Below are 57,671 nucleotides of genomic sequence, written 5' to 3'. Positions count from 1 at the left end.
AAAAGGGGAACATACCATGAACAACAACTCATACATTCAACAACCTGGATTTAAGCTGAGCGGCGTCAGCGTACGGACAACCAATGAACGGGAGATGGGACCCGATGGTTATCTTCCAAAGCTGTGGGAAACCTACTTCAGCAGTCCGCTGCCGGGAGAAGCCGCTGCGAGAGGTGACCGTAAGCTTTATGCGCTCTATACCGATTATGAGAGCGATGCCTCTGGAGCATACACGGTTCTGATCGGGCATGAAGCATTGGAAGCAGGGGATTCCGTTGGAGAGGCAACAGGCCTGGAGCAGGCAAGTGTTCCCGCAGCCAAGTACAAGGTATTTACCACAGCGAAAGGACCTGTCTACCAAGTGGTTGCCCAAGCCTGGGGAGAGATATGGGCTTACTTCGGGCAATCGGAAGAACAGCGGACCTACACGGGGGACTTAGAGCTTTATGATACCCGGAACTTTAATCCAGAGGAGACGGTGGTTCAAATATATATTGCCATTAAATAGAGCATATTATGCTGTGAACCATCTGATACCAAAGCCTGCTGTAGTTGTCAGCGGGCTGTTTGCTGTTTATACAGCGACAACGGAAATAGCTAAAGGAGTAAATTAACAGATACAGTAGCTATTATCACCGGAGTATGTCAATTGCTGCTAAAATTCTGCTCTGCCGACTGGGCAACTGGAGAGCGATATGGCCGTATAGCTGTATTCCTGGCAAGCGAGGATTCGGATTACATTACGGGACAGACTATTATAGTTGACGGTGAAGCAGCAAAACTAAGATAATTTAGGTATGCCTATAATATACCCGTATCATGAAGGAGAACGTTTTGGAAAAGACCGATATTTTTAAGCTGATACATGCAGCAGAGCTGTTCACGAACGAGGCAATTATAAGGTGGATGAAGTCCTTCCCTCATAATATCGGGATTTCACCGATTATTGTACTGAGCGAGCTAAAGCATAAGGGGCCGCAGAAGCAAACGGTTCTGGCGAAGAAGCTGGGCTATACCCCAGGAGCTATGACCAATATTGCAAATCGCCTGATCAAGCTGGGGCTTGCCGAACGTAAGTACAACGAGAATGACCGCCGTAATGTATTGCTGGCTGTTACCGATCAGGGTCTTACTATCCTTAGGGAGGCTCAGTTGAAGGGACAGGAGCTGAGGGCCAAGATGTTCCAGGTATTGAGCGAGGAGGAAATCCAGCAGTACCTGGCTATTCAAGAGAAGTTAATCAAGAATTTCGAAAATCTGGATTAGTAGGCCACCCAGGGCGCCCTATTAGCCACTTGGTTATTGCTGATTTTAATACCGGAGGGGCTAAAGCGGCCTTCAACGCATTTATGTCACAGGTCAGCACCGAGAGCTAAGTCAGAGCCAGCCCTATCACATCCCGGGTATGACTCTTTTTCCAAATATAATAACAAACCCTCTGTTCAGTCCCATAAACAGAGGGTTTTTGACGTTATAGCGCTTGTTGTTTGTAGGCAGCAGCTGGGTAATCGGTTTTTAAGTGGTCTTTGCGTTCCAGTGAACGGCTCACCCCAGTCAAAAGGACGGCTGCCAGTGCCATCAACGCCCCAAACCAAGTGGTATGAATTAGTCCGAGCTTGTCAGTAACGAGGCCGCCCAGATAAGCCCCCAAGGCAATCCCGGCATTGAAGGCGGCAATATTCATGGCGGATGCAACATCCACCGCCTTCGGTACGAACCGCTCAGCCAGCGTAAGCACATAAATTTGCAGGCCGGGCACATTCATGAAGGCGAACAGCCCCATCAAGATGATAGTGATCAGTCCTGCTGTTTTAAATGGCGCGGTGAACATCAGGATGAACAGAATCAGGGCCTGGGCGATGAACATATAGAACAGGGCGGTTATTGGGTTGCGGTTGGCGGCTTTGCCGCCAATGATATTACCGGCCGCTATCGCAATTCCATAGACGAGCAGCAGGAGGGCTACGGTCTCCTCCCCGAATCCGGTAATTTCATGAAGCAGCGGAGACAGGTAGGTAAATACGACAAACGTTCCGCCGTAGCCAAGCGCAGTAATGGCAAAGGCCAGCAGCAGCCTGCCGTTGGTCACCAGCTTGACTTGCTCGCGGGCCGGGGTGCGGACACCTTTGCGAAGCCCGGCTGGTACAAGAAGGACGTTGGCAAGGAAAGCGAGAACCCCAACCACGGCAATGGCCAGGAAGGCGGCGCGCCAGCCAAGCTGCTGTCCAACCCATGTCCCCAGCGGCACACCGGTCACAGTGGCAATCGTCAGGCCGGAGAACATCATGGAGATGGCGCTTGCCCTCCGGTTCTCGGGGACAAGATCGGCGGCCAGTGTGGAGCCAATGGACATGAAGACTCCGTGGGCCAGCGCCGAGACAATCCGCGCAACCAGCAGTACCGCGATAGTTCCGGACCAAGCAGCCAAGCTGTTGCCTGCAATAAACACAATCATGATCCACATGAGCAGGGTTTTGCGCGGCACGCCCGAGGTGAGGGAGGTTAGTACAGGCGCACCGAACGTGACTCCCAAGGCATACAAGGTAACTGTCAGTCCTGCCAGAGTTACAGATATATGAAGATCACTCGCGATCAAAGGGAGCAGTCCAACACTGATGAACTCGGTTGTCCCAATGGCAAAAGCGCTGATTGCCAATGCCAGCAGGGCTAAGGTGCTTCTTTTTTTATCTAAAGACATTTCGTCCACTCCTAACGTATAGTAATTGCCATCAGGCAAATGTTATTATGGGTGAACTGGATCGAATTGAATAGTACGCACTTTTTAGTGCTATAGTTACTAGAAAGTAACCATAAGGAGGAGCCCATGGAAACGAGCAAAAAATATAATATATCAGTTGAAGCGACTCTGGAGGTGATCGGAGGCAAGTGGAAGTGTGTGATTCTATGCCATCTCACTCATGGCAAGAAGCGGACCAGCGAGCTTAAGCACCTTATGCCGGGCATCACGCAGAAGATGCTGACCCAGCAGCTTAGGGAGCTTGAACGTGACGGGATTGTCAACCGGATTAGTTATAACGAGGTTCCACCCAGAGTCGAGTATGAGCTAAGCGAATACGGATGGAGTCTCAAGGGTATTCTCGATTCCTTGTGCGCCTGGGGAGAGAGGCACATTATCAAGGAATACGGGGACAAGTCCGCAGTGCTGGCTGACAGTATCCTGAATCGATAATTTAAAGCCTAAACAGCAGAATCAGCCCCTGTCCACTTTAGGACAGGGGCTGATTCTGCTCCGGGCTATAAGAGCAGTCTACTTATTCTTGGCATACAGCCAGTTATAATAACCGGCATGTTTGATTTCATCCGTCATAATCTCAAAGATCCAATCGCGGTATTCAGGCTGAATATGGAGGTAGATGGTACGGTATTTCTCGAACGCGCGGAGTTCCCCCAGCAGCGCCTTTTCGAGACCTTCCAAATACGTCTCCGGCAGCTGCTCCAGCGGCTCCTCCTTGGGTGTGGGGGCGGTTCCGGTAAGACGGGTATACAGCTCCCTGAACATCCGGTTGTGCTTGCGCTCATCATCGCGGATACCTTTGATGACCTCCTTCTGCTGCTCATCTGGAGCCATCTTGATGAGAAAATCATAGAACAACTCATCATTGCGCTCACCTTGAATGGACTGAAGAATCAGGTTCAGCACTATGTCTTCGTTTCTATACCACGGTGTGAAGGATGGAGCGGCAAATGCCGTATAGGAGGGTGTACAGCCAGGCCTCAAAGCTCCATAGGGAAGGTAATACATGAGTCTACCACCTTTCTGGAATGGACTCCTTAGTAAGGGGTCCCTTATCATGGAATAGGATATTCGCCTAAGGGGAAGATGGTGCATTGGGAGAGAAACTCGAGTCCTGGGCTGATCGCAGAAACAAGAAAAACGCAAAAAATAACCCCTTCACCGTAAGTCTCCGCTGATGAGGGGTCATTTGCGCGGCATGTTGGGCTCAAATGCCGGGACGGCTAGTGATTAATACCGCATTTGTTCATAATGAACGAAATCTGATTCTCAAGCCGGTTGATCGTCTCCTCTTGTTCCTTGGTGCCCGCTCCTTGTGCACGCAGGGAGGCAAGCTCCTGCTTCAGTTGGTGTAGGTCATCCCCAGCACTTGCACAGTTATAATCGCTCTCTAGATTCTGGTTCATAAGAAATCCTCCATTTTCAAGCCTGTGTACCTTCCTATTATGGAGAATTTAGCTGGACTTATTCGTGGCAGGTTAGAAGCAGGCAAACGAGGTGATGGCCCTGAGATCCACGCCGAAAAACCTCCAGCCTATCCCAAAGAAGAAGCGAAAGCCGGACACCGAGGTACGTCCGACAAAGATCGGATAGAACCAGTATTGATCCCCGTTACGCTGCCAGATATACGTGTTGCGGAACAGGCAGCCGGCGATGGCAAACGGGTCTACCGCAAAGGACGAAATTTGAGGTGTGAAAGAAGGCGGAGGAGAAGAGGGCGGCTGCACGCCTCCTGGCCCTAGCGCGCCTGGTGGCGGGGGAACTTGCGAACCTGGAGGCTGGAGCGGACCCTGTCCCGGATTGAACGGGCCAAATGGACCTCCTTGTGAGGGCGTAAAGGGATTTGACGGTGCAAGCGGATTGCTGCTTCCAAAGGGACCTTGTGGATTAAAAGGACCTTGGGACGGATTAATAGCCATGCGAACTTCACTCCTTCAATTTTAACTGGGCTAATGTAATGTATGTAGGTAGATGCCCGTTTGGCTGGGCGGATGCACATAAAACTTTCATAAGTGGCAATATTTGCGAAGAGATTAGCGGGGGAGTAAAGCCTTCTTGGCATCTCCGTCTGCTTCCTAAATGTTGCCCGCCGGTTGATTAAGAAGGTACACTGGAACAAGCCGGATTCCACGCGGATTCCGCACAATTGGGCCTGCATGGTTGTGCCAGGCTGCAGTAATTTAACTTATGGGAGATAAGCAGGTGAAGCCATGGAAGAGATTCGTATCTTGATCGCGGACGATGAGCCAGAAATCCGTAATCTATTGAGAACGTATCTGGAGCGGGAGCAGTATCGGGTCGACACGGCGGCTGGCGGTTCTGAAGCGCTTCAATTATTCGCTATACATACCTATCAGCTAATCGTGCTTGATCTTATGATGCCAGGGGTGGACGGGATCGAAGTCTGCCGAAGGGTCAGAGAGCAATCCAACGTCCCTATTGTCATGCTGACCGCGAAGGATCTTGAACTGGATAAAGTGCTGGGGCTCAGCATGGGGGCGGATGATTATATTACCAAGCCCTTCAGCACCCAAGAGGTGGTGGCGAGAATCAAAGCCCAGCTCAGGCGTTATGTGGTATTGGGCGGCAGCTCGGGTACGGACGGTTCTCAGCAGCCGGAGAGAAGCAGGCTTTCTTTTGCCAACATCGTTATTGATTTGAAAAAATACACCGTGACCAAAGCGGGAGAACCCATCTCTCTGACCGCCAAGGAATTCGAGCTGCTTAAGTTCTTCGCCACACACCCTGAACAGGTGTTCACGAAGACCCAGCTCTTCCGTCAGGTCTGGAGCCATGACTACATCGAGGACGATAACACTGTCATGGTGCATATCCGGCGGCTTCGCAAGAAAATTGAGGAGGACCCGTCAAATCCGAAGTACATCCAGACCGTATGGGGGATCGGTTACAGATTTATGGGGGACGAAGCATGAAAAAGGACTTGATGGTATATCTTCTCCTGCTTCAAGGCGGAGGACTTCTAGCGATCCTGCTGTTCTTTTTTCTTGATCCCTCGATGATGGGCCCGTTTGCCACCGGAGTGTTATCCGCTGTGCTGCTGGGAATTACCGTTATCCTGCTCGTCAACCGGTGCCGTTTAAGCACCCGGCTGGAGAGGATGCAGGCGGACCTGCGGCGGGCAGCTCAGGGAAGCCTGAATGCCCGGCTGCTCACGAACGGGGAGCCGCTGCTGGATGAGCTGGTCTACGCGATTAATGGGTTGATCACCCAGCTAGCTGATCAGCAGATATACACAGTCCGGTCAGAGGCCCAGCGCAAGCGCCTGCTTACGAATATTTCCCATGATATCCGCACTCCGTTAACTTCAATTATCGGATACATCGATGCCTTGAAGGATCAGATTCCGGTGTCAGAGGAGGAGCGTCAGGAATATGTTCAGGTGATTTCACGGAAGGCGGGAGCCTTGAAGGGGCTCATTGATGAGATATTTCATATGGCCAAGCTGGATGCGGATGAGGTCCCACTTAAGCCCGAGCTGATTGATCTTGCTGAGCTGGCCCGTGAGGCCGTCATCGAATTTCTGCCGGAGCTCAGACAGCTGCAGGTGGAACTGGAGGCCAGTATCCCGGAGGGGGCCTGCGTCATCTATGCCGACCCTCTGAGCATGCAGCGTGTTATCCGGAATCTGATCAAGAATGCCCTGCAGTATGGCAAGAGCGGAGGGGTTCTGGGCGTGACGCTGACGGCAGCGCCGCAAGAGATCAGGCTAAGCATATGGGATCGGGGACCGGGGATTTCCCCGGAGGATCTGCCTCATCTATTCGAGCGGCTGTACCGGGTGGACCGCTCAAGAAACCGGGCCTCGGGCGGCAGCGGGCTGGGGCTGTCGATTGCCAAGGCGCTGGTGGAGAAGAACGGCGGGCAGATTGCCCTTGAGAGTGAGCCGGGGCGGATGACGGCGGTACATCTTTCTTTTCCGGTGGGGCGCAGGTCAGGCAGTTAAGAGTTATTTAAGAATTCGTTAAGAGGTATTTAAATAGAGCCGCTTATACTGAGAACACAAACCTAAAGATGATAGAGATATGGTTTGGGAAGCAGGAGGCAGCAGAGAAATATGAATGCGGTTATCAAGACAACAAATCTGACTAAAGCTTACGGGAAACACAACGCAGTAGATCGTCTGCAAATGAACGTATTGGAGGGCCAAATTTATGGCTTCCTCGGGCAGAACGGGGCCGGGAAGACAACAACGATCCGCATGCTTCTGGGTCTGATCCAGCCCACGGAAGGTCAGATTGAGATTTTCGGGGAACTGCTGCGCAAGCGGCAGAGGGACATTCTCCGCAGGGTCGGATCGATTGTGGAGTTCTCGGGGTTCTATGGCAATTTGACCGCCAAGGAGAACCTGATGATCAATGCAAAGTTGATGGGTGTGCATACAAGGAACGCGGTCATGGAGGCGCTCGAAATAGCTGGACTCGAGCAGGAGTCGGGGAAGCTTGTCGGCAAGTATTCGCTCGGGATGAAGCAGCGTTTGGGCATTGCCAGAGCGATTCTTCACCATCCCGAGCTGCTTATTCTGGATGAGCCTACGAACGGGCTTGATCCCGTGGGAATTGCAGAGATCCGCAGACTTATACAGACGCTGGCGGTGGAACGGAAGGTCACGATCCTGATTTCGAGCCACATTCTTCATGAAATCGAGCTGTTGGCTGAACGGATCGGTATTATTCACGAGGGCAAGCTGCTTGAAGAAGTGGATATGGATACCTTGAAATCACGAAACCGCAAATACGTGGAGTTCCAGGTGTCGAATCCAAATTCCGCCGCCATGCTGATAGAGCAGTATGGAATCAACAGTTATGAGGTGCTGAACGAGGGAATTATCCGCCTCTATACTCATCTGGGAGAGCAGGGCAGGCTGAACCGGTTGTTCGTGGAGCATGGAATCGAGGTCTCCCGGATTGCCGAGAGCGAGACTCAGCTGGAGGATTATTTTGTCCGGCTTACAGGAGGTGTGCCTTATGTATAATCTGATCTGGACGGAGCTGCTGAAGCTAAAGCGCGCCAAAATGTTCCTGGTCAGCCTGATCGGGGCGTCCGCCGCTCCCATCATGATGTTCATTGGGTTTCAGGCCACCCTTGCCGAGAAACCGGCTGAGCGAATCACATTTGAGTCATCATTCTATAACACGAATCTTTATGTTCTCGTACTGCTCGGGGTGCTGTTGTACGGCATTATTACCTCCTATTTGTTCTACCAGGAGTATGCGGAGGATACACTGAAGAGTCTCTTGACCATACCCGTATCCAGGGTCAGTCTGATTCTCAGCAAGATGGTGATGCTCTTCATCTGGATTCTCGTGCTTACGCTGACTGCATGGGGACTGACCTTGATTCTCGGATTAATCGGAGGATTTGAGGACCTGAGCGCGCAGCTTCTGCTGCGGACGCTGATTCAATATATCGTAGGCGGCACGCTGCTGTTCTTGTTATCGACACCAACGATTTTTATTACGCTCATATATAAAAACTATATGCCTACGATGATCTTCTCCGCGATCATTACAATGGGCAATGTGGCTTTGGCCAACTCCAAGCACCGGGTGTTGTTCCCTTGGTCGGCCGCCCACTCGATCGCCAATCAGGAATTTGTCCCGGATTATCCGCCGCTCTATTCGTATGTGTCTGTATTAGGTACTGCGTTGCTGGGTCTGGCAATAGTCCTGATCTATTTTAGAAGAACGGATATTGATTCATAGATTCTCCGTTAAGGACTGCTCTTTGAATACGGAAATGGAATTGGAGTGTGAGATTTGTTGAATTTATGGGAAGCATTTGTGGCCCTGATTCTTGGGCTTGTTGAAGGGTTGACTGAGTTTGCACCGGTATCGTCCACGGGACACATGATTATTGTGGATGATTTCCTGTTTCAGACGAAGAACATGTTCTCGCCGGAGGTTGCTGTCACCTTTAAGATCGTGATTCAGCTTGGCTCGATTCTGGCGGTTGTCATATTAATGTGGGACCGTTTCATGAATTTGCTTGGTCTGAAGAAGATTCCCGGCCAGACTCAAGGCGGGCCGCGCCTGAATCTTGGCCAGGTCATTGTAGCCATGATTCCTGCAGGCGTACTCTACCTGCTGTTTGACGATCTGGTAGACAAATATTTGTTCTCTACGCAGACCGTTGTTATCGGTCTGGTACTCGGGGCGCTTCTGATGATAGCGGCAGACCGTTTCGGCCCGAAGAATCCCAAGGTGGTGTCCGTAGATCAGATTACGTACAAGCAGGCATTTTTTGTAGGTCTGTTTCAATGCCTGTCCATGTGGCCAGGATTCTCGCGTTCAGGCTCGACCATATCAGGTGGGGTCCTGGTGGGGATGAAGCACCGGGCCGCAGCCGACTTTACTTTCATCATGGCAGTTCCGATTATGGCCGCAGTAAGTTTCTTCTCCCTGCTGAAGAACTGGGAGGCCATTACACCCGCGGTAATTCCTTTCCTCATCGTAGGCTTTGTCAGCGCCTTTGTGTTTGCATGGATCTCAATCCGGTTCTTCCTGAAGCTGATCAACCGGATCAAGCTGGTTCCATTTGCGATTTATCGAATTGTGCTTGCCGCCGTCATCTATTTTGTATTTTTGTAGCAAACGGATGATTCTCTAATTGCTCTGTCTGTATACGTTTGGTGATAATACCCTGCGGGAGTTCTCTCTGCAGGGTGTTTACGCTGTAACCGCTTGAGCAATCGCCGGTCTTGCCAGGGGTAGCCTATCTGCTTGCCTATGGTCTGGAAGAATCCTGCTATAGTGATATAATCAGGGAAAAGCTTGCGCTGGAGGACGGAAATGATGCCGGATAACACCCTCTTGGACTTTGAACCTTATACGGCCGGTCTAAGGCTGTATTGCCTTTCGCTTGCCCGTAATGAGTGGGATGCTGAGGATCTGATGCAGGAAGTGCTTGCCAGAGTATACCTGGCAATTAGACAATCCCCCGCAAGGCAGTTGAGCCAGGCCTATTTATACCGGACCGCGCGAAACGTCTGGATCGATCAGTACCGCAAAATGTCCCGGAGACCGGTTATAGCCTCGCAGGCTATAGAAGACAGTCACCTTTCTTCAGGTGAAGACCAGGGAGAACTTCGTCTCAGAGAGCATTTGGAACAGCTGGCCCACCTCCTGAATCCCAGGCAGTTGGTCCTGATCTTGATGCTGGACGTATTCATGTTTACCGCTCAGGAGACCGCGGTCCACCTGCACTCTACAACCGGTGCTGTAAAGGAGGGAGTAAAGCGGGCACGTCAGCGTCTGCGGAGCCTGGCTGCCGCATCAAGAGACGGGCTGCCTCCGGAACAGGGATCTTACGACTCGGGGAAGCTGAGTCCGCAGGTGTTCGAGCAGTTTCTGGAGGGGTTTCGCACAGGCAACCCAAGGCTGATCTGCCGGGCGTATCTGACCCTCGCCCGTCATGGCGTACGGGTGGAGAAGGCGGAGCGTAGAGAGGAGCTGCACTTCAACTTTCGGGACCCGAATGGCCATCTGATTGGTTTTTTTCAAAAAATGGGCTAGCCCCCCGTTTCCTTTTGCCGCGTTATGACGTTTATAAAAGATATCCAATAATGAGGAGTGGGAATGAAGATGGCTGTCAAAAATTTTGCTGTAATCCAGCTGCCGGTCAAAGACCTGGAGGCTTCCGTGAAATGGTACCAGGATATCCTAGGCATTCCATTCACTTTCGAATTCACGCCGGGGGATGATGAAGCCTGGCTGAATGTGGGGGGAGTCGGACTCGGATTAATCCGCAGTCCGCAGGTGCCGTGCTTTGATTTCCAGAACATGAAGGGGCAGAACCAGACCCTGCTGTCCTTGCAGGTTGATAATATCCATGAAATACATAAGGAAATTCGGAGCAAGGGTGTAGAGGTCAGCGAAATTACTTATAAGAAAGGCGGCGGTTACAGCTTCACTTTCCGTGATCCGGACGGGCACCTGTCCAATCTGTGGGGAGGATGGCCTTCTGAAGAGGATGAGAAAGCCCACACATAATGTCTTTAGACAGTTTTGTGGCCGATGGGCAGCAGTTAACGAAGCTCTCTGTATAGAGGGCTTTTTGATTTTGGTGGAAAGTGGGCAGCATGTGGAAGTGAGGGAATGTATACGACACGCTGAGAGGAGGAACGATGGTGCTTATTTCCGGCAGACTGAAGGCATACAAGTCCGCAATCCGGGCCCTCCCATCCTCTAGACGGTTAACTCCCACGGACCTTCTAACTCCGGACTTTCTGATGGAGCAGAGCGGGCCGATCCAAATGTACTATGCGCCGCATAATGAGTATTTGAATGCCTCAGCCTCCGTGGTAATCACTGGAATTACACCGGGCTGGACCCAGATGCGGGCCGCATACGAATCAGCCGCTGCAAGCTTGGCCGAAGGGCTCGGGGACGAAGAGGTCTGTATGAAATCGAAGAAAGCGGCCAGCTTCGCCGGCCCGATGCGGAACAATCTGATTAACATGCTGGATGAGCTTGGGCTTCAGACAGCTCTAAAGCTCCCGACCTGCAGGGAGCTGTTCGGGCAGGAGAGAACGCGGCTTCATACCACTTCACTTCTGCGCTTCCCCGTATTTGTCCATGGAAAGAACTATACGGGCGCAAGTCCTGCTCTGCTATCCCATGCCTTATTAAGGAATAGGGGGCTTGGTTTTATCCGGGAGGAGCTTGCGCTGCTGGATCAGAAGGCCTTGATCATTCCACTGGGGAAGGCGGTGGAACAGGCTATGCGGGCAGCCCAGAAGGAGGGCTGGCTTGAGGGACGGCACATTTTGTGGGGCTTCCCTCACCCCTCCGGGGCAAACGGGCATAGAGTCAGCCAGTTCCGGGCTAATTTTGAGCAAATGAGGGCGGCGGTTCACGGGTTGTTCAGATCGCCCTATCACCGTTAAGCCAGCCGTGCCCCGAGACGCTGTGCTTCTTTCAGCCAGCCCTGCCGCAGCGATTCTGACGAGGTCTTTACCGGACCAATCTCCGTTATTCGCACGGGTGCAATCCCGCAGAACCCCAAAATGCTTCGCTTCATGATATGGTGCCCTGCCTGCTTCAAGATCCACCTGTAATACCAATGGGGAGTATCCATGGTGACGATCAGCCGTGCGGTTCTGCCGCCAAGCAGCTTTTTCTGCAGTAGGGAATTCGGCTCTGTCTTATAAGAGTAACCTGGGAGGAAAGTACGGTCGAAGAAGCCCTTCATGATGGCAGGCATGGTCCCCCACCAGGTGGGATAGACAAAGACCAGGTGCTCCGCCCACTTCATTGTATCCTGGGCTGCGAGAAGATCCTCCTCCAGCTCCATGCGCTTGCTGTAACCATACATTAAGTTGGGATTGAAGTTCAGCTTGCCGAGCTCGATGGTCCGTACCTCTGCTCCGCTGCTGCGGGCTCCTTCCACATAAGCGTCCATTAATCCTTGGCACAAGCTGCCAGGGTATGGGTGTCCGTTAATAACCGCGATTCTTTTCATATTTCTGTTCCTCCTCTGGGGTCTCAGCCTGCTTGGCTCATGGATTGCGCTGAATCCGTTCCACGGTTCATGCTAGAATAGGTTTATAGATGTAATTTTAATGTTTAAAATCCTGATCATATATGATCAAAGGCGTCATAAACCTGTTGATAAGCGCAAGTGGAGGTGTAACAGCTATGCCCAGCCGGGGAATATCAGTGGCTTTCTTAATTCCTATGATGAGGGGACTTCTGCGAAAAGGTTATGACTGGGCTGATTTCTGCACGGTTGCTTCAGTGGATATGAACATGCTCCAGGATGTGGAAAGCAGGCTGCCTGAAGAGGAATTTACACGGATCGTCACGGAGGCAGCCCGCTACACGGGAGACGAGCTATTCGGGCTTCATCAGGGACAGGAAGTAACCCTCTCCGATCTTGGGGTGCTTGGTTATGTGATGATGCATTCGAAGACGATCGGGGAGGCCCTGACCACATATCAAAAATATAATATGCTTGCATGCGGCGGTTATAACGCCGCCTATCAGATGGACGGGGAGGATATCGTGATTCGTCTCTACGCTGTCAACCCGGCCGTTGCTCTCTCCAGGCATTGTATAGAAGACATGGCCAGTTCCCTTTGTTACGCCATGAAGGGACTGGCTGGCAAGCAGATTGGGCCCAAAGAGGTCGCCTTCTGTCATGAACCAGGTCAGAACATTAACGAGTATGCCCATGTCTTCGGAGTAATGCCCAAGTTCAGGCAGGAGCAGAATATACTGCGAATGAGTCAAGATATCTGGGATTATCCGGTTCTTAGCTCAGATTCCCGTCTTAAAGGGGTATTTGAGGCCATAGCGGAGGAGGCCAAGCACCGTTTGATCCAAGGCGCGAAGCTTACGGATAAGCTGTATCACTGGATCATTGAAAGTATGCCGGCCCGGTTCCCCTCCTTGCAGGAGGCGGCCATGGCTATCCGGATGAGCGCAAGAAGCCTTCAGGCGAAGCTTAAGCAGGAGGGGACCTCATATAACCGGCTGGCGAACCGGGTTAGGAGGGAGCTCGCCCTTGGTTACCTGGCCAATCCCGAATACAATATGGCTGAGATCGCCTATCTGCTGCATTTTTCGGAGCCCAGCGCTTTTCAGAGCACGTTCAAAAAGTGGATGGGGATGTCGCCGGGTCAGTACCGGCTTATGCTTAAGGAAAGGGCCAGCTCTGGGGAGGTATTGGCCAGCAGCTGAGGTATCAATGGGGGATTTCTATACGTATTCCACAGGGGTCAGCCGGTTGATGTGACATGAATAGTCCAAGGGGGACCCGGCAAATGATAGTTAAATCTGTATAGAGTCTCCAAATCGGTTACAATGAGAAGAGTACTTATATAGGAGGTACGTCATGTCTAAAGATGAAGTAATCATGACCAGAGAAGGGTACGCACAGCTCGAACGCGAGCTTGAGGAGCTGACCACAGTCAAACGCAGGGAGCTTGCTGAGCGTCTTAAGACAGCCATCAGCTATGGGGACCTTAAAGAGAACAGTGAGTATCATTCCGCGAAGAACGACCAGTCCTTTATGGAGACGCGGGTTCTGACCATTGAGCGCATGCTCAAGAATGCCAGGATTGTCGATAGCATCGACAACTCGGTGGTACAGGTAGGCTCTGTTGTTATTCTTAATGATGTGGAGTTCGATGAATGGATTGAATACCGGATTGTTGGGCCTGCCGAAGCGGATGTGTCCGAGAATAGAATCTCTTATGAAAGCCCGCTGGGCGTGGCACTCATGGGCAAATCCGTAGGCGATAAGATCAGTGTGGATGCGCCAATGGGCCAGATCGAATATGAATTGCTGGAGATCAAAGGATTGGGATAGCGGGTATCCGCAGTATAGTCGGCATAAGCATAAAGCAGCTTCCCCTGCCTGTAGACAGGCAGAGGGGCTGCTTTTTTGTACGTGGAATACACCAGATTAGCTGTTATATTTAAAAGGTTACAAACCCCATAGCTTGCTTGGCGGCAAGCAGGGTTTCGGAGGCAACACGGGCTGCGCGCTCCGCACCGTCTTTGAGAATCCGGTCCAGTTCAGTCGAATCTACGATCTCCCGAAATTTCTCCTGGATCGGAGTTAGCCGGGCAACCACAACTTCAGCCAGATCTTTCTTGAATGTGCCGTAGCCCTGTCCCTGATAACGCTGTTCAATGACCGGAATAGGCTCCCCTGAGAAAATCGCATAAATCTCGATCAGATTGCTAACAGCCGGCTTGTTGTCCCAGTCATATCTTACCTGCATGTCGGAGTCCGTCACTGCACGGGACAGCTTCTTGCGGATATCGTCCGGAGTATCCTGGAGAAGAATGTAGCTGCTCTTGTTCGGATTGCTCTTGCTCATCTTCTTGGCCGGATCATCCAGGCTCATGATTCGTGAGCCAAGGTCCTGAATCACAGGCTCCGGGACCACAAAGGTATGGCCATAGCGCTTGTTGAACCGCTCCGCCAGGTTGCGGGTCAGTTCAAGGTGCTGCTTCTGGTCTTCCCCGACAGGGACATGGGTGGCCTGATACAGAAGGATGTCCGCAGCCATCAGGGCAGGATAAGTAAATAAGGCGGAACTGACCGCGTCCTGGCCTTCAGACTTCTCTTTAAACTGCGTCATTCTGCTGAGCTCGCCGAAATAGGACTGGGTCTCCATCAACCATCCAAGCTCCGCATGGCCGCTAACCTGGGATTGCAGAAAAATGGCCGATTTGTTCGGGTCGACCCCGGCTGCAATATAGTAGGCAGCGATATCCCGTGAGCGCTGATGCAGCTCTTTCGGGTCTTGATAGACGGTCACGGCGTGCAGATCCGGGACGAAATAGTAACATTCGTAGTCATGCTGGAGCTGCACGAACTGGTGCAGGGCGCCGCCGTACCCGCCAATGTTCAAGTCTCCGCTGGGTTTGATGCCGGATAGAATACGTTTCATGTTTATCTTCCTCCTAAAAAAAGTATATATAACAAAAAGACACCTCATCCCTACTAGGGACGAAGTGTCAGCTCCGCGGTACCACCCGATTTCGGCGCAAGGCCGCTCTCCAACATGGCGGGATTGAACGCCAAAGCCGTGGCGTATCCGATCATGCCTCCTTAGGATAACGGGGGAGAACCGTCAGCGCCTACTGCCCTGCCGTCAGCAGGGGTTCGGGCTGAAGCGAAGAGACCCATTCACTTACTCTTTAGTACCGGACCTCACACCAACCGCCGGCTCGCTTGAACTGTCCAAGTAAGCTACTCCTTCTCTTCTTAGCCGTTTCATTTTTAGATTGGAACTATTTTTGCATAAAAGGCAGGTGCAAGTCAAGGGAACGTCGATGCAGGTCAATGCACAAAAGAAATAAACGTTCATTTCATTCAATTCACCCATATAGTAGTATTTATTACATACGGGGGTTCTTGATGATGCATGAGTATGTACCTCATCCCCAAGAAGGAGGGTAACACCGTGAATGTATGGCTGGCTATTGCTATTGTGTTGATTATTGTGGTCGTTACGGTCTATTTATATATCCGCCTGCACCCGATATTTGGTGGGAGACCTTCAGAAGAAACCAGGAAGCGGATGAACCAATCGGGCCATTACAGCAAAGGGAAATTTATTAACCTCTTGGAAACCTCGGTGGATCACGGCCTCAAGAATACCTTCTCCATCTTGAGGGATATGCTTAAGAAGGACGTTGGCAGAAGACCTGCAAAGCCATTAAAGGTGGTTCCGTATACATCCAGTTCCAACCCGCCGGAAACGGCAGCGGTAACATGGTTTGGCCACTCGGCCCTGCTGCTTGAGCTTGACGGCAAGCGGATTTTCCTCGACCCTATGCTCGGAAGGGCTCCTTCACCGACCCCTATCGTGGGTGGGAAACGGTACAGCGACCGGCTACCCTGTGAGATTGATGAGCTGCCTGAGTTGGACGCGGTGATTCTCTCCCATGATCACTATGATCATCTGGATTTTGTGTCTATTCTAAAGCTCAGAGACAAGGTCAAGACGTTCTTCGTGCCCCTTGGGGTTGCTGCCCATCTCGAGCGTTGGGGGGTGCACCCGGGACGCATTCGGGAGTATGACTGGGGGGAAGAAGGCGATCTTGATGGAATTAGACTGGTATGTACACCAGCCCGGCACTTCTCGGGGCGAAGCCTGTCCGGCAATTCAACCCTTTGGTGTTCATGGGCCATTCACGGGCGTGAGGCCCGGATATTTTACAGTGGTGACAGCGGCTACGGGCCGCATTTTGCCGAGATCGGCAGGAAATATGGGCCCTTCGATCTGACCCTGATGGAATGCGGGCAGTACGATCCAAGATGGGCCAGCATCCATATGGTTCCTGAGGAGTCTGTCCAGGCGCATGAGGATGTGCGGGGGCATGTGATGCTGCCGATTCATTGGGGCGCCTTCACGCTGGCCTTGCATCCCTGGACCGAGCCAGTGGAGCGGGCGCGCGTGGAAGCCGCTAGGCGGGGAGTCGTTCTAACGACTCCCCGGATCGGTGAGACGGTTAGGCTTGGCCCGGGGGCCGAGTACCCGTCCTCGACATGGTGGAGGACGGCAGATTAGAATATATTCGCTCATGTCACAATCCAAGGGACCGTGTTGTCTTCTGTATATATCCCCTTAGGAGGCGATGACCATGAGTTTAAGATTTAATTACCGGAAGGCAAATCCGGCAGCGTATGAGGCGATGCTGACGTTTGACAGTTTTATAGCAAAAGGCGGGATCGATCCACTCTTGTATGAGCTGATCAAGATTCGGGCCTCGCAAATAAACGGCTGCTCCTTCTGTATCGATTATCATACCAAAGACTTGATGAAGCTGGGCGAATCAACCCAGCGCGTTATTCTGCTGAGTGTGTGGCGGGAGGTCCCGATCTACACGGACAAAGAGAAGGCGGCACTGGAGCTGACGGAATATGTAACCCGGATCTCTGAGGCCGGTGTGCCGGACTCAGTCTATGAGAATGTGCGGAAGCATTTTAGCGAGAAAGAATATATTGATCTTGTCATGGCTGTTAATGCTATTGGCAGCTGGAATCGGCTGGCGATAGCTACCGGGATGTACCCGGGATGCATGGGTTAACCGGGAGCCTGGAGCAATTGCTCAGATAGACTGCTTGCAAGGCACCCTGGAGAGCCGTCTGATGTTGAAGCTCAGCTCTTCCGCCCGAATGAGCCCATGCCAAGAATCTAGTAACACCGGGAGGGAGAACGATGGTGAATGGTAAGCTGAATATGGAGGCTCACCAGGATAAGGCTGAAGCACTTGACGGAGGGAACGCCCCCCAGGGGAAAGATTTAGAACAGCTGTACCGGTCTTACCGCCCTTATGCATTTATGGTGGCTTACCGCCTGCTCGGCTCCGTCTCTGATGCGGAGGATGTGGTTCAGGATTGGTTCACGGAAATGCATGGCCGACCGCTTTCCACGGTTGAGAACTGGAAGGCTTATACGGCTAAATCCATTACGAACCGCTGCCTGAACTTGATGAAATCGGCCCGCCGCCGGAGAGAAGGCTACGTGGGTGAATGGCTTCCGGAGCCGCTGCCTCATTCGTACTGGACCCTGGCATTAATGGATGGTCCCTACGAGGCTGCTGAGCAGGCTGATACGCTGTCCTACGCTTACCTTGTTATGCTGGAGAAGCTGTCCGCTGCAGAGCGGGTTGTGTTCGTGCTAAGAGAGATGTTTGAGTACGATTACGGGACCATTTCGGATATTCTGGGCAAGTCGGAGGTTAGCTGCCGCAAGATCTTCAGCCGCGCCAGGCAGCGCCTGGCTGAGGAGCCAACCACAAATCCGGACTATGGTGTTGCCAGCGGCACACCCAGCCATAAGCTTAAATTGATGAACCGGTTCGTAGAAGCTGTTCAGCATTATGATGCGTCTGCGTTGATGGAACTGCTGACAGATGATGCGGTGCTGATCTCTGACGGCGGTGGCAAGGTAAGGTCAGCCATCAACCCCATTATCAGCCGGAAAAGAGTCTTGGCTCTGCTTACTTCCCGGCGGGCCTTCCGCAAGCTGCGGGAATGGGATATCCGGAACATGGAAATGCATGGCGGCCAGAGCTTTGTCTACTATGATGAGCTTGGCCAAGCCAAGGTTGTCATCACCCTTGAGCTTGCACGGGATGGGGAACGGATTCAGCAGGTATTTATTATCATGAACCCGGATAAGCTCCGCTATCTTCCAAAGCTGACTCCTTGAATTCTACAAGGAGAGTGATCTTGCTCTCCTTTTGTATGATGCCCCTGGCTTGTTCGATTCTAAAGGCTTTGCATACCCTTCAGCATAAAGCCAGAAGAGCCGCCCGGTCCGCCGGGTCAGTCAGTGGCTTTGCTACAAACATAACTGCCATTGCAGCCCTGTCCAGCTTCCCGGCTGATGATTTATCGTGGAGTCTTTTGCTTTTGCGCATGCCTTTATCCCACTTGTAGGTTGATTGGAAGCAGGGCGCCGTGATCTCCACATGGAGGCCCCCCAAATTCAGTTTTTTCATATGTAATTCCCCGGGCAGCTCAGGCTGCCCTATTTTTGATTTAGATAATAATATAATTTCATTGCAACAAAAGTTTAGGTATAAACCAACATGGTTACGCCAGAGTAAGAGCGGACAGGCTATGCTACAATAGCTTTAACCTGCACGGCACGGATGCCGGCGGAGCGAATGCAGCACAAATGCAGTACAAATGCAGCACGAATTCATATCCTAGTGAGGTTAAAACCATGAATATAGAACGTTTTGAAGATGCGGGTCTTAGCGGGGAGCTGGTACGGGCCTTGAAAGGGCTTGAATACGAAAAGCCTACCGGGGTGCAGCGCCAGGTCATCCCACGTCTGCTCGCTGGCAGGGACATTGTGGTCAAATCACAGACAGGAAGCGGGAAGACGGGAGCTTACGCTATCCCGCTCTGCCAACTGGTGGAGTGGGAGGAGAACAAGCCGCAGGCTCTGATTCTTGTGCCTACGCGCGAGCTGGCGGTCCAGGTTAAGGAGGACATCACCAACATTGGTCGGTTCAAGCGGATTAAAGCGGCGGCGGTCTTTGGAAGACAGCCCTTTGCGGCGCAAAAGCTGGAGCTGAAGCAGAAGAATCATATCGTCGTAGGCACCCCTGGACGGGTGCTCGATCATATCGGGCGCGGTTCCTTGCCTCTTGAGAAGCTTAAATATCTTGTTGTTGACGAGGCGGATGAGATGCTGAATATGGGCTTCATTGAGCAGGTAGAGTCCATCATTCAAGCTCTTCCAGCCGACCGTGTCACGGTTCTGCTGTCCGCCACACTTCCTCCGGATGTGGATGGACTAAGCCAGAGGTACATGAAGGACCCTGAATATGTTGAAATTGAAGGAACTGGAGGTGTAACCGTCAGTCTGATTGACCATACCCGGATTACAGTCCGGGAGGAAGACAAACCTGAGGTGTTGAACCGGCTGCTTATTACCCGGAATCCGGACAGCTGTATTATCTTCTGCAACACCCAGGATCAAGTGGATCATGTGTTCAGGGAATTGGCACGGCGGGACTACCCGGTGGACCGGATTCACGGAGGGATGGTTCAGGAGGACCGCCTGGAGGTGATGAACGCGTTCAGGCGCGGGCAGTTCCGCTACCTGGTTGCGACGGATGTCGCTGCCCGGGGGATTGATATCGAGAACATTACCCATGTTATCAATTATGATTGTCCTATGGATAAGGAGGGTTACGTTCACCGGACAGGCCGTACGGGCCGGGCGGGGCATGCCGGGCAGGCAGTCACCCTTGTTACGGCTTACGAGGAAGGCCGGTACCTATCTGATATCGAGCACTATATCGGCTTTTCCATCCCTGTTGTGGGAATCCCCGATGAGGGGAAGGTTCGGGCGGACCTAGGGGCTTTTGAGCAGAAAATTCACGCCCGTCGTGCGCTCAGAAAAGAAAAAAGCGAGCAGCTGAACCAAGGTATTATGAAGCTTTATTTCAATGGGGGAAAGAAGAAGAAGCTGCGGGCTGTCGACTTCGTGGGCACCATTGCCCGGATTGACGGGGTAACGGCCGAGGATATCGGCATCATTACGATTCAGGACAATGTCAGTTACGTCGAGATTCTCAACGGTAAGGGGCCGCATGTGCTCCAGATGATGAAGAACACCACGATCAAAGGAAAGCAGCTTAAGGTGCACAAAGCGAACAAGTGAAGGAACGGAAAATTACAGCAAGATAAGCCTCCAGCCTGCGGTGTGGTGCTGCATGACGGGTGTCAACCGAAGGGCACCTGCTGCTTACGTCTTCTGGAATAACCGTGAAGCGCATCGACAGAAGCTCTCGCAGGACTGTACAAATACAAATACCCCCTAATGCTCTTTGAATAAAGCTGCGGGGGTAGGGAAGACGTACTATTTCCCTCGTCCACGGTCAACTGGCTGGGCTGACCGCGTTATCCGGGGGTGCTGAGGGCCCTGTTAATGCACTTGAAGCTAGAGAAAATGCGGCTAGCCGCATACGATCACCTGCCGGATGAAGCCGCCTTTGCGGACAGCGCCGCGGTCCTTCTCGATCAAGCCGGCCTGTGTGATCATCTCATCCATGGATTCCACACTGATGAGAACCACCTTGTCCGCAATGCGGCGGGCGTGCTCCAAAATATGCAGCTGCGCCGCCTGCGTAGCCTTGGAGAAGTGATTGTAAGGCATGTCCACAATGGCGACATCATAGTGTTCCTTAATATCCGCGATATCTCCAAGCGTGACGGGCGCATCATATCCGAAATGCGCCAGGTTCTCGCGGGCGCCCTTGGCAATATGCGGATTGATGTCCCTTCCAACGATGTGGATTCCCATCGACAGGGCTTCGATCATCACGGTGCCGATCCCGCAGCACGGGTCAATGACCCGGACTCCCTCAGGGTCCGGAACGGCGATATTGGCGGCTGCGCGGGCTACCCGCGTGCTAAGCGCAATGGAGTAGCTGCGCGGCTTCTTCATATGATGCAGCCAGACCGCCGTGCTCTTGTGATAACGGCCGAAGTACCAGCGTCCTTCCATAGGAACCAGCCCGAACCAATGATCGGGCCGGTTCACGTCGGCTTCCCCTTCGATATGCAGGCCGATCTCGCGTTCAATCGCCCGGCGTTCATCATATTCAATCTTGCTGCTGCCGGTCAGGTCGTTAGTCTTGACGAAGATGACCTTGAACGTATCCTCGCCAAGTTCAATCTGTCTTACCTGGCGCAGGATGTCGTCCAGCCGGTCGCCTTCGTACATAATGTCAATGCGCTCGCGGATAAAGGGACTGCGGCTTGGATCAATTCGCTGGCTGCTCTTCAGCAGAGGGGTCTTCGTAATGAAGCCGAAGAGTGACCTCATCTCAAGCTGGCAGAGGGAGACCTCTTCCTCAGGCCAAGCATAAGTGTATATATATTCGGATATGTTCAATGTATAATCATCCTTTACTGGGACTTTGCAGGCCGGTGCCTGCATCTATTATATGATAAAAGATTGGAGTGCAGTGCAATGACACAGCCTAAAGTGAAAATGGACCCCGTGAAAGCAGCGGGGCTGCTTGAGAAATGGATATCCTTCTACGACATGAATGATCCCAAGGCATGGGATAAGGAAGAGTACGGATTCGTCAAAGACACCTGCAAGGCGATGCAGCTGTCGGCCCAGGTCCTGCGGGGCAAGGGGGCTTCGGTTAAGCCCGCACAGCGTCAGGCTGCAGCGGCTCAGCTTCTGGACTGGGTGGACGAGTACGAGATGGACAACCCGGGCAGCTGGGAGAAGGAGAATGTGTCTTTTGTGAAAGAGGTTGTCCAGGCTATTACGTTTGCTGCCTCATACTTGAATGGAAAATAAACCTGAAAGCCGTCCTTTATTAACTTAAAGGGCGGCTTTTTTATAGTTCCAAGCATAAAGATAATTTAATCTTACCACAGTCCGGGTAATGCCTACCTGAATCTCTGTCCTCCGGTTAATCAGCTTGCGTATAATTAGGATGTAAACGCATTATTTAACATAAGCTTGATCAGATAAGGAGATGATCGTATGACTTTCAGCCGCCAGGAAATTCTGCAGCGTTTGAACACCAAGGTTAAAGAAGGAAAATACATCATGGGTGGAGGAGCCGGTACAGGGATCAGCGCCAAGTTTGAAGAGGCCGGAGGGATAGATCTGATTGTCATCTATAATTCAGGCCGCTACCGGATGGCCGGACATGGTTCATTGGCAGGTCTTATGCCATACGGGGATGCCAATGGCGTAGTGATGGAAATGGCCAGTGAGGTCCTTCCGGTAGTCCGAAATACACCGGTTCTGGCCGGAGTATGCGGTACAGATCCGATGAGGATGATGCACCGGTTCCTGCAGCAGGTAAAGGCCGAAGGCTTCGCCGGGGTACAGAACTTCCCTACGGTAGGTCTGATCGACGGCAACTTCCGGCTGAACCTTGAAGAGACAGGCATGGGTTATGACCGCGAGGTTGAGATGATCCGGACTGCTCACGAGCTAGATCTGCTGACCACTCCTTACGTCTTCAGCGCAGAAGATGCTGTTAAGATGACTGAGGCTGGAGCTGATATCCTGGTCATTCATATGGGTCTGACCACGTCAGGAACGATTGGGGCCCAGTCTGCCAAGACGCTGGACCAGTGTGTGGAAGAGATGAATAAGATTGCTGAGGCGGCTCTGGCTATCCGGGAGGACATTCTGATTCTTTGTCACGGCGGACCTATAGCTGAGCCTGAGGATGCGGCTTATGTACTTGAGAGATGTCCGAAGCTTCATGGGTTCTATGGGGCAAGTTCCATGGAACGGCTACCCACAGAAAGGGCAATCCGCGAACAGACCGAGCGATTTGTAAACATAGTTAGACCACAATAAGGAGGCAATAGCTATGAGTACCGTTGCACTGCTTGGAACGATGGATACGAAAGGTACGGAGTATGCGTATATCCGTCAATGTCTGGAAGCCCAGGGGCTGAAGACGCTGCTAATTAATGTCGGTGTATTTGAAGGGGCATCGCTGCCCGTGGATGTTACCGCTGATGAGGTAGCTATAGCGGCGGGGGCTGATCTGGAGGAGCTCCGGGCGGGACGCGACCGCGGCCGGGCGATCTCGGTAATGGCGAAGGGGGCCGAGGTGGTCCTTGCCCGTCTATATGAACAGCGGCGAATTGACGGGGTGTTGGCGCTTGGGGGCTCGGGTGGTTCGTCCATTGCCTGTCAAGGCATGAGAGCACTCCCGATTGGAGTTCCCAAAGTGATGGTATCGACGGTGGCGGGTTCGGATGTATCCTCTTATGTCGGCACCAAAGATATTGTCATGATACCGAGCATTGTGGATATCTCGGGGATTAACAAAATCAGCCGGGATGTGCTCTCCAAAGCGGCGGGAGCAATCGGCGGAATGGTCACGGCCAGGGTTCAGGCCAGTGAGGACAAGCCCTTGATTGCCGCATCAATGTTCGGCAATACCACGGAAGGGGTCGAGCTGGCCAAGGCGCAGGTGGAGAAGGCAGGCTATGAAGTGCTTGTGTTTCACTGCACCGGCAACGGAGGCAGGACGATGGAGAGCCTGATTGAATCCGGCATGATCTCGGGCGTGCTTGATATTACAACGACGGAATGGGCGGATGAGCTGGTTGGCGGGATCTTCGGTGCGGGACCGGACCGCTTGTCGGCCGCGGCCAAGAACGGCATCCCGGCGGTTGTCGTGCCCGGCTGTCTGGACATGGTGAACTTCGGGGCGAGAGAGACCGTGCCTGCCCGGTTTGAAGGCCGCCTCTTCTATCAGCATAACCCGAATGTCACACTGATGCGGACGACACCAGAGGAATGTGAGGAATTGGGGAAAAGAATCGCCGACCATCTGAACCAGAGCACCGGACCGGTGTCAGTTGCTATTCCGCTTAGAGGAATCAGTGTAATATCAGCCGAAGATCAGCCGTTCTACTGGCCTGAAGCGGATGAAGCGCTGTTCCGTTCCCTGAAGAAGAACTTGAGACCGGGAATCCCGGTGGCGGAGCTCGACTGCAACATCAATGATGCGCCGTTTGCTGAATTCTGTGCAAAGCTGCTGCTGACCTTGATTGAAGAAGCCAAAGCAACGGTATAATAGACGGCAACCATAGCAATAGCCATAACTTAGAGGCATGATTACAGGCAAGAAGCGGCGGTTTATTCCGAAGAATGCTGCCGCTTCCAGTCGCTTGGGGTCATGCCGGTTTCTTTTTTGAACAGGCGGCTGAAATAGGAAGCATCCTCATATCCCACCTGGACGGACGCTTCTTGAACCGTGCAGCTTGGCTCAAGAAGGGCTTCTTGAGCCGTTTTGATGCGCAGTCGGATCAGCCAGTCGGAGTAGCTTATGCCGGTTTTTTTTCTGAACAGATAACTCAGATAGTTCCGGTTCAGGTGCAGCGTGTCCGCCAGTTCTGCGAAGGTTCCCGGGTTTGCTAGGTGTTCAGTGACATATTGTGTAATGTACCCGATATAATCCGACCGCTGGATGGCTTCGTGCAGATCGAGCTGCCGTTTCAAATGCTCGTTCTCCGTCTTGATCTCTTCGTATTGCTTAAACAACTCGGTAACCCTTACAATACTCTCCTCCGTAGGAATTCTCTCAAAGCTGGACCCTCCGATATAACCAACGGCTTCCGTGTTGCGGTAGACATACTCCGCGTTCTCCGGCGAATTGACGGGTCCTCCGTAGACCAGCTTAAGGGGGAGTCCTCCCTTCACCTGAAGGCTCCCAAACATGCCGCGGACAAGCTCGATGCTGTCCTCCAGGCTGACCGAGTGCTGTACACCTGTGCGGCCGCCGGTGGTGAAGCCAAGGTGCGCACAGATGATGTCTGCCCCCGCCTCGTTCATCAGCCTGGCTTCCTGCTCGTTAAACACAAATGCTATTGTGAGAAGTCCAAGCTTACCGGCTTCACGGATAGCCTCGACCTCTCTTTCGAAGCGGATGCCGGACTCCTCCAGCGCCTCGCGGAATTGCCCGTCAATAAGACCGATGGTTGGATAGTTGGTAATGCCAGCGAAGCCGGCTTGTTTGATCTCAGCCAGAAATTCATCCAGACGAAGAGCCGGATCTGTGGCACACAGACCGAAAATGCACGGTACCTCAGGAGATACGGAGCGGAGCACCTCACTGGTGCCAATATTCATAACCATATCATTGCTGCTTCCAAAAGGCAGAAGGCTGGCGGTGGAGCTGATGCCCATGAGCCGAAATCGTCCGGCATTCAGAACCAGAATCAGATCGGCTCCTCCCATGAATGCATACTGGGCAAACATTCCACAGCCGACAGCGGCACCGATAATAGGTTTATGCTTGTGGGCGGCTTCGGACAGACGGGCAAGATACTTTGATTTATCATCCATAAACAGTGGCTCCATTTAAGAGAGAATTTGCTGCCGTTTTTATTATAACTCTCTAAACCTTCTATAAAAAACGGGTGCCAGCGGGATAGCAAAGGCTTATAGGGAAAGATACTTGGCATTTTGGAATATTCTACCTACGCTGATTGTAGGGTTTACCTTGTCTGATAGCCGCTGGGAGGGTGAACAGCCATATTGTATAATCACCCTTGAAGGAGTGATTTTTATTTTATTGGTGAAGATGAACAGACAAACGTTCCATTTGCTTAGGGATGACGAGTTGATTGAAGCGTGCTTTAATCCGCTGATTCAAAGGTACAAAGAGGAACAGCTTCTGGGAAATGACTTTACCCCTATGTTTAATCAGATGACCCCGGGACAGATGGCCATGTTTGTGTTTCAGACGTACTACATACATGCCGCTGAATCTTTGAAAGAGTACTATTGGTGGAGCGCCTACTACCTGGCCACTGGGGAGAGATGGACTGGACTGAAGTCGTCGCTCAAGTTTTTTGGTGAGGATGAGCTGCTGCGTGTAGCCGAAGAGACGGAGCGCGTGCTGGTGGATTCGAACCACCCGCTTTCATTAGAAGAGTTCGATCTGTCCAGGGATCATCTCCATCAGCATCCGAAGCTGCTGGCTTCCATAGAGGCGCTGGAGGAGAAATTTCAGGAGATTGTGCCCGGAACACTTGGGAGGGTCGCGGCTTATATTCGGCAGCATCCAGAGGAGTTCATCGGTGAATTAGAATAGATTCTGTGATAAGGGCTGTTCCAAGTGAGCTGCCGCTTCTCCAGATTGGATAGTTCAAATCAAGGCCCTTTCCGGACGACAGGTCATGGAAAGGGCCTTTCTGATCGGATAAGGTGGGCTGAGAACGCATATGAGCCATGCGATTGCAAGTATCTCCTTTAATGTGTGAAAGAAATTATGGTTGATTAAAGAAATAAGATATATCATAATAATGAGAGAATAATAGACATTTTTACCTATATATCTACATATTTCATGAATTTTTGGGCGCTAAGGCTTGCTTCTGTCAGCCTATATGATGCTTGATTATATCAATAAAAAGCATGGGAGATGAGCTTGTGATTTGTACGAAGTGTAATCATCGGAATGAAGGTGGGAAGTTCTGCGAGAACTGCGGGGCAAGACTGCCGGTAGAGACGGCTGCAGCCGCTGAGCAGGCTGCCTCGGTGGGGCACAGTCAAGAAGAGCAGGGCCGTCCAGGGTCCTCTTACAGCGGACCCTCTTACACAGGAGCGTCAGTACAGCCGAATGTGTATATACAGAACGCGAAGAATGTATCCAGATCCTATTTCAATTATTTTGGAGAAATTCTGAAGAGACCCTTTGGCATTACACAGCAAGTGGGAAGAGATCAGCTCATTTATGCGGTTATCACCATAGTGATCTTCAGTGTGCTTGCGCCGCTGATGGTGTACTTTAATCTCGGGAGTGCCCGTAAGATCATGGACAGCCCTTTCTTAAACGTGGTGATCAAGCCGACAATTACCCTGGCGGTATTTATTGTGCTTATAGCTACATTCAGTTTTGTGGCAATCAAACTTGCGAAGGTTCAAGCCGGTTATCAAGACGTGTTGTCGAGATTCGGGGCGATGCTGGTTCCGTTCCTGGCCTTGCTGGCTGTCGCTTTTGTTCTATCGATTCTGCAGCTTGAGGTTTTTGCATTCTTCTTCGCGGCCAGCTTCGTGGGACTCATGTTCATTGTGCCGCCGATGCTGATTGCCAGCTGGGTGAAGCCGGGCCATCAGGGCGGCCTGGATATGATCTACGGGGTACTGCTCACTTATATCGCAACGATCATTACCATTGGGATTATCGGAGATGCAATTGAGCGGATTTTGCTGGATGCCACTCCATTTGGCATGCTGCGCGGTTTTTAATACTCTGAGACTTTGAAGTGAACTAACAATATAGGATCAAGACACCTCCACTAATCCCTGAATAGGGGCTGTTAGGAGGTGTTTTTGAATGGGGGATATCAAGTTGGCTTATTGTAAGGAATGTGGGCACGCGCTATCGGAGAATGCCACCTTTTGTAAGGAATGTGGTACTAAGCTGGGGAGCACGGCAGGGAGCCGGGGACCAGCCCCGCTTCAGCGGAGTACGGATCAAGTCTCTGCAACAGCACCCTTACGGCCGATGTCCAAGAGGACGAAGTGGATTCTGGCCGCGGCTGGCGCATTGATCGTAGTTCTGATTGCCGGTTATAAGACAGGTGAATATCTGTTCTCGAAGGAGCGGCTTGTAAGCCGGTTTGAATCCGCGCTTCAGGCGAGAGACAGTGCCGGGGTGGCTTCCTTGCTTACCTCTAATGATAAGCAGCTGGTAATTAATGAGGCTTCCGTTAAGAATTTGATGGTTTATCTGGCAAAACACCCGAACGAGATGAGCCGGATGCTTGAGGACCTGAAGTCACAGGCTAAGCAAACCGGGGATGACAGCTATTCGGCGGGTACCATCAAGCTGGAGAAGGAAGGCAAAAAACTGCTTATTTACGATAATTATGAACTGGATGTGACCCCGGTCTATCTGAAGCTGGGCACAAATTATAAGAATGTCAGTCTGACGGTGGACGGCAAGGAAGTGGCCAAGTCCAATCAGGAGGACTTTGAGAAGACAGTAGGGCCTTACTTACCGGGAACTTACAAGCTGGAGGCCAGACTCAAGACAGACTTTGTGGATCTGGTGAAGACGGAGGAAGCCGATTTGTTCGGGGAGGGCCGGGATTACTCAGAGAATCTGGAGCTGCAGGGAGAGCAGGTCTCGATCTCTACAGGGCTTGGCACGGACACCGGGCTTAAGGGACGGCTGTTCATCAATGGCAAGAATGTGGGGATAGACCCATTTGCCGAAACCTCCTTTGGGCCGGTCATGACCGATGGCTCGGTGAAGCTGGCTGTGGAAGGCGATTACCCATGGGGAACGATGAGATCGGGAGAAGTAGCTATTAGTGGAGCTGATGTCCGGGTGAACCTGGCTTCCAATTCCGACCTGCAGACCGGTCTGATGAATATTATAGCGAAGCATGCAGTGGAGAAGCTTAAGGCCTACACCTCCGGCAATGCTTCCGCATTCACTGCCGTGACCGGGAATTATAAGACGAATGAGAGTTCCCGAATTCAGTACAACCTGCAATCAGGGTCCTATTATAAAGGCAAATATCTAGGGACCAGCTTTGATCTGGATTCTTTCGATCTCTATTATGAGAATGGCCAGTGGCATGTCTCCTTCCTGGCTCAGAGCAAGTACAATGAAGATACGTTCTACCAAGGGGAAATCCCGGTTATGGAGGACACGACTCGTGACGAGCGTTTTATTCTGGTCTATGACGAGACTCGGAAGGCATGGTTGATTGATTCAGAGGAGCAGTCTTATAGTTACAGCAGTGACCATGTTAAGGAAATCACGGAGAAGTCGCCTCAGGTGTTCACAAGTTCGGGGGTGTCCGCGACCAAATCTTCAGCCGAATCCACAGAAGCTGAGTCTACCGCGCTCCAGACGTTCATGAGTAATTATTTAAGCGTCTCTGTTGATGCGATCAACAGCCGCAGCTTCAATGACGTTGCTTACTTGATCGACCCGGCGGGTCCGGCTTATAAGGAATCCTCCAGTTATATCGATCATCTGAATGAGAAAGGTATTACGGAAGAGCTGTTGTCTGCAACAGTAACCGGCTTCAAAGCCAGTGCTGACAACAAAAGCTATGAAGTCAACACGACCGAGGAGTACAACATCAGCTATAGCGACGGAACAACCAAATACAAGAAATTCAATTCGGTGTACAAGCTGGTTGTTCTTGACGGCTCGCTGCGTTTAAATAAGCTGATCAGCACCAAGGAACAATAACTCCATATGCGAAAGACGAGAAGCCGTGGCTGACTGAGCCCTCCTATGTCCTGCTTCATGATTATAAGGCCCCCTTTTCGGGGCCTTTTTTAATTAGGAGTGTAATCTTAAGCAGATCTACTTGAATACGCTGTGGGTCAGGCTGATCCTGCACGCTCCTGACGGTCAAGGTATTGCTTTGGTTGTGGTTGTGGGATAACATTCTATATGTACATGCATATTCGGTATGTAGTATCTAAATGTATACCTTGTAGAAAGGGATGATATAAATGAAAGACGGGAAGAAACTCCCCGCAGTCTGTCCAAGTGAAGAGGGGTGTCCAGTGGAGTATACTCTCGGGGTGATTGGCGGTAAGTGGAAGGGCGTAATATTGTACCATCTGATCGATGGAGCCAAACGTTTTAATGAGCTTCGCAAAATCTGTCCGGCCATCACGCAGCGGATGTTGACCTTGCAGCTCAGAGAGCTGGAGCAGGACGGAGTTGTCCACCGCGAGGTGTATCAGCAGGTTCCTCCCAAGGTGGAGTATTCCCTTACTGCCTTTGGGCGGACGCTTGAGCCGATCATACTCAGTATGAAGCGGTGGGGAGAGACTTACAAGATTAAATCGAAGAACGGGGAAGAAGCGGAGGTCAGGATCTAAGCCTGCTGTACTGCTGCATATTGCTGCGTTCTTTCCCTTGTTTAAGTGGAACAGCGGTGAGAGCAACTTTTTTCGGTGACATCCAGACATATATAGAATTCTTAAAACAAAGCCAGAGGCCGTCCTATCAGGACGGCCTCTGCTGGCAGATATGGAATTGGTTAACTCCCCTCAATTCTGCCCCATAGCCTCAGCGACAAGCTCATAGGATCTGAGGCGTGCCGCATGATCATACACCTGAGCAGCCACGATCAGCTCATTCGCTCCAGTCTCCTGGATGATGCGTTCCAGTCGGGTGCGGATCATGTCAGGCGTGCCCACGACCGAGTAGCGCAGCTTATCCTGGATAATTGCCTTCTCATGAGCATTCCAAAGGGGCTCCATGCTTTCAACTGGAGGATTAAGTGGGCCGGTGCGGCCCCGGATCAAGTTCAGGAACTGTTGGAGCTGCGAAGTGGCCAGGAAGTGGGCCTCCTTGTCGGTATCAGCAGCCACTGCATTCAATCCGACCATGACATAGGGCTCGCTTAGATGCTCGGATGGCTGGAAATTCCGGCGGTACAAGTCGAGAGCGGGAAGCAGATAGTCTGGCGCGAAATGGCTGGCAAAGGCAAAAGGCAGCCCCAGCTTCCCGGCCAGGGTGGCGCTGAATCCGCTGGAGCCAAGAAGCCAGATCGGGATGTTCAGTCCTTCCCCTGGCACGGCTCTAACCAGCGTGGAGCCGGAGCCCAGTGCGGGATTAAAGTAAGCCCGCAGCTCAGCCAGGCGTTCGGGGAAGTCCTGCCCGTCACTTGCAGCGCCTCGGCGGAGAGCACGGGATGCCGGCTGATCGGAACCCGGGGCTCTGCCGAGGCCAAGATCAATCCGGCCCGGGTATAACGATTCCAGGGTCCCGAACTGTTCCGCGATTACTAGCGGAGCGTGGTTGGGCAGCATGATGCCGCCTGAGCCAACGCGAATAGTCTTCGTGCCGGCAGCGATATGGCTGATGACCAGAGACGTGGCGGAGCTTGCCACGCCGGGCATATTATGATGCTCTGCAAGCCAATAGCGGTGATATCCCCACTGTTCGGCATGCCTTGCCAGATCCAGCGAATTACGGAAAGAGTCTGCTGGCGTGCCTTGAGTAGTAATCGGTGCCAGATCTAATATAGATAAGCGGACGCTATCCGAGCTTGTGGATGACGGATAACCCGATGATGGATTATGCATGATGAATGAGTCCCTCCCTAATCTTTTTCAGGTAATGGCATTGGCTGGGTAAACCGAGTGCCTTATTTGTATTATAAACCTTTGTGGCAAATCCCACCCCCGTTTCTAAGTTAGGCAGGAAAGAACTAGGTAATTTATGCCAATTTGGAACATTTTTTTACATTGTTTAGGCACAAAGTCTTGTGAAGTTTGTTATAATTGACCCAAATAAACCCCGATAATGAGCAGAAGAGGTGGTGAACTATATGGAATAAACTTATAGAGTGAACCCGGTTCAATCTTAGGTTTAGTCTATATAGCCGGTATGAATATTAATTTGGACATGCAAACGGTATTTATCTCCATCGTAATCGGACATGTGTTCACGGTAATTCTAGTTAGCGCTTATCGTCATCAGCATATGAAGGATACTGCGGTGAATTGGTTTTTTGTCTCCAGATGTCTGCAGTCCCTTGCCTGGGGATTCCTTGCATTTCGGAATGTTCTGCCGGAGAGTGTGACGGTTCCTCTTCTGAATTCGGTTCTGTTCACCGGCTCCGTATTTGAGACGATAGCTCTGCTTCGGGTCCAAAACGTGTTTACGAGGAAAGTAAGAAAGTTTTATCTGTGGTTTACGTTATTTTTTATCGCCGGATTTATGAGCATTTACTATTTGTTTAATAATGAAAGTTTGCGTATTGTGTATGCCTCGCTGTGTACGTCTGTGCTGATCATTTACCCGGCTTACCGGATGCTCACGAACCGCAAGGCGTCCACCCTGATGAGAATCATGGGCTTCTTCTATGGCCTGGTGAGCCTTGGACTTATCGGGAGAGCTGTAATGGAGGCGGAGGTTTTTGGACATATGAGCCTCTTTTATCCTGGAATTTATCAGGTTCTTCAGTTCATGTCCTTATACTTCATTATGATTCTCGGGAACACCGGGTTTATTCTGCTTGCGAAGGAGCGGGCGGACGATCACTTAATGCGACTGGCCAGCTATGATGACCTGACAGAAGTGCTGAACCGGAGAAGCTTTATTCAGAAGGCGGAGGCTGACGTTAAGATCATGGCGAATCAGGGTGGACCCGTCTCTTTTATTCTGTTCGATATCGACGATTACAAGGGAATTAATGATACTTATGGTCATGATGTCGGGGATCAGGTGCTCAAGTATTTAAGTAGACTAGTTCAAGAGAAGCTGGGGGACAAGGGCTACCTGGGGAGATATGGCGGGGATGAGTTCGCGATATTTCTTCCAGGTATGAATGAGACGGAGGCCGGGGAGATGGCCGAGCAGCTGCGGGCGTCGATCTCTATAGCGAAACCCGCCCGCTTCTCACTTGGGTTCACAGTAAGTATGGGGCTTGTTAGCGTGCCAGCCAGCCGCGAGACACGGATCAGCCAACTGTATCAGATCAGCGATCAGGCCCTGTACGAGGCCAAAAGATGCGGCCGCAACCAGGTAGTGCGAAGCAAATCAAGCTAGGGAACGATGTTGCCTAGCTTATTTGTGCTGCTGTTCTGATTGTCTCTGCTCAGGCAGGGGTACAATATGGCTGTGATGTGCCGCCATGAGGGCCGTTTCGGAGCTGGTGAAATGGCGTAGAGTATAAAAGTATATATTTTATACTTAGTTACGAAATTGTGCGTAATTGCTTTTCGTTATATAAGAGTGAATAATGTACGTATGGTTATTGAATAATCTAACTTCCTAGATGATGAGATGGTGTGGAGACATACATACAGCCTGGCATTTTGGGGGTTAGACCGAATACCGAATAGATATAAGGAGGATATGAAGATGTCTACCCACTTATTTACTCCTTTCCGTTTAAAGGACTTGGAGCTTAAGAACCGTATTGTTATGGCGCCGATGTGCCAATATTCTGTGACCGCTAAGGACGGTATTCCGAATGATTGGCACTACGTTCATTATGTGACCCGTGCTGTTGGAGGGACCGGCCTGATTATTATTGAGATGACCGATGTGGAGCCTGACGGCCGCATTTCTGATTATGATCTTGGCTTGTGGTCCGATGAGCATATCCCGGCATTCGCCCGTATTGTGCAGGGTGTGCATGCGAATGGGGCGAAGGTGGGTATTCAAATTGCCCATGCAGGCCGGAAGGCTGAAGATGCTGCGGAGCCTGTAGCCCCTTCTGCGATCCAGTTCCCTGGTGCCCCGTATAAAATGCCCCGCGCTCTGACAACCAGCGAGGTGCAGGACAGAGTCCGCATGTTCGGGGATGCCGCCCGGCGTGCGGTAGAGGCTGGTGTAGACACCATTGAGCTTCATGGTGCCCATGGTTATTTGATTCATCAGTTCCAGTCGGCTCTGACGAACAAGCGTGATGATGTGTACGGCCAGGATTTATCGAGATTCGGAGTTGAAGTTATTCAGGCCGTCAAAAAAGAAATGCCCGCAGGCATGCCGCTCATCTTCCGTATCTCCGCAGTTGAATATGCGGATGGCGGCTATGATGTAGACCATGCCATCGAGCTGTCCAAGGCGTATGTTGCCGCCGGAGTGGACATCATCCATGTAAGCACGGGCGGTGAAGGTCCGGCTGGAGCACGCAAGCCGGGGAACTACCCGGGCTATCAAGTGCCATTCGCCCGGAAGATACGTGAAGCGCTGAATGTTCCGGTAATCGCGGTTGGCATGCTGGAAGATCCGGCGTTGGCCGAAGCGGTGGTGGGCAACGAAGATGCCGATCTTGTGGCGATTGCCCGAGGCATGCTCCGTGATCCTTACTGGGCCACGCATGCGGCAGTAGCCAAGAAGCATGGCGATCATGACCGCCATATCCCGGAACAGTATACCCGGGGATATTAATCTTATATAGGCTGACTCTTGCAGGAGGCCGTCCCAACAGCGAGTAACACAGCTGTTGGGACGGCCTTTTTTGTTCTGAGATGGGAGCAACGTTCGTTCTCGGAGCCTTTTTTAGATACAAACTGAACTTCTAAGCAAAAGAAGGGGCCGCCTACAGAACGGCCACTTGCCTTGTCTAGGGTTACTTTCGAGCCTGGCAGATCGTACGGAGTAGATTATGCTACAATTCTAATCAGATCAAAGTGTCGTGAAGCCGGTTAGGATGGCCCGGGTTGGCATTAAAGGCTAAGGAGCCGATGAATTGTGGAACGAAGGAAGGAGAGCCTAACATGAACAAAACAGACCGGATGCTGGCGATCATGCTAATGCTGCAGTCAAGGGGAACGCTGCGGGCGGAGGACCTGGCCTCCAACTTTGAAACGAGTGTCCGTACGATCTACCGGGATATGCAGGCGTTGAGTGAAGCCGGCGTGCCTGTCGTAGGGGCACCGGGAACGGGATACTCTTTGATGGAAGGATACTTTCTGCCCCCCGTGAGCTTTACCGCCGACGAGGCTGTTGCGCTCCTGATAGGGACGGACTTCATTATCCACAATTTTGAGGAGAATTACCGGGATTCTGCCGAGAGCTCACGGATGAAGATTGAAGCGATCCTCCCGGAACGTGTCCGTACGGAGGCGGACAGGGTTAGAGGCACAACCCGTCTGCTGATGGATGCGGAGTCCTGGGCCCGTTCAAGCCGGGAGAATCCTACCCTGGGCCTGCTTCGTACAGCTGTGATAAAGGGGAATAAAGTCCGCTTCAATTATGTGAAGGCCATACCTGGCCCTAGCGGAGAACGCTTTAGCAGCCGGACGGTCTCCCCTTATGGACTGGTGCTCCTGAGGGGCAGGTGGATGCTGATCGCTTATTGTGAACTCAGGCAGGAGATCCGTCATTTCCGGGTATCCCGGATGCAGGATATCAGCATGCTGGAGGAACAGGCGGTTCGCCCGGCGGATTTCAATTTGGCGGCCTACTCGCCACCGGATGACCGGGAGCTGCGGGTACGGATTGAGGCTGATCCGGAGCTTGCAGACCAGCTGCGGGAGAAAGGCAGCTATTATGTGGAGCAGGTTACCGAGCGGGAGGGGCGGCTCATTGTAGATCTGCGGGCCCGCCACGTGAATGAGATTCTGGGCTGGATCCTGAGCTTCGGCTCCAGAATGCGTGTACTGGAACCGGAAGCCGTCCGCGTGAAGATTCGTGACGAGCTGCGGCAAATGGCAGAGAGCTACTGACATAATGCTGTCAGGAGGGATGCGGTATCTTAACTACAAGATGATTTTCCTGCCAGCAGGAATCACGCATACTGAAGGGGGCACACTGCCAATGAACATTAAAAGTATATCTGAGATTATTCGTGAAATGGAGAAATGGACCGCCCACTATGAGGAGAATGTGAACCGGTTTGGTCTGGAACAGCTTCAGCAGGTTCACACCGAAGGAGAATGGTCCCTTGGCCAAATGTATGTGCATTTGATCGGCTCCGCCGTATATATGCAGCTCCGCAGCGCACAGCGATGTCTGGAGCGAGAGGAAGAGCTGTCCCGGGAAGCATTCAAGACAGAAGTGGGCGAGGGAGTGTTCAAGCTCGGGGGCTTTCCTCCGATACGGATTCAGGTTCCACCTTCCCCACAGTATACTCCGCAGCAGCCAACAAGCCGGGAACAGCTTTTGGATGGGTTCAAGGAGGTACTAGAGCAGATGAAGGCTTTAGAGCCGAAGCTGGAGAACTACGATGAGCAATATAAGGCACCTCACCCAAGACTCGGGGCCCTATCCGCTATGGAATGGTTCGCCCTTACGGAGATGCATTATCGTCATCATCTGCTTCAAGAGGAGAGGCTGTTACAGGCTTTGGAATCCTGACACTAGGCAGAGCTTAGCATAAACAAGAACCTTCAAGTAGGCGGGCAGCACGGGTTGGGCAGATTCAGGTCTACATAGAACAGGCCAACTGCTGCCGGGCATGCTGCCGGACTTTGAAGGTTCTTTGTATGTGAACCGACGGAAGGGATGGGCCGCCGGAGGCGACATTTGTTCAACTCCTCTACTATATAAAATGAACTTTAGAATTAACCGGTCTCAGCTTCGATCCCGAGTGATTCTGAAGAAGCGGAGCGTCCGCCTTTGTCTCCGAAATGCCCCAATGGATATCAAGTTCAAGCATTTCGGAGACAACAGCGGCCTTAAAGAACATTCGGCATCGCAGCGCGCCGAATAGGGCAACTTTCATAAGTTCATTTTATATAACTCCTCTACTAATTCCTCTATTAATTCTCCTATCTTATATGGGCGTGTCCAATCGATTTCACCTTCCATTTGACGTTATTCGACAAAATATTTCATAATTCTTCATTTTTCTATTGAATTATTGGTAAAAACTAGTTTATATTCCTATATAAGAAGATAAGTTATCTATGAATTAAGTTAAGCCACCTAGAGGAGCACGCATGAAGAGACAATGGTTGTGGGTCCTGATCAGCATGGGCCTTGTTTTTATTTTTCCTATATCCATGATGATCTCCATCATTCAGTCTTCTCCGCTAAAGCCGCAGGCTCAAGGGGGATACCTGGATTTAAGTGATTGGGACTTTCAGAGCCGGGGGCGGGTGGAGCTGAAGGGGGAGTGGGAGTTCTACAGGAGCCAGCTCCTGAAGCCGCAGGATTTCCAACGGGCAGCCGCAGGGGCCCAGAGGCCAAATCTTTCCGGGCTGGTTCAGGTGCCGGGCGAATGGAATGCCTACATCTCATCGGACGGCAGGCCGGCGTCGCTTGGCTACGGGACCTATCGGCTGAGAATCAAGCTAAGGGATCAGACCGGCAGTCATATTTACGGAATCCGCACGGATAGTATCCGCATGTCCAACCGCGTGTATATAAACGGGCAGGAGGTCGGCGCAAGCGGGAACCCGTCACCAGGTGGCGGATCGTCCGGGAACATTCCCTTTACCGCATTCTTCCCTCTTCGAGGAAGTATTGCCGAGATTGTGGTCCAAGTTGCGAATTACAGCTACTCATCGGGAGGCATCATTACGCCGATCCTGTTTGGGGATGGAACATCGGTCTTAGGATCATATCAGGCCAGTCTGCTCGAAGACCTGATTACTGGAATCGGTTTTCTGCTGTTCAGCCTGCACTTCTTATATGTTTTCCGCAATAGGAAGCATGAATATGCTTCCCTGCCGCTAAGCGGCCTTTGTGTAGCGGGATTGGTTTACGTGTTGACACACGGGCAAAAGCTGATCGGAGTGATTGTGCCGGGACTCTCTTATGAAATTATTTTGAGAATCCAGCTGATCGCTGCCACCTTGGTGTATTTTTTCCTTGTCAGGTATGTGGCGGCCTCTATTCCACAGGTCATTTCCAGAAGGGCTATTGTGGCGTCCAACCTGCTAACCGCTGTTCAGATCGGAGCGGGGATTCTGCTGCCAGCACGGATTTTCTCGGAGTGGGACATGCTTGTGTTAGCTTATGGGTTTGCCTGCGTGTCTTATATCTTCTATGTGATGTTAAAAGGGATGAGGCAGTACACCGGACACAGCATTCTGATGCTCACCGGGGGGCTCAGTCTCCTGGCTATCATTATTGTTAAGCTGTTCAATGTTAGCGGGGTTCTTCAGAGTGATGTGTTTGTCATATACGAAATTTTGATTTTTGTCTCGGTGCAGACGCTGCTGTTGTCCAAGCGTTTCACCGACTCTTACCGGGAGGCAGAGAATCTTTCAAACCGGCTGCTTACACTTGACGGACTTAAAGATGAATTGATGGTCAACACCTCCCATGAGCTCAGAACGCCTCTGCATGCCATCGTTAACATTTCGGAATCGATGCTTGGGGGAGCGGCTGGCCCGCTGAGCCCCGCGCAGGCGGAACATGTGTCGCTGGTTGCCTCAACGGGAAAAAGACTGGCCCTTCTGATCGATGGATTGCTCGATTTCACCAGGCTTCGGGCCGGGGACATGGAGCTGAAGCTGGGGCCTGTCGATCTTTCCTCAACAATCCGAACCGTATGGGAGGTCATCAGTCTAACGGCCTTAAATAAGGAGATCCGGTTCATTCAGAAGTGGCCGGAAGATCTGCCAAAGGTATATATGGACGAAGGCCGGCTTCAGCAAATTTTGCTTAAGCTGCTCAGCAATGCTGTCAGATATACAGATCGGGGCGAGATCACGGTAAGCGCGTGGAGAGAAGAGGACCGGGTGAGCTTTACCGTGGAGGACACTGGCGTGGGGATGCCGGCCCCTTATGTGTCCGAGTTGTCCGAGCTGTTCTCTCGAAGAATAAGCCCGCTTCTGAACGAATACAGTGTTCCGGGGCTCGGACTGCGGGTGGTTTCGGAGCTGATCAAGCTTGCCGGTGGATCGATCGAAGTGAAATCAGTTGAAGGAAGCGGGACAGCTTTTCGTGTGACTCTGCCTGTGGCAGAAGAAGGCCAATCTGCGGAGATGGACCGGGAGCAGCCCCCCTTCCCATCAGCTGGGAAAGATCGCCGTGTGAACCCGTCTGAGGCTGTGCCTTCTTCCAGGTTTCAGGTAATGCCGCGAAGTATGGAGGAGGCGAACGGGGACGGAGGAGAGCACGAGTTTACTGTGCTGATCGTGGACGATGATCCGGTGAATTTGAAGGTGCTGGAGAGTTTGCTTCATGTCGAGAGCTATCACGTTATCCCGGTGGCCAGCGGGCAGGCTGCGCTTAATGAGATTAAAGCCAATCCCCGAATTGATCTCATTATTCTGGATTGGATGATGCCGGGAATGTCAGGGCTTGAACTGTGCCGGACCCTTCGCGGGACGTTTATGCTGGCCGAGCTGCCTGTGCTGATGCTGACGGCCCGCAGCAGTCCTGAGGATGTCCAGGCCGGATTTGAAGCGGGCATTAACGACTTTCTAAGCAAGCCGGTTAATGGTGTGGAACTGCGGGCAAGGGTCAGAACGCTGCTGCAGCTTAAGCAGTCCGTACAGACTGCGGTCCGCACAGAGATGGCCTTCCTGCAGGCTCAGATCAAGCCGCATTTTCTGTATAATGCGCTGAACACCATGATTGCCCTATGTCCAGTGGACCCGGATAAAACGATGAGGATGCTGCTTGAACTGAGCCAGTACCTGAGAGGCAGCTTTGACTTCCGCAACAGGGATCAGCTCGTTCCCCTGCACAAAGAGATGGAACTGGTAGAGTCCTATATTTACTTGGAAAAGGCAAGGTTTGAAGACCGGCTTCAAATGGAGTATACCGTTGAGGGAGATCTTCAGGTCATGATTCCCCCGCTTAGCATTCAGCCTATAGTGGAGAACGCGGTCAGGCATGGGGTTATGGAGCGGGCCGCTGGAGGAAGAGTTCACCTACAGATTACCGTGATGAAAGAGAAGGTGCAGGTAACTGTGACTGACAACGGGGTTGGCATGACACCGGAACAGCTGGAGGTTCTGCTGTCGCCTCAGGCGCCGCAGCGTGGGGTAGGTCTCAGAAATATCCATCAGCGGCTGAAGACGCTGAATTATCAGGGTCTTCACATCGAGAGTCAGCTAGGCCAGGGAACAAGCGTATCCTTCGAGCTGCCGAGCATCTCAGTGCATCAAGCCAGTAGGGAATAGGAGAGAAACGGATGAAAGCTGTTTTAATTGACGATGAGAAACCGGCGCTTCTCCAGCTGGAGCGGCTGCTGCTAGGTGATGGGCGCGTGAATGTCCTGGAACGGTTCACCTCCGTTCAGGAGGGGCTTGATTTTTTAAGACATGAAAAAGTGGATGTGGTCTTCCTCGATATCGGCATGCCGGAAATGAATGGCCTTGAGGCGGGGGAATACATCCAACAGCTGAATCCATCTATTCGAATCGTCTATATTACCGCTTATTCGCAGTATGCCCTGGAAGCCTTCGAGCTGTATGCGCTGGATTATGTGCTTAAGCCGGTCATGCCTGAGAGGCTCGTTAAGACGATAGACCGGTTGGAGGCGGTTATGAGCCCGGTGCCTGAACGCGCACAGCCTGCAGAGGATACAGGAATCTTCAGGATTCAGCTGTTCAAACGGCTGGTGCTGCCGGATATTCACGCACTGGATGGCAAAAAATTGAGACTCCGCACAGCTAAAGCCCAGGAGCTGCTGGCTTATCTTTTGAACCTGGACGGGGAGTGGGCATCGAAGGATCGTATACTTGAAGCCGTGTGGCAGGGGTATCCACTGGATAAGTCCATCACACATCTCCATACCGCCATTTATCAAATCCGGAAGCTGTTGCGGGACCTTGGAGCCGACGCCGAAATTGAATACGCCCATGAGAATTACCGTCTGAAAAAAGGGAAAGTCAGCACCGATGTGGAGCAGTTCGAGCTTAAATTGGAGAGACTGGGAGAAGCCGGGGGACAGAAGCATCGGGAGATTGCCGAGCAAGCGGCTGCCCTTTACCGCGGGGGATATCTGGAAGAGCATGACTATGAGTGGGCCAAGTCCAGACGTGCGGAGCTGGACAGGAAATATATTGAGCTTGTACTCGACCTGGCCAAATATGAGCTGGGCTGCGGACAGGCCAGTAAAGCGGTTAGGCGGCTGGTGATTATAGCCGAAATGGACCCGTACTCAGACCGGATCAGCAGGCTGCTTATTGAAGCTTACGGAGGGTTAGAGGAATATACGGAATTACGCACTTATTATGAACAGTTTAGAAGCCTGCTCCAGGAGGATCTGGGCTTGAATCCTGAGGAGGAGACGCGGCGCAGATATGCCCACTGGGTGGAGATGATGAGGAAATAGCAGATTTGACCGGGAGGCGCTGTTTGACCGCAGGTGTGGCGGAGCAGCGTCTTTTTTAGTTTGGTTTAGTTCTTTAGTCCTGCGCAGCGATGGTTCAGAAATGGTTCAGTGGACCTTGTTATTCTAGTAGAAATATTAGATTTTACTAGAAGAATGAGAGGGAAGACATTGGACAAACAGAGATTAATCAGCAAGATTGCATCGATTCCACTCGCCGTAGGTTTGATCGCCGGAGGAGCTGCACCGTACGCTTTTGCAGATGCGGCAGCGGGGGTGGGAACGGGAACTACTTCATTGCCTGTCTCTAAAGTATCTCTAGCTTCCGTACAGCCGGCTTATATCTCGCCGCAGATCGACACGGATTCGAGCCAGAAGGTAAGAGTTATTGTTCAGCTTACTGCGGAACCGACTGCGGTGGGGATGTATGCCAGCAAAATGGGTGTTGCCAGCCTGACTGCGGAATCGGCTGAACAGGCAGCCGACAGCCAGCAGTCCACTGTGCTCAGCAAAGCCAAGGCTGCGGGCATCAATCTGACCGTCAATTACAAGTATGATACGGTTCTGAACGGCATGGAAGTCTCCATTCCCGCGGATCAGATTCCGGCTCTAGCCGCCATCCCGGGTGTTAAGTCGGTCAGTGAGAACCATACGTATTTCAGTGTTCCCAAGGAAGAACAGAATGGTCTTGGCGCTCAAAGCCCTTTCTATGATATTAACCCGCTCAAGCAGATCGGTGTTGAGGGGGCCTGGGACAAAAATTTGACGGGTGAACACCTGAAGGTGGGAGTCATTGATACCGGGATTGATTACAATCACCCGGATCTGAAGGGTGCCTACAAAGGTGGATATGACTCGATCAATCAGGATGATGATCCGTATGAGGATATTCCAGGCGGTTCGTCAGCGGGCTCCCAGCATGGCACTCATGTATCCGGTACAATCGCCGGCAGAGCAGCAAATACATTCTCGGACATTGTACAGAAGGGAGTAGCTTACAACGCCGATTTATATGTATACAAGGTTCTGGGTTATAACCCTGAAGAGAAGAAGGCAGTAGGTTCCTCCGCTCAGGTAATTGACGGGATCGAGCACGCGGTCGAGGCGAAGATGGATGTTATCAACCTTTCTCTGGGCTCTGACCTGGAAAAGGACGTTAATACTCCGGACGCCATCGCCATTAATAACGCCGTGCTGGCAGGGGTAACCGCAGTCGTGGCCAACGGCAACGCGGCAGGCAATGGGGAGTATTACTACACCATGGGTTCCCCGGCTTCTTCCCAGCTCGCCATTTCGGTTGGAGCGGTGAACAGCACTAGTAACCACTATACAGGAACGGTAAATTGGTCGCTGGGAGCACCAGGTCAGAACCTGACTAATGCGACCCAAGGGCTTCAAGCCGCAGACACACAATCTGCTGGTTCGGCGGCTCAGAAGGATGCTGGCGGCCAGGAAGCGGCCGGTACGAGTCCAGCCAGTTCCGACCCGGCTGCCTCTGATGCAGTGAAGGCGGACGATGCTAGTGCATCAGCTGCTGCTGCGGGTGCCCTAGAGGGAACTGAAGCTACAGCTAAGCAAGATACAGCCTCTAATCAAGATCAGACGGCTAATGCCACTGAGCCTGATGCTGCAGCTGTAGTACAGGGAGGTTCTGCACCTGAGGCAGACCATACAGACGCGGCTGCGGGTGAAACTCAGACTAAAGCTGAAGCGGTCCCCACTGCTTCTCCTCAAGTGAATGTCAATATAACTCCGCAGTCAGGCAGCTCAGAGGACATGGCTTTGATGGCATGGCGGACCAACCAGGAGGATTTCGCCGCTGTTCTTGGTACAGACCCAATTGATGCTGTTTACGTGGGTCTTGGCCAACAAGGTGACTATGAGGGTAGAGACGTGACGGGTAAAGTCGCTTTCATTTCCCGTGGCAAAAGCGCATTTGCCGATAAAGTGAAATTGGCCAAGGATCACGGGGCCAAGGCTGTAGTTATGTTCAACGGGATTAATTCCAGTGACACAGAAGTTCAACTGGATGATACCAAGATTAATAGCAGCCGGAACGGGCATATCGGAAGTGCCGGCTATCTCGGTGACAGCCTGGAGTACATTCCGGCGTTTGACATGACAGGAACCGAGGGCCGGGCTCTGGCCAGACAAGTTCTGGCTAATCCGGATGAGCCGCTGTATTTCACCTTTGGCAGTAACTATGATAAGAACACTTCGCGGGGGGATATCATAGCTGATTTCAGCTCCAGAGGGCCTGATTCAGATGCCAATCTGAGCATTAAACCAGACTTGGTTGCACCAGGCGTTAACATCATGTCTACCTGGCCAGCATACGGTCAACAGGATAACGAATACAGCGAAGCTTATTCGCGTATCAGCGGCACCAGCATGGCAACTCCGCATGTGGCTGGCCTTGCCTTGCTGCTTAAGCAGGAGCATCCGAACTGGAGCCCGTTCGATATCCGTGCGGCATTGGCGAACACTTCAGACGAGGTTTCGGATGCGAATGGAGTGCAATACGATGTGTACTCTGAAGGTGCAGGGCGCGTCAATATTGCTAAAGCGATCGATACTCCGGCGGTTCTGCAAGCCGTGGACAAGATCAACATCTTGGACAAGTACTTCGTATCGCATGAGGTGGACAATTACAGCTCATCTGCAAGCTTCGGTACTATGAAGGTTGGCGATGAGGCCAAGACCGAAGAGCTTCAAGTCAAGAACTTCTCAGGTCAACCTGTGGAATATGCAGCTTCCGTAGTTATGCATCCTTCGGTTACCAGCGATCCGCAGCATCCTGTGGCTACTCCGGATGTAAGCAACATCACCGCCAATCTCGAAGGTCTTACCAATGGGAAGGTTACTGTGGCTGGCGGCACCGACGGAACTTCGTCTGTATCTAAATTCAATCTAACTGTGCAGCCTACAATGAATGCAGCGAACGGGGTCTACGAAGGGGAAGTGCTTCTAACCAGCACGACACCAGGAATTCCAGACCTTCATCTGCCATTCGTCGTTCATGTTGGAGACAGACCGGCCAATGGATTTGGCGTTCAGGACGTATCTGCTTCGCCTGCGTTAATCTGGACAGACGGGGAGAATACAGCGAAGAGCACGAGTGTTACTTATACACTAACAGCGAATGACGCCAACTATGTTGAGCTTGATGTCTATGGTCTTGACGACAACCTAATCGGGACCATGAAATCCCAAACAGTTCCTGCTGGACAGTACCTTCAGCCAGGTACCTACACGTTCAATCAAATTGATGGTACCTATGCGGATGTAGGTGGCAGCCCTGATCAGAAACTCGCACCGGGAACGTACAAGCTTGGGGTACTTGCAGCACAATTAGATGCACAGGGCTTACCGGTTAAGGATGTAAACGGAAACCCAATCGTGTATACCGCCTACGGTCAATTCCGCGTTACTTCCGCGGATATGGAGAAAGTGCTGCATCATGCGGATCAGTTCAAGAGTTTGGTGAACGTCGCCAACACAACAGAATTGGATAAAGCGGTTCTTAAATTCCCGGAGAACAATGAGTTCTCCTATAAAGTCATCAAGAGCATGAACTCCAATTATATCGACGACAATGGAATTCTCAAGAAGATTCCGGCTTATAACGAATCCAAAATAAATACAGAGCTGAAAGTAGAGATTGGACTGAAGCAGCAAGCTGCTCCTGGCTTAACTCCAACTGTTCCAACTACTTCTGTCTCAACGATCGTAAGTGTACCGGTCACGATTGCTCCGGCCGCACCGCCGGTGACACCGGATCCAACGCCAACGCCGGATCCTACGCCAACACCAGTGCCAAATCCGACGCCGATGCCGGACCCAACACCAGCACCGACACCGGGCCCAGCACCAGTGCCAACTCCAACGCCGACACCAGCACCGGCGCCAGTACCAACAACAAAGCCTTCAACCGGAGTGAATCCTTCTATTCCGGCGGTGATCAGCCAAGGCCAGACGCAGGTACAAGTGGTCGGCGCAGCTGCAAAGAACGGCAATGGGGTGTCCCTCTCCTTCAAGGACGAGGACCTGGCCAATTCGGTAAAATCCGCATCATCGGCAGCCGCATTTGTTGTATCGGCAGCTGATACCGGCAGTCAGGAGCTTAAAGCAACGATCAGCCCTGCCCAGGTTCAGATTCTGGCTCAGGCTCCAGCCAAGAGTACTTTGGTTGTGAACAGCGAAGGCTCATCTGTCTCGCTTCCGCTGTTATTAATGAAGAGCGTTCCGGCAGACTCTGGAGTAGAGGTGGTTATTGCACCGGATGCCTCCAAGCAGGGTGTGTTCACTTCCCAGTTAGCAGGAAGCAGTGTGGTTGGAACTCCGGTGAGCTATGAGGTTAATGTAGTCAATGCTCAAGGAAGCAAGCCGATTCAAGCCAATAAGACGTCAATCAAACGCTCCTTTACAGTAAAAGGAACCATTAAACCGGGTACAGCAGGGGTATTGTACGAAGAGAATGGAGTTGTCCGTCCGGCTGCATCCACATTTGCACCACGGGAAGACGGAACAACGATTGTAACGGTAAGCCGTCCAGGGTTCTCCACCTATGCGGTGGTAGCTCGAAATGTAAGCTTCAGCGATATCTCCGCAAGCTGGGCCAAGGATCAGATTCAAGCTATGGCCGGCAAGCTGCTCATTAACGGCACATCTGCGGATACATTCTCGCCGAAGATGAATGTAACCCGGGCGGAATTCGCCTCCATGCTGGCACGGGCGCTGGGACTTGCTTCCGCGACTCCGGCATCCGTATTCTCGGATGTTAAGGCAGGCACATGGTATGCGGCCGATGTGGCTGCAGCCTATGAAGCAGGATTGATCAACGGTACGGGCAATGGCAAATTTGATCCGAGCGCGCCGCTTACACGTGAGCAGTTGAGTGTAATCCTGTCCAAAGCAATGAAGCTTCTGGAGGTGTCCTCCAGCAATCCGTCCCACACTACCTATAGTGATGCGGGAACCGTATCCGGGTATGCTAAGGACAGTGTCCAGGCTGTAACTGAAGCCGGACTGATGCAGGGTGAGATTTCAGGAGGAGTCTTCTACTTCCACCCTGGGGTTACGACCAGCCGGGAGATGGCAGCCGCAACGATCTGGAAGCTGCTCAGCAAGGCGCAAATGGTAAACTAACTAACCCTATTGAGCGAGAAGTTTATCTGTTAAAAAGAACAAGCGTGCAAGCCCGCATTCGATAGAATGCGAGGCCGCACGCTTGTTTGTTTATGTTCCAATGAGCGCCTGTAGTCTGATCGTCATAGATCTGGTTGCGACATGCCCAAATGGTTGTGTTCATCACATCGACCAGACGGTTAGCTATTATGTGTGATGATGCCTGTCGTCAACGTTGCTGCGGGTTCTGTTGAGCCGAGAGACAAGGGCGCACGCCGGTTATTCAAGCATGCCGTGGTGGATCATACACCCTGCTGCCTAGGGAGTCTAGATAGGATCAGGCTTCCTTTTGCTCGAACAGCTGTACAATCTCAACGATAACCTGGACCGCTTTAATCATGTTGTCAACCGAGATGAATTCGAACTTACCGTGATAGTTCTCGCCGCCGGTGAAAATATTAGGGGTCGGCAGTCCCATATAAGAGAGCTGGGAACCGTCAGTGCCTCCGCGGATCGGCTTCACATCCGGCTGAATCCCCAAATTCACCATAGCCTGGTGAGCGATGTCCACCACTTCCCGCACAGGCTCAATTTTTTCCCGCATATTGTAATATTGGTCGTTCATGTTAAGCAGAACATTGGCCTCCCCATAGGTTTGGCGGAACTCTTCAACCAGCCGCTGAATGACAGCCTTGCGTTCTTCAAAACCTTTCCGGTCGAAGTCACGGATAATATAATACAGGGTTGTGGACTCCACGTCCCCGTTTACGGACAGCAAATGATAGAAGCCTTCATAGCCCTCTGTAAATTCCGGTGCCTCGCTGGCAGGCAGGCGGCGATTGAATTCCATGGCGATTTTGGCGGAATTGATCATTTTACCTTTGGCCGAGCCGGGATGGATGTTGTTGCCTTTTATTGTGATCTTGGCGGACGCTGCATTGAAGCTTTCATATTCCAGCTCGCCAAGCGGCCCTCCGTCCACTGTGTAGGCATACGTGGCATTGAAGGCGGGAACATCAAAGCGCTGCGGCCCCCGGCCAATCTCCTCATCAGGGGTAAAAGCAACCCGGATTTTGCCATGTTTAATTTCCGGATGCTTAATTAAATAGTCCATAGCCGTCATAATCTCGGCAATTCCGGCCTTGTTGTCAGCACCAAGCAGGGTGGTTCCATCGGTAGTTATCAGCGTATGTCCGATATAATTGGACAACTGCGGGTATTCTCCAGGGGACAGCACCACATTCAGCTGTGGATTCAGGAAAATGTCTCTGCCGTCGTAATTCTCATGAATCTGCGGATTTACACCAGCCCCGGTGAAGTCGGTAGCCGTATCGACATGGGCGAGAAATCCGATCGTCGGCACCTCTCTCTCCGTATTGGAGGGCAGGGTTGCCATCACATATCCGTTCTCGTCAATAGTGACCTCAGACATGCCAATGGACTTCAGCTCTTCCACAAGCATGTGGGCAAGCGTCAGCTGTCCTGGAGTAGACGGGCAGGTCTCGCTGTCTTCATTGGATTGGGTGTCAATCTTGACGTACGAAGTCAATCGTCCGATAATTTCTTCCTTCATTTTGGCACAACCCCATTTCATGATAGTTAGTTAGTCTACCCTAAGGATAAATAACCCTGAACAAGGAATCAACACCAGCCCAAATGAGGTTCTGATTTATGAAGCACACGATAAGCGCGGAGGTGTATAATTGAGACAGCGGTTTTATATAGAAAAAGCTGCTTCAAAACCAGCTAAGTTAGGGTGATACGATGACCCCATTTACGGCTCAAGTCATCTCGGTGATTCAATCCATCCCCGAGGGCAGGGTGATGACCTATGGACAGATTGCGGCCTGTGCCGGCTCGCCCAGAGGTGCGAGGCAGGTTGTGCGGATTCTGCACTCGATGAGCGGGAAGCACCAGCTGCCGTGGCACCGGGTGGTGAACAAACAGGGGGAGATTGCACTGCAGGAGGATGAATCCAAGTCCCTGCAGATGCTGCTTCTGGAAAGCGAAGGGGTTGAGCTGCTGCCAGGGAACCGTGTTAATTTGCAGCGATACTTGCACGAGCCAGACCCGCCTCAGCCAGTTTGAATGGGATCCCTTAGATCCCGTGAAGACATTTGAGGCATTTCGCGGGTTCAGATAACGCCTGTGCGCTGGCAAACAGGGAGGCATCCTCTCAAACGCAAAGGAAGCCCCGTACTCATCCTTAAGTACGGGGCTTCCTTATGGTCCAGACGGCATAGGATAGCGCGTTTATTACGAACCCAGCCGTCTCGGTCTTAGCTGTATTTCTTACCGTAGACGCTGCTCTCCACAATGGCTGGGAGCTCTGCCTTCTGGGCCAGGAACTGCTCCTCAGTCAGGCTGCCGCTGGCAAGACGCTGTTCAAGCTGCTGCTCAAGCTCTGCAAGCTGCAGGTCAATAACCTGCTGCACGTTCCCCTGCTTAGCCTGAGCAATCTCTGCCAGAGACTGGCCGTTGTAGACAGCCTGATACAGCTCCTCATCGGAAGAGGTTCCAAGCGCCGTATGAAGGCTGTCACTGGCAGGCAGGCTGGCCTGAGCGCTCTTTTTCAACTGCGGCCTCACTTTGTCTATATTGATGCTGATCAGCTTGACAAGCGGGCTGGCATATATTTTCTCACTGTGCAGGCCTGTGCTAATGGTAACGACCACCGCAATAGTACCACTGATGATAATACGTTTCGGATGCATAGGTATAACCTCATTTCAGGATTCTTTATGTAGAAGGCGTACGGCACGATAAATCGTTCACTTTAGAGACAAAACAAAAAGGTTCTTGATCACTACTACGGCTGAAAAGGCTAAAGGTTACATAACAGGCTAGGTGCCTGCTCGGGTGGGATGACGTAGGTTCATTATATGCGCCCAACCTTAGAATAAGATGAAAACGCACAAAATCGCCACAGTTAGAGAAGCCGGAAGCCTGCTCCGGCTGAGCTCCCGGCTCAGATTATTTACCACCAACCTTGCTGACTGAATCGCCAAGAACACACACTTTTAATGAAAACATGTCTCTTAAATGGAGCGCGCCTCAGCCATCTGAATAATTCCTGAATATACCATCAGCTGAGGTGAATTCTAGCTCAGTAATCTTTAATTCTTCGTTAGAAGTGTGTTATTCGGCAGCGGTTGATATACCCGCAGATTCGGACCGCGATAACTGATATTTACGGTTCAGCGAGGGCAGGATCACCCAGTAATACAAGCTGACCGCCAGGATACAGAATCCAAGGACCATATAGAGTGATTCAATGGTTACATATTGAGGAAAAGCTACAGCCACGAGCCCCAAGGATACCGACTGTCCCAGCATCATCAGCGGATCGATCCAGGCGCTTACGCGGCCCATGCTGCCCGGGTCCACAAGCTCCGGCAGCCATCCGCCGAAGACCACATTAACTGGAGCCAGAATGAGCCCAGTGATTAAGACCAGAACCATATAAATCCAAATGCCGTCCATCATGCCAAGCAGGAAGGTGAGAAGAGCAGATAGGATCAGGCCGCTGATCAGTACGGTGACCTTGGAGAACTTTTGAATTAGCACGGCGGCAATCGAGCTTCCAATCAGAAATCCGATCCCGAGAAAGACGGTGAGCAGCGCTGAGTAAGTCTGGTAATGCTCTGGGCTCAGCTTATACCGCATAGTGAAGATCGGGAGCACGGAGAACACACCGTTGATTACACCAAATACGAGAAATCCGGAAATAATGGCAAGCAGCAGCTTGTTGGCACGAATATATTTGAAGCCCTGCCAGAACTCTTGGGCAATGACCCGGATATGTAAGTCCTTGAGCTTGGCCGGACCGTTCGGGAGCCGCACCTCTGGCTCGAATCGGCATCTTGCAATCAACAACCCTGAAATGAGGAAGCTGGCTCCATCAATGATAATTGCACCTTCAATCCCAAGATAATTATAGGCAATAGAACCAAGCCCTGTTCCGAACAGCATAAAAATCCCCATGATAGACTGGTTCAATCCGGCAGCTTGAACATATTGGTCTTCCTTCATGATGCCCTGAAGCAGGCTGGTCTCAGCCGGCACAAAAAATTTGGATACTGCACCGCGCAGAAACAAAATGGCAAAGGCTGCCGCAATCCAGCCCTGATGCAGAACGAGCAGAAGAATAACGGTCAGCCCTGCGCGGATCCAGTCACTGTTCATGGCAATACGCTTGCGGTCAAGCTTATCTGCCAGCACACCGACGAACAGGAACACCGCCAGCGTGGGAAGCGAGTACATTAGTTCCGCAATAGAGGCATAGGATGGCTGACTGCTGAAGTGATCCAGAAGGTAGAACACAAAGGCCATATTGCCTACGACCGTACCCAGCTGGGAGGTGAAGTTGGCCAGGAACATTTTCGTAAAGGTCATATTCTTAAAGAGCTGCATGAAAAAACCTCATTTCCTTATATAGTTAATCTGCAGTACAGCTTATTCCTCTATCCCAAGCAGGGCTTTGAAGAGGGGAATCATAGCGTCAAGCTGTTCGCAGGCTTGGGCCTTCAGAGCACCTACAGCCATCGCATGCGACATAACACCTTCTATGTGGGACGTAATGATCTTGGCGATCAGTTCAATTGGATGAACAGGCTTGAATTCGCCTTTATCGATCCCGGCCTTCAGCACTCGTAAGACATAGTCTAAACCTGTCTCGTATCGCCGGATGAGGCGCATACGCCTTTTCTCATCCCGGTAGCCGGCGAGAAAATACTCATAATAAGCCGAAGCCAAGCTGTTCTCTATGGTGAGCATATCCTTCTTCTGTTCGTTCAGAAGAGTCTCAAGTGCCGCCCAGCTTGTAGGCGCCTGTGCTATAAGCTCTCTTAAGATCTGCTCGTTCTGCTGCTCGTATTTCTCGATAAGAGCTTCAAAAATCTCCTCCTTGGTCTGAAAATAAAGATAAATCCAGCCTCGGCTCATCTGGGTCTCTTCTACGATATTCTTCATCGTGGCGAGTTCGAAGCCGTGACGGATAAAAACCCGCTCGGCCGCGTCCAGAATCATGTTAATTCGCTGCTGTTTGACTTCATCTGAAATTTTGGGAGACATAGGATTCACCTTTCTCTATCAGGATTTCCGCCGTGCAGGGGCAGATGCACGGTGGAGAGTTGCGCTAATCTTAGGTTGTGAAATAAATGAACCGTGTGTCATTAATATAAATGACACACGGTTCATTTTGCAAGAGGGTATGGAAAATTTATTTACCGGTTCTTCGCGGTAATTCGTAGATAATTGTGGAACAACAGTATTGACAATGATAATAATTCTCATTATCATTACCTTATAAAATTGGACGACCGGGAGGACATCATGATCCATTATTATAAGAAAACAAACCGTAAATTTGGGCTTTTGTTTATCAGCCTGCTGGCTGTAGCCCTGCTTCTAAGCGCTTGTGGCAGCAAATCATCTGACTCGGGCAGCTCATCAACCACACCGGACAAAGGCGCGTCCGAACAAAGCGCTGCTGAGCCCAAGGAGAAAGAAATGACGGATGCGATGGGACATAAGGTGAAGATTCCTGCAAATCCGCAGCGGGTGCTCGCCTCATATCTGGAGGACCACCTGACTGCACTGGGAGTAAAGCCAGTTGCCCAGTGGTCTGTGGCTAAGGGGATTCAAGACTATCTACAGACTGATCTGAAGGGCATTCCAACGATTTCCTACGATCTTCCCGTGGAATCTGTTCTTGGATTGAGTCCGGATCTGATCATTATCGGTTCCGAAGCTCAGGTTCAGAAGGGCTTATATGAACAGTACAGCAAAATCGCGCCTACTTATGTGCTTGGTGACGCGGTTAATAAAGATTGGCGCCAGGCGCTGCTGAAGATTGGTGAAATTCTCAATAAAACGGATCAAGCCAAGAAGGCAATCAGCGATTATGATACCAAAGCTAAGGAGGCCAAGGAGAACATATCCAAGGCTATCGGCGGCAAATCCGCAGCTATTCTGTGGTTGACCCAGAAGAACTTCTATCTCGTTGACCAGAGCGTATCCAGTGGCGCCGTATTATACGGGGACTTGGGCATCCAGCCACCAAATCTGGTGACGGATATCCCGGCCGACAAGCGTGCAAGCTGGAACCCGGTTACCTTGGAGAAGCTGGCTGATTTGAAGGCCGATTATATCTTCCTCGTCAACAGCGACAAGGGGCAGGGGGCCGATGACACACTGAACAGCCCCGTGTGGAAGGGGATTCCTGCAGTCAAGCAAGGACATGTCTTCGAGATCAGCAAATCGAGCAGCTGGCTGTACAGCGGTGCAATCGCAGGCGGCAAGATCATCGATGATGCTGTGAAATATTTGGTCAAATAACGACTAATTAGTAACGATTGAAGAGGTACAAGTTGTATAAGTAACGAACGTATGGGTAGCGAGGGAAATAGGTAGGGCAGAACAGTAGGGCAGAACAATAACCCGTCAGCTCTTGGATTGAGTGGTTAAGCGGAGAGGCTTCCGCTGACTGCTCAATCCGCTTGTGTGAAGGATCACACAGAGCTGGCGGGTTATTTGCTATTTTAAGCTGGCGGGTGATCTTTCAAACAGAACATCTTCAGGTAATTAGAGTAGTTTGCTAGATTGAGCTGCATATGATTGTTCGTCCCTTCCAGCTTGCTAAGCATGATGCTGCCCTCCAGCAGGGACAGGGTGAAGGAGGCGACAGCATCAGGGTCCAGATCACTGCGGAATTCCCCGCTGTTTATCCCATCCTGAACGATCTCCCTAATGGATTTCAGTGTAGCGCTGGAGCTCTCCTGGGCCTTGAGTCGGAGCAGGGGATGGGCATCGTCACACTCTACAGCGGTATTCTGCATCGGACAGCCGCCGATGAAAGGCGGTTCATCGGTGACATTCTTATATACATGAAAGTGGGCCATAAGCTTGTCGTAGGCGGTCGTTCCCTGCTCGATGGCAGCTGCGAATTTGCCGCCGACAACCTGACAGGCATAGTTATAAGCCTCAACCGCAATTTCGTCTTTACTGGTGAAGTGCCGGTATAACCCGCCTTTCTTAATGCCGGTAGCGAGCGTAATATCTGAAAGGGATGAGCCGGCAAATCCGCGCTGGTTGAACAGCTCCGCAGATTTCATGATGATGAACTGGCGTGTCTGCTCTCCTTTGGTCATAAATAATCCCCCCGTAACACATAGAGTCTATAAACGTTCATGGAATGATGCTGCAGAAAGTTTTGTGTCCAGTATTGCCAATTGGAAGTCTTATGCTATCATAAAAGAGACCGATCGGTATCTTTTATGCAGCAAGATTATTATGACGTGAACCGGCATCCAAAGTCAAACCATTTCATACACGTTCATCTCATATCCATCATGCGGAAGTTATAAAGAGAAGTAAAGGAGAGGGAACGATGCTGGAATGGTTAAAGGCTTCGGTCCACAAAGGACGCAGCAATGTCTGGATTGGACTTGGGGTATTATGGATTGTTGGATTCATCGGCGCTCTGTCGCGCTTTATTATGGCCTATTACCAGGTTCAGATCTCGGCCGACTTAGGGATTGGCCGGGGGTTCATCTCGCTGTCCTGGTCAACGAATCTGTTTATTGCGGCCCTCTGCGCTCCGCTGGGGGGATGGCTGGTTGACCGCTTTGGCGCGAAGAAGGTCATGATTCTGAGCACACTGCTAAGTGTGGCGGGAACCGGCACGGTCTATCTCGGCCATATTCCGCTGGTCTTTTTCACAGGATACGGCATTATTGCAGGTCTTGCGGGAATTGGGGCATCTACGACCTATGTGCTGCTGTTCGGTTGGTTCGACAAGCACCGCGCCAAAGCTATCGCACTCATTCAGAGCGCATCTTCCATTGGTCTTGCGGTATGTACACCGATATTTGCACAGAATTCATGGATCAGCTGGAAGGTTACTTTTCTCGCCTCGTGCATACTGGGGCTGGTTGTGACGCTGCCATTAATTCTGCTGTTTATCCGCAATCCAAGGATTGAGAGAGCTTCCAAGACGGGGAAAGGCACGACTACGGAAGAAGGCAAGACTACCGGGGAAGGCAAGACTGTAGGTGCAAATATACGCAGGGAAGGCAAGACTGCAGATACAACCGTACCGGGTGAAAGAAAGTCCCGACTGAAGGTTCTGGGGAGGACCCAGCTCGCCATTCTTCTTACGATCGGCTTTGCACTGTTCACCTGCGGCTTCAATATGGGCACGGTGGAGATGAACCTCGTTGCCATACATCAAGAGGCGAACGTGCCCAATACAACGATTGCCGCGGCCATGGCAGTCTTAGGTGTTATGGAGATTGCAGGCTCCTTTGCCTTCGGTTTTCTCCTGGACCGTTGGAACAAGCCTTATGTAATGTTCATGCTGTATGGAATCCGGGTGTTCAGCTTTATGATCCTGTTTGCCCACTTCCCGGCATCCCCGGTGCTCTTTGCCCTGTCTTTTGGCATAACGTATTTAGGGGCGGTGCCAGGAGGATTGATGATCGCGGATCAGCTTGGAGGAGCCAAGGGCAGGATGGTTGGGATTCTGCTGTTGTTCCACCAGGGGGGCGGTATTCTCGGGGCCCTGCTGGGAGGCATTCTATATGACTATATGAGGAGCTATCAGCTACTAATCGCCGTGGACGCTGGGCTTGCTTTGGCTGCCGCAGCAGGCTATGTCATGATTCGCCGGTACAAGAATTATCAGGCGGCGGTTCCCGGGGAGACACAGACGAACCTGCCTGTACAGACGTAAGAGAGGGTTATCCTATATAAAAGGCACACAGAAACGGGGCCGTCTGAAAAGACGGCCCCTTCCTTTGTTTAGGCGTTTGGTTTGTGTTCGAAAGGCTCCGAGAATGAACGCCTACTCTGCAATTATTACTTGCTTTTGGGAAGGCATAACACTGTCGTTCTCGTTGGAATGTATACTCAGAAGTCAGGCAGCGCTGTTAGTCTCTGTCTTTAAATTCTCCGACTTTCTGTTGGATCTCGCCTTTCACTTTGTCCGCTTTGCCTTCGGCCTGAAGGGATGCATTGTCTGTGGCGTTGCCAATCTGATCCTTCAGCTCGCCCTTGGCTTTGGACACGCCGCCTTTGATTTTATCACCAAGTCCGTTATCGTGGCTCATTTGGAACAACTCCTTACAGTTAGTGTAGAAATTAATACCCTATCTGGAGCCTTGTTAATCAGCTTAGCTCTCACGTTCAGAGAACTGGCCGATTTCCATGCAGGATATCACAGCTGCTCCTCTGTCCAGGCATCCCGGTCATCCGCATGCCCGCAGATCAGATCCCCCGGCTGGATTTCGTTCCCGGGCTGAACATCTTCATCCGGCTGGGCCCAGACGGAGACACTGCCGCCATTGACCGTGAACACGGCGGAGCCATCCTCGCCAATCGTGATCTGCTCCTCCCTGTTGCCGGTCAGATCAACCCAAACTTCACCTGCTCTGTGAGCTCCAACGTTCATGTTCTTCTCCCCATCGTCCCCGTTAGAGATAATCACCGCGCAGCCGGAGCGCTCAATCTCAGGGACACCCATTCTAACCCAGCCTATGGTGTTCGGGTGGTCGAAATAATCCTGCTGATCTCCATAGGCCTTGTTATAACGGGCACAGAGCAAAGGATCCAACGCTTCCTTCTTGCCCTCGATAGGATGTTCGCCTCCAATGCCATAATAATCGCCATAGAAGACAACAGGATATCCATCTTTGCGCAGCAGAATCAGCGCATAGGCACTAGGTTTGAACCAGTCTTCAATCCAGGATTCCAGCGCTTCGCCCGGTTGGGAGTCGTGGTTATCCACGAAGGTGACAGCATTGAGCGGATGAGAACCTACAAGAGTATCGTGGAAAATCGTTGTCAGATCGAAGGAACTCCCCGCGTGGGATGCTTCGAACAGCTTATAGTGCAGGGAGACGTCGAACAGGTCGATTTTGTAATCGACCGTATTTAGGAAGTCACGGCAGGCTTCCAGTTCATTTTTCCAGAACTCACCGACAATATAGAAATCCTCACCGCGCTTCTTCTTCATCGCCGTGGCGAACTCCCGGACGAAATCATGATTGATATGCTTGATGGCATCGAGGCGGTATCCCCCGCATTGCAGGGTATCTACCAGCCACTTGCCCCACTCCAGCATCTCGCGACGTACATCCGGGTGGCTGTAATCAATATTGGCGAACATGAGGTAATCATAGTTGCCGAACTCGTCATCAACGTTCTCCGCCCATTGTTTGTTCTCCGCGTGAATGCGGAAGATGCCGCTTCGGCCCTTTCGGTTATCGTAGTCCGTACCGTTGAAATGCTCCCAGTTCCATTTAAAAGGGGAGTAAGTGTTGCCTCTTCCCGGAAAAGTAAACTTGGTCCAGCCTTCAATTTCGAAAGGCTCGGAGATGTCCTCGGTCCGGTTGTTCGGGTCCACCTCAACGACCTCGAACCGCTCCGTCTCATCAGCCCCGGCCTTGTGATTCATAACCAGATCCACATAGACAAGAATTCCGTTCTCCTGGCAGGTGGCAATCGCCTTGATCAGTTCTTCCTTGGTGCCGTATTTGGTCCGCACGCTTCCCTTCTGATCGAATTCACCCAAGTCATATAGATCATACACGCCGTAGCCGGTATCCTCAGTTGTAATAGCTTTGGTGACCGGCGGTACCCATACCGCGTCTATTCCGATAGCCTTGAGCTCGGGAGCCCGCTCAGCGAGCCGCTTCCAATGCATGCCGTCCGGTTCAACGTGCCATTCAAAAAACTGCATAATCGTATGATTTCTTTTCAAATTGGATTCCTCCTCCATCGATGCAGCAGTCTGCACCTAAACCTGCATAATTAAGCATTACCCATTCGGACCTAAGATTTAACCCAGCAAGCACAGAATTGGGCAGAAGAATTTCAATTTAATGGAAGTGGGCGGGGGAGACGGGCTCAAGGAGCGCCCTGCAACGCTACACTGCCCGCGGGTAACTTCGCGCGTGCGAAATGCGAAAAAAGAGGCTTGGCAGAAAGGATTTCCAAATAGGATACTGCTTTTTGTGATGGGGGTGAGGTTATAGCAGGAGGAAAAGAGGCCACACATTTCTTTAAAGCTGGGAGCCGGGAAAGGAGGCATCAGGATCAGCAATACAGGAAATGGAATCGGACAAGGTTGATTTGACGCAATTTCCCGCTAATTTCCGCTGTCTGCAACATGAGGTGGTTATTTTGCGAAAATCATGTATATTTATACTATTCATACTTATAATTACACTTGCTTCGCTTGTGATGACGGTTCTGTCAGGCGACCGGACTGGAGATGTGCTCTCCAAGCTCAGAGTACAGCTCAAAGGGTGCCGGCCGCTGCGGTGATGTGACCTGACTGCGCGGCAGCTTCAGCAACCTGGATAAGTGGTATAGATTTATAAGGTAGATTGGCAGGAAGATAGGACTGCAGGAGAAAATACAGCTTATTGAGTAACCACAAGTAAGGAACAGGCTTTAAAATATATAAATATGAGGTGAACAAAAGACGCTGAAGTGCTCATTCTTCACGTCAGCACACAATGACATCAAATGAACCGACTACATACAAGCAGTGTGCATACTGCCATGAGCTTAAGCCGGTAACAGAGTTCCGGCG

At 51.6% G+C, this 57,671-nt stretch carries 51 protein-coding genes, 1 pseudogene and 1 other annotated feature; of the genes and pseudogenes, 35 read left to right on the top strand and 17 right to left on the bottom strand.

Going from position 1 to position 57,671, the window contains the following annotated elements; translation table 11 throughout:
• The first annotated feature begins 16 nt into the window (after window positions 1–16).
• The 3 genes and pseudogenes from BN6628_RS23565 (at window position 17) to BN6628_RS23560 (ending at window position 1,266) form a co-directional block, all read left to right on the top strand.
• Window positions 17–508: a GyrI-like domain-containing protein gene (locus BN6628_RS23565; protein WP_068621147.1), complete on the top strand. Its 492-nt coding sequence runs from the start codon at window positions 17–19 to the stop codon at window positions 506–508.
• A 189-nt stretch (window positions 509–697) separates the two neighbouring features.
• Window positions 698–790 (top strand): annotated as a pseudogene (locus BN6628_RS26250) (oxidoreductase); the annotation flags it as partial.
• Window positions 791–834: 44 nt separating this feature from the next.
• The gene (locus BN6628_RS23560; protein ID WP_068621145.1) at window positions 835–1,266 is read left to right on the top strand and encodes a MarR family winged helix-turn-helix transcriptional regulator; all 432 of its coding nucleotides are present in this window, start codon (window positions 835–837) and stop codon (window positions 1,264–1,266) included.
• Between the two features lie 205 nt (window positions 1,267–1,471).
• On the opposite strand, the gene BN6628_RS23555 is transcribed toward BN6628_RS23560, so the two are convergent.
• A complete protein-coding gene (locus BN6628_RS23555) occupies window positions 1,472–2,698 on the bottom strand; it encodes an MFS transporter (RefSeq protein ID WP_068621142.1) in 1,227 nt (408 codons plus the stop codon).
• A 126-nt stretch (window positions 2,699–2,824) separates the two neighbouring features.
• On the opposite strand from BN6628_RS23555, the gene BN6628_RS23550 reads away from it, so the two are divergent.
• The gene (locus tag BN6628_RS23550; protein WP_068621140.1) at window positions 2,825–3,190 is read left to right on the top strand and encodes a winged helix-turn-helix transcriptional regulator; all 366 of its coding nucleotides are present in this window, start codon (window positions 2,825–2,827) and stop codon (window positions 3,188–3,190) included.
• Window positions 3,191–3,268: 78 nt separating this feature from the next.
• On the opposite strand, the gene BN6628_RS23545 is transcribed toward BN6628_RS23550, so the two are convergent.
• The 3 genes from BN6628_RS23545 to BN6628_RS23535 all read right to left on the bottom strand — a co-directional run bounded on the left by BN6628_RS23545 (window position 3,269) and on the right by BN6628_RS23535 (window position 4,674).
• Window positions 3,269–3,763, bottom strand: coding sequence for a ferritin-like domain-containing protein (locus BN6628_RS23545; RefSeq protein WP_068621138.1), 495 nt, complete (start codon window positions 3,761–3,763; stop codon window positions 3,269–3,271).
• Between the two features lie 215 nt (window positions 3,764–3,978).
• Complete coding sequence (locus BN6628_RS23540; protein WP_068621136.1) at window positions 3,979–4,161, bottom strand: DUF2524 domain-containing protein; 183 nt, start codon at window positions 4,159–4,161, stop codon at window positions 3,979–3,981.
• A 72-nt stretch (window positions 4,162–4,233) separates the two neighbouring features.
• Complete coding sequence (locus BN6628_RS23535; RefSeq protein ID WP_068621134.1) at window positions 4,234–4,674, bottom strand: hypothetical protein; 441 nt, start codon at window positions 4,672–4,674, stop codon at window positions 4,234–4,236.
• 291 nt (window positions 4,675–4,965) lie between these two features.
• On the opposite strand from BN6628_RS23535, the gene BN6628_RS23530 reads away from it, so the two are divergent.
• From BN6628_RS23530 to BN6628_RS23495, 8 genes are all read left to right on the top strand, one after another.
• The gene (locus BN6628_RS23530) at window positions 4,966–5,688 is read left to right on the top strand and encodes a response regulator transcription factor (RefSeq protein ID WP_068621132.1); all 723 of its coding nucleotides are present in this window, start codon (window positions 4,966–4,968) and stop codon (window positions 5,686–5,688) included.
• Window positions 5,685–6,719: a sensor histidine kinase gene (locus tag BN6628_RS23525; protein ID WP_068621130.1), complete on the top strand. Its 1,035-nt coding sequence runs from the start codon at window positions 5,685–5,687 to the stop codon at window positions 6,717–6,719. Before BN6628_RS23530 ends, BN6628_RS23525 begins: the two co-directional genes overlap by 4 nt.
• Window positions 6,720–6,830: 111 nt before the next feature.
• A complete protein-coding gene (locus tag BN6628_RS23520; protein WP_068621128.1) occupies window positions 6,831–7,748 on the top strand; it encodes an ABC transporter ATP-binding protein in 918 nt (305 codons plus the stop codon).
• Entirely contained in the window at window positions 7,741–8,478 is a 738-nt protein-coding gene (locus BN6628_RS23515) for an ABC transporter permease (protein WP_068621126.1), read from the top strand. The genes BN6628_RS23520 and BN6628_RS23515 overlap by 8 nt, the downstream gene beginning before the upstream one ends.
• A gap of 57 nt (window positions 8,479–8,535) precedes the next feature.
• The gene (locus BN6628_RS23510) at window positions 8,536–9,363 is read left to right on the top strand and encodes an undecaprenyl-diphosphate phosphatase (protein ID WP_068622594.1); all 828 of its coding nucleotides are present in this window, start codon (window positions 8,536–8,538) and stop codon (window positions 9,361–9,363) included.
• Window positions 9,364–9,564: 201 nt separating this feature from the next.
• The gene (locus tag BN6628_RS23505; protein ID WP_068621124.1) at window positions 9,565–10,287 is read left to right on the top strand and encodes an RNA polymerase sigma factor; all 723 of its coding nucleotides are present in this window, start codon (window positions 9,565–9,567) and stop codon (window positions 10,285–10,287) included.
• A gap of 69 nt (window positions 10,288–10,356) precedes the next feature.
• Window positions 10,357–10,764 carry a VOC family protein gene (locus tag BN6628_RS23500; RefSeq protein WP_235847692.1) on the top strand — a complete coding sequence of 136 codons (408 nt, stop codon included), beginning with the start codon at window positions 10,357–10,359 and terminating at the stop codon, window positions 10,762–10,764.
• A 134-nt stretch (window positions 10,765–10,898) separates the two neighbouring features.
• A complete protein-coding gene (locus BN6628_RS23495; RefSeq protein ID WP_068621120.1) occupies window positions 10,899–11,660 on the top strand; it encodes a uracil-DNA glycosylase family protein in 762 nt (253 codons plus the stop codon).
• On the opposite strand, the gene BN6628_RS23490 is transcribed toward BN6628_RS23495, so the two are convergent.
• On the bottom strand, window positions 11,657–12,235 hold the full coding sequence (locus BN6628_RS23490; protein WP_068621118.1) for an NAD(P)H-dependent oxidoreductase: 579 nt from the start codon (window positions 12,233–12,235) through the stop codon (window positions 11,657–11,659). The genes BN6628_RS23495 and BN6628_RS23490 overlap by 4 nt on opposite strands.
• Before the next feature lie 197 nt (window positions 12,236–12,432).
• On the opposite strand from BN6628_RS23490, the gene BN6628_RS23485 reads away from it, so the two are divergent.
• Together BN6628_RS23485 and greA are read left to right on the top strand one after the other, a co-directional pair.
• Window positions 12,433–13,455 carry an AraC family transcriptional regulator gene (locus BN6628_RS23485; RefSeq protein WP_162272667.1) on the top strand — a complete coding sequence of 341 codons (1,023 nt, stop codon included), beginning with the start codon at window positions 12,433–12,435 and terminating at the stop codon, window positions 13,453–13,455.
• 154 nt (window positions 13,456–13,609) lie between these two features.
• Window positions 13,610–14,086: a transcription elongation factor GreA gene (gene greA, locus BN6628_RS23480; RefSeq protein ID WP_068621114.1), complete on the top strand. Its 477-nt coding sequence runs from the start codon at window positions 13,610–13,612 to the stop codon at window positions 14,084–14,086.
• Window positions 14,087–14,195: 109 nt separating this feature from the next.
• Here the strand turns inward: greA and trpS are convergent, their stop codons facing one another.
• Window positions 14,196–15,179: a tryptophan--tRNA ligase gene (trpS, locus tag BN6628_RS23475; protein WP_068621112.1), complete on the bottom strand. Its 984-nt coding sequence runs from the start codon at window positions 15,177–15,179 to the stop codon at window positions 14,196–14,198.
• A gap of 52 nt (window positions 15,180–15,231) precedes the next feature.
• Window positions 15,232–15,507 (bottom strand) — a binding site (T-box leader).
• 188 nt (window positions 15,508–15,695) lie between these two features.
• On the opposite strand from trpS, the gene BN6628_RS23470 reads away from it, so the two are divergent.
• From BN6628_RS23470 to BN6628_RS23460, 3 genes are all read left to right on the top strand, one after another.
• Window positions 15,696–16,805 carry an MBL fold metallo-hydrolase gene (locus tag BN6628_RS23470; RefSeq protein WP_068621110.1) on the top strand — a complete coding sequence of 370 codons (1,110 nt, stop codon included), beginning with the start codon at window positions 15,696–15,698 and terminating at the stop codon, window positions 16,803–16,805.
• Window positions 16,806–16,878: 73 nt separating this feature from the next.
• Window positions 16,879–17,325, top strand: coding sequence for a carboxymuconolactone decarboxylase family protein (locus BN6628_RS23465; protein WP_068621108.1), 447 nt, complete (start codon window positions 16,879–16,881; stop codon window positions 17,323–17,325).
• Between the two features lie 131 nt (window positions 17,326–17,456).
• Complete coding sequence (locus BN6628_RS23460) at window positions 17,457–18,452, top strand: sigma-70 family RNA polymerase sigma factor (RefSeq protein ID WP_235847691.1); 996 nt, start codon at window positions 17,457–17,459, stop codon at window positions 18,450–18,452.
• A gap of 79 nt (window positions 18,453–18,531) precedes the next feature.
• Here the strand turns inward: BN6628_RS23460 and BN6628_RS23455 are convergent, their stop codons facing one another.
• Window positions 18,532–18,744: a hypothetical protein gene (locus BN6628_RS23455; protein WP_068621106.1), complete on the bottom strand. Its 213-nt coding sequence runs from the start codon at window positions 18,742–18,744 to the stop codon at window positions 18,532–18,534.
• Between the two features lie 227 nt (window positions 18,745–18,971).
• Between BN6628_RS23455 and BN6628_RS23450 the strand changes: the two genes are divergently transcribed.
• Window positions 18,972–20,423, top strand: a complete 1,452-nt coding sequence (locus tag BN6628_RS23450) for a DEAD/DEAH box helicase (RefSeq protein ID WP_068621104.1) — start codon at window positions 18,972–18,974, stop codon at window positions 20,421–20,423.
• Window positions 20,424–20,717: 294 nt separating this feature from the next.
• Here BN6628_RS23450 and BN6628_RS23445 read toward each other — a convergent pair whose 3' ends face one another.
• Window positions 20,718–21,590 (bottom strand): TRM11 family SAM-dependent methyltransferase, encoded by an 873-nt coding sequence (locus BN6628_RS23445; RefSeq protein WP_392397670.1) that lies wholly within the window; start codon window positions 21,588–21,590, stop codon window positions 20,718–20,720.
• A gap of 147 nt (window positions 21,591–21,737) precedes the next feature.
• Between BN6628_RS23445 and BN6628_RS23440 the strand changes: the two genes are divergently transcribed.
• The 3 genes from BN6628_RS23440 (at window position 21,738) to BN6628_RS23430 (ending at window position 24,336) form a co-directional block, all read left to right on the top strand.
• Window positions 21,738–22,079: a hypothetical protein gene (locus BN6628_RS23440; RefSeq protein ID WP_068621100.1), complete on the top strand. Its 342-nt coding sequence runs from the start codon at window positions 21,738–21,740 to the stop codon at window positions 22,077–22,079.
• 189 nt (window positions 22,080–22,268) lie between these two features.
• Window positions 22,269–23,102, top strand: a complete 834-nt coding sequence (locus BN6628_RS23435) for a phosphoenolpyruvate hydrolase family protein (protein ID WP_068621098.1) — start codon at window positions 22,269–22,271, stop codon at window positions 23,100–23,102.
• 13 nt (window positions 23,103–23,115) lie between these two features.
• A complete protein-coding gene (locus BN6628_RS23430) occupies window positions 23,116–24,336 on the top strand; it encodes a Tm-1-like ATP-binding domain-containing protein (RefSeq protein ID WP_068621096.1) in 1,221 nt (406 codons plus the stop codon).
• A gap of 62 nt (window positions 24,337–24,398) precedes the next feature.
• On the opposite strand, the gene BN6628_RS23425 is transcribed toward BN6628_RS23430, so the two are convergent.
• Complete coding sequence (locus BN6628_RS23425; RefSeq protein WP_068621094.1) at window positions 24,399–25,607, bottom strand: phosphoenolpyruvate hydrolase family protein; 1,209 nt, start codon at window positions 25,605–25,607, stop codon at window positions 24,399–24,401.
• 112 nt (window positions 25,608–25,719) lie between these two features.
• Here BN6628_RS23425 and BN6628_RS23420 point away from each other — a divergent pair, with 112 nt between their 5' ends.
• From BN6628_RS23420 to BN6628_RS23405, 4 genes are all read left to right on the top strand, one after another.
• Complete coding sequence (locus tag BN6628_RS23420) at window positions 25,720–26,358, top strand: hypothetical protein (protein WP_148449316.1); 639 nt, start codon at window positions 25,720–25,722, stop codon at window positions 26,356–26,358.
• Between the two features lie 338 nt (window positions 26,359–26,696).
• On the top strand, window positions 26,697–27,515 hold the full coding sequence (locus tag BN6628_RS23415; RefSeq protein WP_068621092.1) for a zinc ribbon domain-containing protein: 819 nt from the start codon (window positions 26,697–26,699) through the stop codon (window positions 27,513–27,515).
• Window positions 27,516–27,603: 88 nt separating this feature from the next.
• On the top strand, window positions 27,604–29,481 hold the full coding sequence (locus tag BN6628_RS23410) for a zinc ribbon domain-containing protein (RefSeq protein ID WP_068621091.1): 1,878 nt from the start codon (window positions 27,604–27,606) through the stop codon (window positions 29,479–29,481).
• 269 nt (window positions 29,482–29,750) lie between these two features.
• The gene (locus BN6628_RS23405) at window positions 29,751–30,125 is read left to right on the top strand and encodes a winged helix-turn-helix transcriptional regulator (RefSeq protein ID WP_068621089.1); all 375 of its coding nucleotides are present in this window, start codon (window positions 29,751–29,753) and stop codon (window positions 30,123–30,125) included.
• A 171-nt stretch (window positions 30,126–30,296) separates the two neighbouring features.
• On the opposite strand, the gene BN6628_RS23400 is transcribed toward BN6628_RS23405, so the two are convergent.
• The gene (locus BN6628_RS23400; protein ID WP_068621087.1) at window positions 30,297–31,337 is read right to left on the bottom strand and encodes an LLM class flavin-dependent oxidoreductase; all 1,041 of its coding nucleotides are present in this window, start codon (window positions 31,335–31,337) and stop codon (window positions 30,297–30,299) included.
• Window positions 31,338–31,659: 322 nt separating this feature from the next.
• On the opposite strand from BN6628_RS23400, the gene BN6628_RS23395 reads away from it, so the two are divergent.
• The 7 genes from BN6628_RS23395 to BN6628_RS26740 all read left to right on the top strand — a co-directional run bounded on the left by BN6628_RS23395 (window position 31,660) and on the right by BN6628_RS26740 (window position 46,093).
• Window positions 31,660–32,805 (top strand): GGDEF domain-containing protein, encoded by a 1,146-nt coding sequence (locus BN6628_RS23395; RefSeq protein WP_157692512.1) that lies wholly within the window; start codon window positions 31,660–31,662, stop codon window positions 32,803–32,805.
• A 315-nt stretch (window positions 32,806–33,120) separates the two neighbouring features.
• Window positions 33,121–34,155 carry an NADH:flavin oxidoreductase/NADH oxidase gene (locus BN6628_RS23390; RefSeq protein WP_068621084.1) on the top strand — a complete coding sequence of 345 codons (1,035 nt, stop codon included), beginning with the start codon at window positions 33,121–33,123 and terminating at the stop codon, window positions 34,153–34,155.
• Window positions 34,156–34,484: 329 nt separating this feature from the next.
• Entirely contained in the window at window positions 34,485–35,435 is a 951-nt protein-coding gene (locus tag BN6628_RS23385; RefSeq protein ID WP_068621083.1) for a helix-turn-helix transcriptional regulator, read from the top strand.
• Between the two features lie 91 nt (window positions 35,436–35,526).
• Window positions 35,527–36,066, top strand: a complete 540-nt coding sequence (locus BN6628_RS23380; protein WP_068622588.1) for a DinB family protein — start codon at window positions 35,527–35,529, stop codon at window positions 36,064–36,066.
• A 584-nt stretch (window positions 36,067–36,650) separates the two neighbouring features.
• Window positions 36,651–39,791 (top strand): ATP-binding protein, encoded by a 3,141-nt coding sequence (locus BN6628_RS23370; RefSeq protein ID WP_068621079.1) that lies wholly within the window; start codon window positions 36,651–36,653, stop codon window positions 39,789–39,791.
• An 11-nt stretch (window positions 39,792–39,802) separates the two neighbouring features.
• A complete protein-coding gene (locus tag BN6628_RS23365; protein ID WP_068621077.1) occupies window positions 39,803–40,948 on the top strand; it encodes a response regulator in 1,146 nt (381 codons plus the stop codon).
• Between the two features lie 168 nt (window positions 40,949–41,116).
• Window positions 41,117–46,093 carry a S8 family serine peptidase gene (locus BN6628_RS26740; protein ID WP_068621075.1) on the top strand — a complete coding sequence of 1,659 codons (4,977 nt, stop codon included), beginning with the start codon at window positions 41,117–41,119 and terminating at the stop codon, window positions 46,091–46,093.
• A 316-nt stretch (window positions 46,094–46,409) separates the two neighbouring features.
• Here BN6628_RS26740 and pepT read toward each other — a convergent pair whose 3' ends face one another.
• Window positions 46,410–47,645, bottom strand: coding sequence for a peptidase T (pepT, locus tag BN6628_RS23355; protein ID WP_068621074.1), 1,236 nt, complete (start codon window positions 47,643–47,645; stop codon window positions 46,410–46,412).
• Between the two features lie 191 nt (window positions 47,646–47,836).
• Between pepT and BN6628_RS23350 the strand changes: the two genes are divergently transcribed.
• Entirely contained in the window at window positions 47,837–48,160 is a 324-nt protein-coding gene (locus tag BN6628_RS23350) for an MGMT family protein (protein WP_068621073.1), read from the top strand.
• A 191-nt stretch (window positions 48,161–48,351) separates the two neighbouring features.
• On the opposite strand, the gene BN6628_RS23345 is transcribed toward BN6628_RS23350, so the two are convergent.
• The 3 genes from BN6628_RS23345 to BN6628_RS23335 all read right to left on the bottom strand — a co-directional run bounded on the left by BN6628_RS23345 (window position 48,352) and on the right by BN6628_RS23335 (window position 51,145).
• A complete protein-coding gene (locus BN6628_RS23345; protein WP_068621072.1) occupies window positions 48,352–48,786 on the bottom strand; it encodes an SHOCT domain-containing protein in 435 nt (144 codons plus the stop codon).
• A gap of 424 nt (window positions 48,787–49,210) precedes the next feature.
• The gene (locus BN6628_RS23340; protein ID WP_068621071.1) at window positions 49,211–50,485 is read right to left on the bottom strand and encodes an MFS transporter; all 1,275 of its coding nucleotides are present in this window, start codon (window positions 50,483–50,485) and stop codon (window positions 49,211–49,213) included.
• A 42-nt stretch (window positions 50,486–50,527) separates the two neighbouring features.
• Window positions 50,528–51,145: a TetR/AcrR family transcriptional regulator gene (locus BN6628_RS23335; protein ID WP_068621069.1), complete on the bottom strand. Its 618-nt coding sequence runs from the start codon at window positions 51,143–51,145 to the stop codon at window positions 50,528–50,530.
• A gap of 261 nt (window positions 51,146–51,406) precedes the next feature.
• Here BN6628_RS23335 and BN6628_RS23330 point away from each other — a divergent pair, with 261 nt between their 5' ends.
• A complete protein-coding gene (locus BN6628_RS23330) occupies window positions 51,407–52,411 on the top strand; it encodes an iron-hydroxamate ABC transporter substrate-binding protein (RefSeq protein ID WP_068621067.1) in 1,005 nt (334 codons plus the stop codon).
• A 203-nt stretch (window positions 52,412–52,614) separates the two neighbouring features.
• Here BN6628_RS23330 and BN6628_RS23325 read toward each other — a convergent pair whose 3' ends face one another.
• Window positions 52,615–53,223: a TetR/AcrR family transcriptional regulator gene (locus tag BN6628_RS23325; RefSeq protein WP_068621065.1), complete on the bottom strand. Its 609-nt coding sequence runs from the start codon at window positions 53,221–53,223 to the stop codon at window positions 52,615–52,617.
• A gap of 239 nt (window positions 53,224–53,462) precedes the next feature.
• Here BN6628_RS23325 and BN6628_RS23320 point away from each other — a divergent pair, with 239 nt between their 5' ends.
• Window positions 53,463–54,806, top strand: coding sequence for an MFS transporter (locus BN6628_RS23320; protein ID WP_068621063.1), 1,344 nt, complete (start codon window positions 53,463–53,465; stop codon window positions 54,804–54,806).
• Between the two features lie 196 nt (window positions 54,807–55,002).
• Here BN6628_RS23320 and BN6628_RS23315 read toward each other — a convergent pair whose 3' ends face one another.
• Entirely contained in the window at window positions 55,003–55,182 is a 180-nt protein-coding gene (locus BN6628_RS23315; protein WP_068621061.1) for a CsbD family protein, read from the bottom strand.
• 107 nt (window positions 55,183–55,289) lie between these two features.
• Entirely contained in the window at window positions 55,290–56,834 is a 1,545-nt protein-coding gene (locus BN6628_RS23310) for an alpha-amylase (RefSeq protein ID WP_082927038.1), read from the bottom strand.
• Window positions 56,835–57,671: the final 837 nt, after the last annotated feature.

This window comes from Paenibacillus tuaregi, assembly GCF_900086655.1.
Taxonomy (GTDB): Bacteria; Bacillota; Bacilli; order Paenibacillales; family Paenibacillaceae; genus Fontibacillus; species Fontibacillus tuaregi.
The sequence above is the reverse complement of the archived record's forward strand: the minus strand, read 5'-3'. Positions and strand labels throughout refer to the sequence as shown.

Coding starts and splice junctions, on each gene's coding strand:
- BN6628_RS23320 (WP_068621063.1), top strand. CDS start 53,463: ATGCTGGAATGGTTAAAGGCTTCGGTCCACAAAGGACGCAGCAATGTC.
- BN6628_RS23430 (WP_068621096.1), top strand. CDS start 23,116: ATGAGTACCGTTGCACTGCTTGGAACGATGGATACGAAAGGTACGGAG.
- BN6628_RS23495 (WP_068621120.1), top strand. CDS start 10,899: ATGGTGCTTATTTCCGGCAGACTGAAGGCATACAAGTCCGCAATCCGG.
- BN6628_RS23330 (WP_068621067.1), top strand. CDS start 51,407: ATGATCCATTATTATAAGAAAACAAACCGTAAATTTGGGCTTTTGTTT.
- BN6628_RS23490 (WP_068621118.1), bottom strand. CDS start 12,235: ATGAAAAGAATCGCGGTTATTAACGGACACCCATACCCTGGCAGCTTG.
- BN6628_RS23340 (WP_068621071.1), bottom strand. CDS start 50,485: ATGCAGCTCTTTAAGAATATGACCTTTACGAAAATGTTCCTGGCCAAC.
- BN6628_RS23380 (WP_068622588.1), top strand. CDS start 35,527: ATGAACATTAAAAGTATATCTGAGATTATTCGTGAAATGGAGAAATGG.
- BN6628_RS23440 (WP_068621100.1), top strand. CDS start 21,738: ATGACACAGCCTAAAGTGAAAATGGACCCCGTGAAAGCAGCGGGGCTG.
- BN6628_RS23515 (WP_068621126.1), top strand. CDS start 7,741: ATGTATAATCTGATCTGGACGGAGCTGCTGAAGCTAAAGCGCGCCAAA.
- BN6628_RS23445 (WP_392397670.1), bottom strand. CDS start 21,590: ATGAGGTCACTCTTCGGCTTCATTACGAAGACCCCTCTGCTGAAGAGC.
- pepT (WP_068621074.1), bottom strand. CDS start 47,645: ATGAAGGAAGAAATTATCGGACGATTGACTTCGTACGTCAAGATTGAC.
- BN6628_RS23365 (WP_068621077.1), top strand. CDS start 39,803: ATGAAAGCTGTTTTAATTGACGATGAGAAACCGGCGCTTCTCCAGCTG.
- greA (WP_068621114.1), top strand. CDS start 13,610: ATGTCTAAAGATGAAGTAATCATGACCAGAGAAGGGTACGCACAGCTC.
- BN6628_RS23395 (WP_157692512.1), top strand. CDS start 31,660: ATGCAAACGGTATTTATCTCCATCGTAATCGGACATGTGTTCACGGTA.
- BN6628_RS23565 (WP_068621147.1), top strand. CDS start 17: ATGAACAACAACTCATACATTCAACAACCTGGATTTAAGCTGAGCGGC.
- BN6628_RS23525 (WP_068621130.1), top strand. CDS start 5,685: ATGAAAAAGGACTTGATGGTATATCTTCTCCTGCTTCAAGGCGGAGGA.
- BN6628_RS23325 (WP_068621065.1), bottom strand. CDS start 53,223: ATGACCAAAGGAGAGCAGACACGCCAGTTCATCATCATGAAATCTGCG.
- BN6628_RS23315 (WP_068621061.1), bottom strand. CDS start 55,182: ATGAGCCACGATAACGGACTTGGTGATAAAATCAAAGGCGGCGTGTCC.
- BN6628_RS23535 (WP_068621134.1), bottom strand. CDS start 4,674: ATGGCTATTAATCCGTCCCAAGGTCCTTTTAATCCACAAGGTCCCTTT.
- BN6628_RS23345 (WP_068621072.1), bottom strand. CDS start 48,786: ATGCATCCGAAACGTATTATCATCAGTGGTACTATTGCGGTGGTCGTT.
- BN6628_RS23370 (WP_068621079.1), top strand. CDS start 36,651: ATGAAGAGACAATGGTTGTGGGTCCTGATCAGCATGGGCCTTGTTTTT.
- BN6628_RS23550 (WP_068621140.1), top strand. CDS start 2,825: ATGGAAACGAGCAAAAAATATAATATATCAGTTGAAGCGACTCTGGAG.
- trpS (WP_068621112.1), bottom strand. CDS start 15,179: ATGAAACGTATTCTATCCGGCATCAAACCCAGCGGAGACTTGAACATT.
- BN6628_RS23505 (WP_068621124.1), top strand. CDS start 9,565: ATGATGCCGGATAACACCCTCTTGGACTTTGAACCTTATACGGCCGGT.
- BN6628_RS23425 (WP_068621094.1), bottom strand. CDS start 25,607: ATGGATGATAAATCAAAGTATCTTGCCCGTCTGTCCGAAGCCGCCCAC.
- BN6628_RS23545 (WP_068621138.1), bottom strand. CDS start 3,763: ATGTATTACCTTCCCTATGGAGCTTTGAGGCCTGGCTGTACACCCTCC.
- BN6628_RS23350 (WP_068621073.1), top strand. CDS start 47,837: ATGACCCCATTTACGGCTCAAGTCATCTCGGTGATTCAATCCATCCCC.
- BN6628_RS23405 (WP_068621089.1), top strand. CDS start 29,751: ATGAAAGACGGGAAGAAACTCCCCGCAGTCTGTCCAAGTGAAGAGGGG.
- BN6628_RS23400 (WP_068621087.1), bottom strand. CDS start 31,337: ATGCATAATCCATCATCGGGTTATCCGTCATCCACAAGCTCGGATAGC.
- BN6628_RS23450 (WP_068621104.1), top strand. CDS start 18,972: ATGAATATAGAACGTTTTGAAGATGCGGGTCTTAGCGGGGAGCTGGTA.
- BN6628_RS23455 (WP_068621106.1), bottom strand. CDS start 18,744: ATGAAAAAACTGAATTTGGGGGGCCTCCATGTGGAGATCACGGCGCCC.
- BN6628_RS23385 (WP_068621083.1), top strand. CDS start 34,485: ATGAACAAAACAGACCGGATGCTGGCGATCATGCTAATGCTGCAGTCA.
- BN6628_RS23465 (WP_068621108.1), top strand. CDS start 16,879: ATGAGTTTAAGATTTAATTACCGGAAGGCAAATCCGGCAGCGTATGAG.
- BN6628_RS23555 (WP_068621142.1), bottom strand. CDS start 2,698: ATGTCTTTAGATAAAAAAAGAAGCACCTTAGCCCTGCTGGCATTGGCA.
- BN6628_RS23460 (WP_235847691.1), top strand. CDS start 17,457: ATGGTGAATGGTAAGCTGAATATGGAGGCTCACCAGGATAAGGCTGAA.
- BN6628_RS23410 (WP_068621091.1), top strand. CDS start 27,604: ATGGGGGATATCAAGTTGGCTTATTGTAAGGAATGTGGGCACGCGCTA.
- BN6628_RS23530 (WP_068621132.1), top strand. CDS start 4,966: ATGGAAGAGATTCGTATCTTGATCGCGGACGATGAGCCAGAAATCCGT.
- BN6628_RS23435 (WP_068621098.1), top strand. CDS start 22,269: ATGACTTTCAGCCGCCAGGAAATTCTGCAGCGTTTGAACACCAAGGTT.
- BN6628_RS23500 (WP_235847692.1), top strand. CDS start 10,357: ATGGCTGTCAAAAATTTTGCTGTAATCCAGCTGCCGGTCAAAGACCTG.
- BN6628_RS23335 (WP_068621069.1), bottom strand. CDS start 51,145: ATGTCTCCCAAAATTTCAGATGAAGTCAAACAGCAGCGAATTAACATG.
- BN6628_RS23390 (WP_068621084.1), top strand. CDS start 33,121: ATGTCTACCCACTTATTTACTCCTTTCCGTTTAAAGGACTTGGAGCTT.
- BN6628_RS23520 (WP_068621128.1), top strand. CDS start 6,831: ATGAATGCGGTTATCAAGACAACAAATCTGACTAAAGCTTACGGGAAA.
- BN6628_RS23540 (WP_068621136.1), bottom strand. CDS start 4,161: ATGAACCAGAATCTAGAGAGCGATTATAACTGTGCAAGTGCTGGGGAT.